This window comes from Actinophytocola sp., from assembly GCF_036378875.1.
Taxonomy (GTDB): domain Bacteria; phylum Actinomycetota; class Actinomycetes; order Mycobacteriales; family Pseudonocardiaceae; genus Actinophytocola.
In genome coordinates this window covers 57,113-100,004 of sequence record NZ_DASUVO010000134.1, presented here as the reverse complement: position 1 = coordinate 100,004, position 42,892 = coordinate 57,113, and the positions used below count along the sequence as shown (strand labels likewise).

The following is a 42,892-nucleotide window of genomic DNA, read 5'->3' as shown; positions in this document are numbered from 1 at the left end:
TTGGCGCCCCCCCCGCGCCCCGGGACCACCGCACTGCACACAAGCCACCAAGACCATCGGTGGATCTGGGCTCAATGTCCCGAAGGTGCACCTTCAGGACATCGCCACGTGGTCGACCCCCGACTTCCGGAACCGACCACTTAGGTCAGTGCCGCGGCGAGTAGGCCCAGTTCGGTGTAGATCGCGATCGCGCGGTCGTTGTGCAGGCGCGCGGTCTCGGCGGTCGTGGTGTGGGCCAGGCCGCGGTGTGCGCGGGCCTCCTGTTCGTGGGCGCCGGTGCGGGTGGCCACCGCCAGGGCCTGGGCGTGGTGCGCCTGGGCGGCGGCCTGGTTGCCCGCCGCCTGGTGTGCCTCGCCGAGGCCGTTGAGCGACCACGCCTCCCCGTCGCGGTCGCCGTGTGCGCGGAACAGGTCGAGCGCTTTCTCGTGGCGGCGGACCGCGTCAGCCGGGCGGGCGCGGATGGTTTCCGCCCTGCCCAGGCCGTCGATCGCCCAGGCCTGGCTGGCCCGGTGTCCGAGCAGCCCGAACTCCCCGGCCGCTTCGGCGTGCAGGTCGACGGCGTCGGCGAGGCGACCCTCGGCCATGGCGACCTCGCCGAGCCCGATCTTCACCCACGCCTCGCCGAAGCGGTGCCCGGCGAGGCGGTGCAGGTCCATCGCCTGCCGCAGGTGGGCGCGGCCGGCCTCGAGGTCGCCGATCCGTGTCTCGGCGGTGCCGAGCCGGGTCAGCACGTGCGCCGGGCCCGTCACGTCACCGGCCTGCTCGTAGGTGGCGAGGGCCATGGCGAAATGGTCGGCGGCGACGTGGTAGCGGCCCGCCCTTTCCTCGAGCATGCCGATGTTGCCCAGTGCTCTCGCCTGGCCGGCGAGGTCGCCGATCTCCTCGAACAACGTGAAGGCCGCCCACATGTCCGTCGCCGCGGCCGTGGTCCGGCCTGCCTGCGAGTGCACGCCGCCCAGGGCGTGGAGCGTGTTGGCCTCGGCGGCGCGGTCACCGGTCGCCCTGGCGGCCACCAACGCGTGCCCGTGGATCGCCAGCGCCACCGTGTCGTGGTTCCCGTCGAGGTACCGGAACAGCAAGGTGGACAAGGCCACCACGTGCTCGGGCCTGCCGTGCGTCGCGGCATGCGCGGCCAGGGCCGCCGCGCTGGCCAGTTCGGCGTCCAGCCATTCGCGTGCGGCGTCGGCGTCGGTGAGGTCGGGCGCCGGGCCGGCCGCGGTGGCGACGCGTGGCCGGCGATGGGCCTCGCCGGGGTAGAGCCGGTCCATGGCCGCGGCGGCGGTCGCGAGGTAGTAGCCGTACATCCGCTCGAGCGCGGTGTGGTGGTCGCCGGCGTGCCCGGTCTCTGCCGCGTACGCCTTGAGCAGGTCGTGCATGCCGTACCGGCCGCCGACAGGCTGCACGAGGTGCGCGCGGACGAGGGTGTCCAGCACGGTCCGGGCCTGGTCCAGCGAGCGGTCGGCGAGCGCGGCCAGCACGTAGTCGTCGAACGTCGGCGCCGGGTGGCGGCCGAGCACGGCGAACGCGCGGGTGGCCTCGGCGCTCAGCTGCCGGAGCGACCACGAGAACACCGACCGCACGGCGGCCCGCCGGTCGTCACCGCCGCTGAGCAGGTCGAGGGTGCGCTGGTCCGCCCGCAGTTCGTCGACCAGTCCGGAAAGTGGACTGCCCGGGCGGGACACGGCCAACTCGGCCGCGAGGCGCACGGTGAGCGGCAGCCGGGCACACCGCGAGGTGAGCGCGACCGCGGCCTCGGGCTCGGCGTCCACCCGTGTCCCCACGAGCCTGCGTAGCAGCGCGACCGCGTCGGTGCCGGGAAGCTGGTCGACGGCGATGCGATGCGCGCCGTGCAATGCCACCAGCCCGGCGAGCGAGTCGCGGCTGGTCACCACCACGACGCAGGTGGCCGTGCCCGGCAGCAGCGGGCGGACCTGCTCGACGGTCGCCGCGTTGTCCAGCACGACGAGCATCCGCCTGCCGGTGACCTCGGTGCGGAACCGGGCGGCTCGTTCGGCGACGCCGAGTGGGATTTCCGTGCCCGTGGCCAGCAGTGCGGTCAGGAACGCGGCCAGTGCGTCGGCGGGCGACACCGGCTGTTCCGGGTCGTAACCACGCAGGTCCAGGTACAACTGCCCGTCGGGGAACTGGTCGCGAACCCGGTGCCCCCAGCGCACGGCGGTCGCGGTCTTCCCGGCCCCGGCCGTGCCGGTCAGGCACACCAGCAGGGGTTCGCCGCGCGTGCCCGCCGCCAGCCGGTCCAGCTCGGCCAGCTCGTCGTCCCGGCCGGTGAACGCGACCACGTCGGCCGGCAGCTGCGCGGGCACGGGCGGCTGCGACTGGGCGGGTGGCGGGAGGTCGTGACGCAGCACGGCGTCGTGCACCGCGGCCAGCGCGGGTCCGGGGTCGGTGCCGAGCTCGTCCCGCAGCGCCCGGCGGATCCGGTCGTACTGGGTGAGGGCGGCTGCCGTGCGGCCCACGGTGTACAGCGCGCGGATCAGCGTCGCGGCGGCCGCGTCGTCGAGCGGGTGCTCCTCGGTCAGCTCGGTCAGCCTGGTGATCGTCGCGGCCGCGTCGCCCGCGCGGATCTCGGCCTCGGCCCACACCACGACGGCGGCCGCGTGCTCCTGACGCAAGGTGCGGCGGATGCGCTCCACCCAGTCGCCGCGCAGGCCCGCCAGCGGCTCGCCCTGCCAGAGGTCGAGACCGGCGCGCAGGGCGACGCGGTCGGCTCCCTTGCCCATCGCGCGGCGAAAGCGGAACAGGTCGACCTGGTCGGGCCGGATGTCCAGGCGGTACCCACCGGCCTCGCGGGTCAGCAGCGCACCACCCGGTTCGGCGCCTTCGAGCGTGCGGCGGATGCGGGCGATGTGGGCCTGCAGCGAGCGGCGGGCCTGCTGTGGCGGGAACTCACCCCACACCCGGTCCACCAGCGTGTCGATGCCGACAGCGTGACCGGGTTCGAGCAGCAGCGCCGCGAGCACCGCCTGCTGGCGAGGCTCGCCGACCGTGGTGGTGCGCCCGGTGACGTACAGCCGGACCGGACCCAGGATACGGAACTCCACGTCAAACCCCTGCTGGTGACGCGCCCCCGGTTCCAACCTGTGCAGCGTAATTCCCGAACCCCCGCCGCCACAACACTTCCACAACTTCCCCACTGGCGGCGGCGGGCACGATCCGCGCACAGGGGACGGATATCCGGCCGCTGCCTTGTCAAGAAAGGGATGGAAATGTCAATTCCCTCTCCCGCTCGTCGTCGGGTGCTCTCCCGGCGACGAGCGGCGGTCGCGCTCGTCGCGGTCGGGAGCACGGTACTGGCCACCGCTCTGGTCGGGCTGTCGTCGGGCTCGGCGGTCGCGTCGAGTCACCGGGAAGCTCCGCTGATCTCGAGCGACCCGCCCGTGGACAACACCGACGTGTACGCGTTCGTCAGCCCCGACCGACCGGACACCGTGACCCTGATCGCCAACTGGTTCCCGTTCGAGGAACCGAACGGAGGACCGACCTTCTACCCGTGGGCCACCGACGCCCACTACGACATCAACATCGACAACGACGGCGACGCGAAGGCGGACCTGACCTACCGGTGGGACTTCCGCACCGACGACCGGCGGGGGAACGCCACGTTCCTCTACAACGACGGCCAGGTCACCTCGCTGGACGACCCGAACCTGTTGTTCCGCCAGTTCTACACACTGTCGTTGCTCAACCGGGACAGCGGATCCACCGCCACCCTGGTCAGCAACGGCAAGGTCGTGCCGTCGAGAGTCGGCAACGGCTCCATGCCGGACTACTGGCAGCTTCGTGACCAGTCCATCACCGCCGTCCCGGGAGGCGGGCAGACCTTCGCCGGACAGTCCGAGGACCCGTTCTTCCTGGACCTGCGGGTGTTCGACCTGCTCTACGGCGGCAACCTGTCCGAGGTCGGGCAGGACACGGTGGCCGGCTACAACGTGAACACCGTCGCGTTGCAGGTGCCCAAGAGCGCGCTGACACTCAACGGCAACGCGACCCGCAACCCCGTGGTCGGGGTCTGGAGCGACACCGAGCGCTTCTCGCTCACGGTGCGCAGCCCGGGTTCGCAGCAGTCGTCCGGTGCCAAGGTCCAGGTGTCGCGGCTGGGCAACCCGCTGGTGAACGAGGTCGTGGTGCCCGCGGGGCTGAAGGACAGGTTCAACTCGATGCTGCCGGAGCAGGACGGGACGGTGCCCGCGTTGGTCAACAGGGTGACCAACCCGGAGTTGCCGGTCCTGATTCAACGGATCTACGGCATTCCGGCACCACCCACGCCACGGAACGACCTCGTGGAGATCTTCCTGACCGGGATCACCACGAAGTCGGGCCCTGCGATCAGCCTGGATCTCAACTCCCAGCTCAACAACGCCGACGTCGACCCGGCGAGGTTCGTGCCGTCGGAACAGTTGCGGCTGAACACGTCGATCCCGCCGACGGCCAACCCCAACCGGCTCGGTGTGCTGGGCGGTGACCTCCAGGGGTTCCCGAACGGCCGCAGGCTGGCCGACGACGCGCTGGACATCAGTCTCCAGGCGGTGGAAGGCGCCGCGGTCAGCGGCATCGTGGCGCCGCTCGCCGCGGGTGACCAGGTCGATCGGAACAATGTCCCGTTCGGTTCGGTGTTCCCGTACATCACCCTGCCGAACAACACCGCGGTCAACCGGACCTTGTTCGATGGCGACACGGTGGCACCGTTCGGCTGGCCGAACTTCCCGACCATGCCGACGCTGACCGGCTTGTTGGCGGTGGCGTTGATCGGGTCCGGCGTCGTGCTCTTCCGGCGTCAGTCCCGCGGCATCGCGTGGCAGACCGCATGACTGAAGGTGGTCGTCGGCGACGGCGACCACCCCCACCTTCTGGAAGGGACGACTGATGTCTGCCCGTAGCGCGAGAGCGCGCGCCCTCCTGGTCGTCGGTCTCGGCGTTGGTCTGCTCGTCCTCAGCGTCGCCGCGCTTCTCCCGCCCGCCACGTCGACCCCAGCGACCGTGGCGGGCGGGAGTACCAGCACCCTCGACCGACGGATCTCGGCAGCACAGGCCAGGCTGGCGAGGCAGGAACAGGATCCGCGAACCTGGGCCGAGCTGGGCGCCGCCTACGTCGAGAAGGCGCGGATCACCGCGAATCCCGCCTACTACCCGAAAGCCGAAGGGGCGCTGCGTAAGTCCCTGGCACAGCAACCCGACGGCAACGGTCCCGCGTTGACCGGCATGGGAGCACTCGCCAACGCACGACACGACTTCGCCGCCGCCCGCTCGTTCGGCGAGCAGGCAAGGGAAGTGCTCCCGGACACCGCGGAGGTGTACGGCGTGCTCACCGACGCCTACACCCAGCTCGGCGACACCGAGGCGGCCACCGCCGCGTTACAGCGCATGCTGGAACTCAAGCCGGGTGTCTCCTCGTTCACCCGCGCCGCATACGAGTTCGAGCTGCACGGCAACGTCGACGACGCCCGCCACGCGCTCGACCGTGCGCTGGCCGACGCGATCGATCCCGCCGACATCGCGTTCTGCCGCTACCGGCTCGGCGAGCTCGCCTTCGACAACGGGGACATCGACGCCGCCGGGCGCCACTACGAGGCCGGACTGCTTGTGGTGCCCGAGGACCCGCCGCTGCTGCAGGGAAGAGCGAAGGTCGCGGCGGCACGCGGACACACCGAGGAAGCGCTTGCCGGCTACCGGGATCTCGTGTCCCGTCTGCCGAACACGCAGTACCCGCAGGAGTACGCCCTGCTGTTGACCTTCGCGGGCGAACCCGAAAACGCCGAACGCCAGTACGCGCTCATCGAGCAGCAGGAACAACTCCAAGCCGCTTCCGGTGCGACCGACGACCTCGCGGCGTCACTGGTCGCCGCCGACCGAGGCGATGCCGGGCAGGCGCTGGAGCGTGCCCAGGCGGAATGGTCACGCCGACAACCCGTGTTCGTCGCGGACGCACTGGCCTGGGCACTGCACCTGAGTGGCCGGGACGTCGAAGCGCTCACCTACGCCGACCACGCCGCGGGCACCGGCTGGCGCAACGCCACGTTCTTCTACCACCGCGGCATGATCCTCGCCGGTCTCGGCCGGGACGCCGAAGCCGTCACGGCACTCACCGAGGCGCTGCGCATCAACCCGCACTTCTCACCCGTCGAGGCACGGACCGCGCGGGCCACCCTCGCGAACCTGCGAGGTGCGGGATGATTCGGCGTCTCGCCGTTCTGCTTGCGTTGTGCGCGTTGGGGTTCCTGGCGGCGCCCTCGGCGGCGGCCGCGCACCCCCTTGGTAACTTCACCGTCAACCACTTCAACGGCCTCACCCTGTACCCGGACCGGATCGACCTGCACGCCGTCATCGACCTCGCCGAGATACCCACGGTGCAGGAACGACCGGCGGTCGACGGTGACGTGTCCGCGGCCGGTGCCTACGCCGACCGGCAGTGCGGGCAGTTCGCCGACGCGACAACGGTCACGGTCGACGGCGTCCCCGGCGAGTGGCGGCTCACCGGGCGCGGGCTGGAGTTCCCCTCGGGGGAGGCCGGGCTCGCGACCATGCGCCTGTCCTGCGAGTTCACCACCGCGGCCACATTGGACCGCCCCGCCACGATCGAGTTCCAGGATTCGTTCCACACCAACCGGATCGGCTGGCACGAACTCGTGGTCACCGGCGACGGGGTCCGTACCGTCGACTCGACACTGCCCGCCACGAGCGTCAGTGACGAGCTGCGTGCCTACCCCGAGGACCTCCTGGAGGACCCGCTCGACGTCCGAGAGGCCACGATCCGGACAGAGCCGGGCACTGCCGCCGTCGGGTCGCCGTCGGTGGTTCCCGGCACGGACTCGCCCGCGGCATCCTGGTTCACCAGTCTCGCGGGCAGCAGGGACCTCACCCCACTCGTCGGCATCCTCGCCGTACTGCTCTCCCTTGTGCTCGGCGCCTCCCACGCGGCCCTGCCAGGACACGGCAAGACGGTCATCGCCGCCTATCTCGCGGGCAAGAACGGCTCGGTCCGGGACGCCGTCACGGTGGGCGCCACCGTCACCGTCACCCACACCGCGGGGGTGCTCGTCCTCGGGCTGCTCATCAGCGGGTCGAGCGTGATCGCGGGCGAGAGCGTGCTCGGCTGGCTCGGCGTCGCCAGCGGGTCGCTGGTCGCGTTGATCGGCGCCGTACTGCTGCGGTCGGCCCTTCGAGCCCTGCCGGACGAGCCAGCGCGGGAGCTGGCGTACGCCGGTGTTGCCGCTGGGCGCGACACACCGAGCCCGCCGACCCACAACCACGGGCACGGGCACAGTCACGGCCACGGATACGGCAGGTCCGGGCTCATCGGCATGGGCGTCGCCGGTGGTCTCGTGCCCAGCCCGTCCGCGCTCGTCGTCCTCCTCGGCGCGATCGCGCTCGGCCGGACCTGGTTCGGGGTGCTGCTCGTACTCGGCTACGGCGTGGGCATGGCGGCCACGCTCACGCTCGTCGGCGTCCTGCTCGTCCGCCTCCGTGACCGCGTCGACCGGTTCCCCTGGGTCGGCCTCCGGCTGACACGACTGCGGACCTGGACCCCCGTGCTCACGGCGACGCTCGTCCTCGTCGTCGGGCTCGGTCTCGCCGTGCGCGCCGCCGCGGGCATCACCTGACCAGAAAGGCAGCCCATGAACAAACCGTCCACCAAACGGAGAGCGGTCTTGACGGTACTGCTTTTCGGCGCCGTAGCCGCGTGCAGCGTGGCCGCCCCCGACCCCGGCCCGCGCTTCGACGACGAGACCACGGGTGGCACCGTGCGTGACCTGACCTGCATGAAGCACCAGCCACAGCCACCCGGCACCCGCTACACCGACGACACGACCAGACGCACCGACGAAACCCTGGCCCTGCTCCGCTACTACACCGCCAACGGCGCCAAACCGTACTGCGACGGCAACGGCCCGACCGACATCGACCGCCAGTGGGTCGACATCTACGTGCGCCTCGGCGCGGACAAGAAGAACGTGGGGCGTTGAAGGACGCCCACAGGTCCGGGTAGTTGAGCGATCGCTCAAAACCATCTATCCTCCGGTTTGAGCAGTCGCTCAAGAAGGGGGAGGGTGGATGGCTGAGCGCACCGCGGTCGTGGTGGGCGGGGGGATCGGTGGTCTGGCCGCGGCGGTGGCGCTGCACCGGCGCGGTTGGGGGGTGGCGGTGCTGGAGCGGGCCGGGGAGTTCGCCGAGGTCGGTGCGGGCCTTTCGCTGTGGCCGAACGCGATGCGCGCACTCGCGGCGCTTGACCTGGCGGAACGCGTGCGCGTGCTCGGAGCGGTGGAAACGGCCGGCGGCGTACGCGGTCGCACGGGTCGCTGGTTGTCCAAAATGGACAACGCGGAGATCGTGGGGCGTCACGGCTGGCCGCTTCTGGTGGTACACCGGGCGGACCTGGTGCGGACGTTGGTCGGAGCGTTGCCGGCGGAGTCGTTGCGGCCGGGCTGCGAGGTGCACGCCATGCACCCGGATGGCGAGGCCGTGGTGGTCGAGCATCGGGACGGGATCCTGCGCGCGGATCTGGTGGTCGGCGCCGACGGCGTGCGTAGCGCAATGCGACGGCAGTGGTGGCCGCACGCGAAAGGGCCCCGCTATGTCGGCTACACGGGTTGGCGCATGATCACTGAGCCGCTCGCGGACCTTCGGCCCGAAGGCGCCGTGATCTGGGGTCGCGGCGAACGAATCGGGTTCACCTCGTTGCCGGGCGGGCGGTTCTACTGCTTCGCGACCGCCACGGTGCCCGAGGACGCCGCCAGCGACGATGGCGAACATGCCGCCGTGCGGCGCAGATTCGGCGACTGGCCGGACCCGATCCCCACACTGCTGGCGGCGGTGCCCGAGGACGCTGTGCTCCGTCATGACGTGTACGACCTGCCGCCACTGCCGACCTACGTGCGCGACCGGATGGCGCTGTTGGGGGACGCGGCGCACGCGATGGACCCGATTCTGGGTCAGGGTGCGTGCCAGGCGCTGGAGGACGCGGTCACTCTCGCCGCCTGCCTGGACGAGACGCCGAACCTGGGCGCCGCACTGGCCCACTACGACCGGCTGCGACGCCCACGCACCCAGGCGATCGTCCGCCGTGCCGCCCGTCTCGGGACCGTCGCCCAATGGTCCTGGCCACCGGCGGTGCTGCTCCGCGACCTCGCGGCCACACTGACACCCGCCACCGCGACCCTGCGCTCGATGGCGTCCGTTCTGGGCTGGGTGCCGCCGGATGGGGCGTGTTAGTGCCCGCCCGGCCGTTTCAACCGTTGTGTGGGATGGCGGCTGTGCTGTGGGGGACACGTTGGTGGTTGCGGGTGTGCCGCCGCGACGTTGCGCTGCGGCTGTTCTTGGTTGGACGTCGCCGGAAGGGGCGTGTTAGTGCCCGACCGGACCTATCTGCCGTTGCGTGGGATCGCGGCCGTGCTGTGGGGGGACACGTCGGTTGTTGTGGGTGCGCCGCTGCGACGTTGCGCTGCATGGCGTCCGTTCTGGGTTGGACGCCGCCGGAAAGGGGGCGTGTTAGTGCCCGCCCGGCCGTTTCAACCGTTGCGTGGGATCACCGCGGTGCTGCTGGGGACACGTCGGTCGTTGTGGGTGTGCCGCTGCGACGTTGCTGCAAGGCGTCCGTTCTGGGCTGGACGCCGCCGGAGAGGGCGTGCTGGTGCCCGCCCGGCCGTTTCAACCATTGTGTGGGATCACCGCCGTGCTGCTGGGGACACGTCGGTCGTTGCGGGTGCGCCGCCGCGACCTTGCGCTGCAAGGCGTCCGTTCTCGGCTGGGCCCGCCTGAGGGGTGTGTTGGTGCGTGGCTGGACCTATCTGCCGTTGCGTGGGATCGCGGCCGTGCTGTTGGGGACGTTGGTTGTGCGGGCGGGCCGCTGCGCCCTTGCGCTGCGTCCGTTCTCGGGCTGGGTCCGCCTGAAGGGGGCGCGTAGTGCCTGACTGGACCTATCACCCGCTGCGCGGGATGGCGGCCGCGCTGCTGGGAACGCGCCGGTCGCAGCGGGTCGCGTTGCGGACTCTGGCTGCCATTGGTTCGTTGCCGGGCGGCGGTCGGCTCATCGCACGGGGGTTCGGGCACCATCACCCGCCGCCGCGGTTGGCCGGGGCGGTTGCCGGCGTGCCGGTGCGTAGTCGGCTCGGTGCGGTGGTGCCGCCCAGCGTGGCACGGGACGCGGTGCGTGCGTTGCCTCCACTGGGGGCTGGGCTGATCGAGGTGGCGCCGGTCGGCCTTGCCGACGTCCCGGTAGTGCGCGAGGCCGCGAAGGGCCGGCGTGTCCCGGTGGTGGTGCGTGCGGTCGGGCCGGACGCGGCGGCCGTGGCCACCGCCTTGGCGCCGCACGTCGACGCGGTCAGGACCGAGGCGGCCCCGAACGTGGTCCATGTGACGTCCCCGTCCGTGGCGCTGGCCGCCCAAGCGCTGTCCGAGCGGGCCGAGGCTGTCCTGGTCACGCCCTCGGTGCTGGTCCGGTCAGGGCCTGGTTGGTTCGCCCGGGTGACCGAGGCTGCGACTCCCGCCAGTCCGGCACCCTCGGTGCGCGACGTCGGCCGTGATCCTCGGCGGTGGCCGGCGTGGTGGTGGGGTCTGCTGGTCGGCCTTGGCATGGGCGGTGCCGGGCTGGGAGCCGCCGCGATCACGCTCGGACCGGTGTTGCTGTGGTACGACCGCGAGTTCCTGGGCATGGGGCTGGATCAGCTCCACGCGATCAACCACCATCTAGTGCATTTCCTGCAGCACGACCGGATCACGATGGCCGGCACGATGGTGGCGATCGGCGTGCTCTACGTCGGCCTCGCCGTCGGCGGCATCCGGCGAGGCTGGCCGTGGGCCCGCGAGGCCTACCTCGTGTCCGGGTGGATCGGGTTTCCCACGTTGCTGTACTTCCTGGGTTTCGGGTTCGTCGAGCCACTGCACACCGCGGTCGCCGTCGTGCTCTTCCCGATGTTCCTGATCGCCACCAGCCGCCGTTCGGAGCATCCACAGTGGACAGTTTGGCCGGAAGGGCCGGAACGCGAGCGGCACAGGGCACTGGTCGGTCAACTTCTGTTGGTGTGCACTGGAATCGGACTGTTCGTCGGCGGCGTGGTGGTGTCGGCGGTCGGCCTCACCGACGTGTTCGTGGAAAGCGACCTGGAATTCCTGCGGACCGGACCGGACGCGTTGCGGGCCGCCAACCCCCGGCTGCTGTCGTTCATCGCGCACGACCGGGCCGGCTTCGGTGGGGCGCTGATGGCCGCGGCCACGGCGATAACCCTGCTCAGTGCGTGGGGATGGCGGCGGGGCGAGTCATGGGTCTGGTGGTCACTCGCGCTCGCCGCGATCACCGGCTTCCTCCCCGCGATGGTCGTGCACGGCGTCATCCGGTACACCGACTTCGGCCATCTGGCACCGGTTCTCGTCGGGATCGGCCTCACACTGACCGCCCTGATCCTCGCCCGCCCCTACCTGTGTGCGCGCCAGGAGGTGTCAGCGGTGCCCGGGCACCACTGACACCTCGCTCGGATCAGCGTCGTTGCTGGGCCATCCACTGCCAGATGTGGGTTCCGTCGATGCTCGGGTCGTTGCGGGCCACGTAGATCCATGACCAGTGGCCGGGGAACTGTACGCCGTTCCAGACGACGTTGTCGTAGAGCGACATCAGGGAGCCGGGGATGAGGTCGTGCGCGTGGACGGTATTGGTCTGCGGGTTCACGGTGGTGTCGTCGGCGGAGGTGACCAGCCAGGTGGGAGTGCTGATCGCGGTCAGCTCGGCGTCGGGAATCATCGGCGGGTTCCCCGCGACGACACCGCAGATCGGCACGGACGCGGCGAACGCGGTGGGATAGACCGTGGTCATCTTCATGCTCATGTAGCCGCCGTTGCTGCAGCCGGTCACATAGATGCGGTCGGGATCGACGGCACGTCTGCGGACGACCTCGCCGATGATCTCCTGGATGAGCGGGGCGAAGCGGGGACCGTCCTGCAGCCAGAAGGAGGTGCTCTGCGGGGCGACGACGTACGCGCCGTCGAAGATCCGTTGTGCCTCACGGGTGACGAAGCCCAGCGCGCCGCGGTTGGCGCGCAATGTGGTCTCGTTGTCGTAGTAGTTGTCCGGCAGCGAGGCGCCCTCGCCGCCGCCGTGCAGCCAGACGATCAGCGGGCGCTTGCCGTGCCTGGCCGAGCGGGTGGGGGAGTAGAGCCGATACTTCATGCCCGAGCCGGAGACGTGGTAGCTGAAGGCGTCGACCTCGGGGTTGGACAGCCGGCCCTGCACGAAGCGGGAGATGGTGACCGGCCGGCCGCCGCGCAGGGTGAGCGGCGCGTTCTGCGTGATGGTGTAGACGAGATCGAGCTGGACGTTGCGGCCTATGCGCCCGATGAAGCCGAGGGTGCCGCCGCCGGGTTGGAACTCGGCGAACCTCAACGAGAGCACGATGTTCCCGCGGCGGTCGAGCTGGGCGGCGGTCACTGTCCGGTCGAGGTCGTACCCGACAACCTGGCTGCCGGTGGCGACCGGGCTGGTTGCCTTGGCGTGCACGCTGAACGTGCCGGTCGTCAGGCTCGCCGGGTCGATCGGCCCGAGCCGGGACGTGTCGAGGGTGACCGAGGTGACCTGCTCGCCACCGTCGAGCGTCACCGCGTTGAGAACGAAACGCACGCTCTGGGCCTGGTTGTCGGCGTGGGCGACGCCAGGCAACGCCAGGCCGGCAGCCGCCCCCGCGCCAACGCCCAGCGCGGTGCGACGACTGATCAACATAGCCATGCGAACTCCCTTGTCCGTTTTCCTGTATTGCTGCAGGTGAAGGGGCTGAGCCGCGACAGATCGAGATCGAGCGGGCCGGTCGCGACGCGCCATGCGTCGTGGGCCGGCACCGATGAGTACGCCTTCCTGTGGGTTGCCGTTCAGAGCGAGGTTCCAGATCTTTCGTAGCACGACTTCGGCCGTGGTGTCCTGCGTGCCAAGCGCAGCGCCCGCGACGCCGGGCCGGACGAGTCGCCCTCGTCCGCCGCGATCAATGCCGTTGCGAGACGGTGTATAACTTTGCTCGACGCCCCGCGGGGGCGATCGAGCATGAGTCATCTCCTGTCGTACGGAACGAAGGATCGGCACCATGTTCAATCTTCGAAGAATGTCTCGTTTCCTCGTTTGTTCGATGGCGACAGCACTTTTCTTCGTGATGGGTACTCCGTCCGCGTCCGCCATGAGCGGATCACCCGTCACCGTCGTCTACAGCCATGTCGCCTACTGCGTGAAGGCATCGGCCGCCATCGACCACTACGTCGGAGGTTTCTCCGGCAATATCGGCTACGCCAACGCGTATCTGGCGTCCCGTTCATTCACCGGATCCTGCAACGGAGCCATGACGGGATGGGGTCGGGTACGGCTCGAGGTTCAGGTATGGAACGGCTCCGTCGGCGTCTTCTGCCGCGGTTCCGACTGGAGGTACGGCGAGTTCGGCTGGTCCGGAGGCGAGCTGGGCGGCCCCTTCGGGCCCCAACAACTCCTGGACTACGGCGGTGCCGTCTGCGGGCCGAACTACTACCGGACGGTAGCGACAGCCGAGTACAACCCCAGCGGCTCGACATGGGTTGGCGGCAGCGTCGCGTCACCCTGGGAATTCGTGCCCTGAGCGGTTTCCAGGCCGTGTGAATCGAACCGAGGTCATCCCGGGTGGCGGATGAAGTCGTAGATGTCCACGTAGTGCTGGCCGGGCGTGGCCCAGGAGTGGTCGGCGCGCATCCCGTTGACCATCAGTTCTCGGAAGTCCTCCGGGGAGGAGAACCACAGGCTGATCGCGCGGTGTAGGGCGGACTCGAGGGCGTGCTCGTCGGTGTGGTGGAACACGTAGCCGTTGCGTTCGTGGGCCGGACGCAGCGAGTGGTCCCGGTCGAAGATGGTGTCGATCATGCCGCCGATGGCGCGGACGACCGGCACGGTGCCGTACCGCAGTGCGATGAGGGGTACCAGGCCGCACGGTTCGAACATGCTCGGCACGACGAGGATGTCCGCTCCGGCGAAGACGAGATGGGCCAGTTCCTCGTGGTAGCCGATCTCGATGTGGCAGTCGGGGTTGTCGTTGAGGTGGTTCTTGAGCCACCAGAAGTGGTCGTTGACGTCCTGCTGGTGGCCGGTGCTGCTCAGCAGCACGAATTGCCCGCCGTGGCCGAGGGTGTGGAAGATCGCGTGGTGGACCAGGTGCATGCCCTTCTGCTGGTCCAGCCGGCCGACGTAGGCGACGATCGGGCCGTACCGTTCACGCAGCCAGAACCGGTGACGTAGCCGTGCTTTGGCGTGGTACTTGCCGGTCAGGTCGTCGGCCGTGTAGCGGGTCGGGAGCAGTGGGTCGGTCTCGGGGTTCCAGGTCTCGTAGTCGACCCCGTTGAGCACACCACCGAATTTCCGCTCGTGCACATACAGGGTGTGTCCGAGCCCGCCTGCCTGGTCGCTGTAGCGGACCTCGTGCGCGTGCTGCGGGGACACGGTGGTGACGAAGTTGGCGTAGACGATGCCGCCCTTCATCAGGTTCACGGCCCCGTACCCGTTCCCCAGGCGGTCCGGGTGGGTGAAGTGTTCGAGCCTGCCCAACCGCGACGCCCACAGCACCCAGTCGCCGGTGACGCCCTGGTGGCCGAAGTTGTGGATCGTGTAGCACACCCGCTGCCACGGCATGTGCTGTTGGTACTGCTCGTACAGCAACACCGGTAGCAGGCCGGTCTGCCAGTCGTGGCAGTGGATGACGTCGGGACGTTTGTTCGTGCGCAGCAGGAACTCCAGCACGGCCTTGCTGAAGAACGCGAACCGGTTCACGTCGTCGGCGTACCCGTAGTGCTCGGCGCGACCGAAGAAGTTCTCCGCCGAATGCGGCTCGATGAAAAAACACCGCCGCCCGTGAACGAAACCGAACCACACCGTGCACCGGATCGCCCCGCCGAACCACGGCACCCACAGGTCCTCGTAGCTGACCTGGAACCCCCAGATGTCCTGGTAACGCATGTGCTCATACCGGGGCAGCACGATCTCCACCGCGTGCCCGCGAACCTCGACCTCCCGGCTCAGCCCGAACACGACGTCGCCCAGGCCACCCGCCTTCGCCGCCGGAGCGCACTCCGACGCCACCATCACCACATACACCGCGATCCTCGAGCCGGTCCGGACGCTCAAGCCCCCTGATGTCGATCACCATTGCGAAGTCTCCCGTCCGCGTCTTCACCCGCGACAGGTGAGACCCGTGCCCGAAAGGGTGGCGCGTGGGATCACCATTCCTGATGGGTGGCCATCGGGATTTCCTTGCGGTGTCGAGCGGTGTCCCGTGCCTAGCATTTCGGGTGTGACGGTCACTGTTTCCGTGCCGGAGCTGCGCGCCCGGATCGACGATGTTCGCCTGCTCGACGTTCGATGGCGGTTGGGTTCACCGGACGGTCGTCCCGCCCACGCCGCGGGCCACATTCCCGGCACCGTGTACGTGGACCTCGAGTCGACGCTGTCCGCGCGCCCTGGACCGGGGGACGGCCGCCACCCGCTGCCCGACCGCGCCGCGCTGCAGGACGCCGTGCGCCGGTGGGGCATCAACGACGGCGACACGGTCGTGGCGTACGACGACACCGGCAACTTCGCGGCCGCCCGCGCGTGGTGGCTGCTGCGGGACGCCGGGCTGGACGTGCGGTTGCTCGACGGCGGACTCGCCGCCTGGGCCGCGGCGGGCCACCCGTTGGAGACCGGCGAGGTGACCCCCGAACCCGGCACGGCGACCCTCACCCGTGGCGAGCTGCCGGCCATCGACATCGACGACGCGGCCGCCTGGCCCACGCACGGTGCGCTGCTCGACGCCAGGGCGGGGGAGCGCTACCGGGGCGAGGTCGAGCCGGTGGATCCTCGCGCCGGCCACATCCCCGGCGCGATCAGTGCACCGACGACCGAGAACCTGACGGCCGACGGCACGTTCCTCGCCGCCGGCGAACTGCGGGAACGGTTCGGGAAGCTCGGTGTGCGCGCCGGGGACAAGGTCGCCGTGTACTGCGGCTCGGGCGTCACCGCCGCCCACACGATCGCCGCGTTGCGGATCGCGGGCATAGACGCGGCCCTCTATCCGGGGTCGTGGTCCCAGTGGTCGAGCGACGAGAACCGCCCGGTCGCGACATGAGCCTCGGCGAGCTGACGCGTGCCCTCGCGGCCTGGTCCACCGACCCCGACGAACTGGTCAGGGCCTCCGTCGACCGCTCCGGCGCCACGGCGGACGGGCTGCCCGACCTGGTCGTCTTCGCCAAAAGCGTCGACGACGTCCGGCACACCGTCTCCTACGCCGCCGCCAACGGGGTGCCGGTCGTGCCGCGAGGCGCGGGCTCCGGGGTCGCCGGTGGTGCGGTCGCGGGCGCCGGTTCGATCGTGCTCGACCTGTCGGATCTCGACCGGATCGTGGAGATCCGCCCGGACGAGGCGATCGCCGTGGTCGAACCCGGGGTCGTCACCGCCGACCTCGACGCCGCCGCGGCCGCGCACGGGCTGCGGTACGCCCCCGACCCGGCCAGCGCGGCGATCTCCACGATCGGCGGCAACATCGCGACCAACGCGGGTGGGCTGCGGTGCGTCAAGTACGGGGTGACCCGCGACGCCGTGCTTGCCGTCGACGCCGTGCTGGGTGACGGCACGCTGGTCAGCACCGGCCGCCGCACGCTCAAGGGCGTCACCGGGTACGACCTGACCGGCCTGCTGGTCGGCTCCGAGGGCACGCTCGGGGTGATCGTCGGCGCCACCGTGCGCCTGTCGCCGCTGCCGACCGCGACGGCAACGGCCAGCGCGTTCTTCGCCACCGCCACCGCCGCCGACGCCGTCGCGGCCGTGACCGCGTTGCAGCGCCGTGGTTTGCGGCCGTCGACGGCGGAGCTGCTCGACCAGTCCACCCTCGTCGCCATCGACGAGGCCCAGGGCGGTGACCTGCACACCCGCGGCGAGGTCTTCCTGCTCCTGCAGACCGACGGCTACGGCGCCGAGGCCGAGATGGCCGTGGCCGAACGTGTGCTCAGGCCACTGGCGACCGCGCTCGAGACCACCACCGACCCGGCCGTCGCGGACCGGCTGGTCGCGACCCGCCGTGCGGCGCTCCCGGCCATCGAACGGCACGGCCGCGTGCTGATCGAGGACATCGCGGTGCCCCGCTCACGGCTGGCCGAGACGGTGACGGCGGTCGAGGCCATCGCCGCGCGCACCGGCGTGCGGATCTTCGTGTTCGCGCACGTCGGCGACGGCAACCTGCACCCGATCGTGGTCGCCGACAGCGCCTCGCCCTCGCAGGTCGAACAGGCCGTCGGAGCGATCTTCGAGCACGCGCTCGCCGTGGGCGGCACGCTCACCGGCGAACACGGCGTTGGCACGCTGAAACTGCCCTGGCTGGCCGCCGAACTGGGCGAGCCCGCACTGGAACTGCACCGGCGCATCAAGGCGGTGTTCGACCCCGCCGGAATCCTGAACCCTGGAAAGGCTCTCGCATGACCATCTCATTCGACAACCCACCCCAGCTCGCCGCCCGCGGCACCGTCGTGGTGCTGCCCGGCCGCGGCGAGGACGCCACCGTCTACGAGCGCCTCGGACTGCGGCTGAGCTTCGACGCCTACCGCGTCCGCGTGCTCGACGACCCGACGCGTGACCCGGCCGCGGCCACCTCCGCCGTCAAGGCCCTGTTGACCGAGGACCTCCCCGGCCCACATGTCCTCCTCGGTTCCGACACCGGCGCCCTGTTCGCGGCACTGCTCGTCGCGGAGTGGACGGTCACAGTGGACGGTCTCGTCCTCGCCGGCCTGCCGATCACCCCTCAGGACGAGAAAGTCCTGGACTGGCAGGCGGAACTGGACGTTCGCACCACCTGCCCCACCCACCGGGCCCGGCTCTCGGACGACACGGCCTTCCAGCGCGGCGCGCTGTGGCACGCCCCGCCGCCGGACTGGACCGACCGCGCCAACGCGGCCGGTGTCCCGGTGCCGGTGCTCGGCATCCACGGCACGGACGACCCACTGTCCAAGCTGGACAACGTGCGCGGCTGGTTCGCCCGCCTGTCGCACGGTGAGCTGATCAGCCTCGCGGGCACCGCCCACGACGCGTTGAACAATCAGACCCACCGCACGGCGGCCGCGGTGATCGTCCGTTTCCTGGAACGGCTGCGGCTGGGTGCCGATCTGCCGGTCATCGACCGAGTGGAAGCGGTGTGAGTGTTCCGATGCCGGTGACGCGCTATGTGGTGATCGGCGCGGGGGCGGTCGGTGCCACCACGGCCGCGCAGTTGCACCTGGCGGGTCGCGAGGTCGTGCTGGCCGCACGGGGCGCGCACCTCGCCGCGCTGCGGGAGACCGGTCTGCGGTACATCCGCCCCGACGGCGCCACAACCTTGCGGTTACCCGTGGTCGGCGGGCCCGACGAGCTGAAGCTGCGCCCCGACGACCTGCTCGTGCTGGCCACGAAGACCCAGGACGCCGACGCGGCGCTGGCGGCGTGGGCGTGGCAGGCGGTCGGCGCCGGGCTGGCGGCCACCGAGCTGCCGGTGCTGACCGTCCAGAACGGACTCGACAGCGAGCGGAGTGCGTTGCGCCGCTTCGCGACCGTCTTCGGTGCTGTGTCGTGGTCCCCGTCCAGTCACGTGGCGCCCGGCGAGGTCGTGTCACCCGCGGCGCCGGTCGTGGGCGTGTTCTGGGCCGGGCGATACCCGTCGGGCACCGATCCCCGCCTCGACGCGGTCGCGGCCGACTTCGCCGCCGCCGGCCTGGCGCTGGAGATCGTGCCCGACATCGTCCCGTTCAAGGCGGGCAAGCTGGTGTCCATCCTGCCCAACGCACTGGACGCGCTGTATCCGCCGAGCCCGTTGCGGGACCGCGCGGCCGAGATCCTGCGGGCGGAGGCCGTGGACGTGTTCGCCACGGCGGGAATCCGCGTCGCGGACCTCGTGGGGGAGAGCACCCAGGACCTGTCCGGGTTCGTGCCCCGGTCGATCCCCGGCCACGAACGCGGCGGCGGCTCCACGTGGCAGAGCCTGGTCCGCGGCGCGACGGTCGAGTCGGAGTTCCTCAACGGCGAGATCGTCCTGCTCGCCCGCCTCCACGGCCGGGAGGCACCCGCCAACGCCGCCGTGCTGGCCCGCATCGCCCGCGCCGCGGCGGAACGCACCCCACCCCGCTCACTCCCCGACGACGACCTCGCGGCGCTACTCTGACGCCGCTGTCCCAAGAGTGCCCCTGGTCAGGCGTCGCGTTCACGCTCCGGCGATGTCTCGAAAGACGCGTTCATGTCGTTGAACGTCCCGATCGCGTCGTTCAGGACACCAGCCAGGTCCCCAACGCTCCACCACTCGATGATGCCGCCTCCCCGGCCGTTGTGGGATGTCTTCCCACGTCGTGGGAGCAGTGGTTTCGATGGGTTCTAATCAATGCATGACCAACTCGCTCGACCTTGAACACTTGCGCACGCTGATCGCGATCGCCGAGTGCGGTGGGTTCAGCAAGGCCGCCGCGGTGCGCCACATCAGTCAGCCGGCGTTGAGCCAGCACGTCCGGCTGCTCGAGCGTGGCCTCAAGCGCAAGCTCTTCGAACGCGACGGGCGGAACATGCGCTTCACCCACGAGGGCGAGCGGGTCCTGGCCGAGGCGCGGCGGATCATCGAGGTGCACGACGCCGCGCTGCGCTCGCTCGAGGCCGAGCGCGGCCGGACGATCGTCGTCGGCTCGACCGAGCACAGCGCCGAGCAGATCCTGCCGGAGATGATCCGGGCACTGCAGGCCGCGTTCCCGGACTGCGCCACGCGCTTCGAGATCGGCCGGTCCACCCAGCTCGCCGAGGCGGTGGGCAAGGGCGCGGTCGACTTCGCGTTCGTCCTCGATCCCAGTGGTCAGGGGGCGGGGCATCTCGTCGGGCAACTACCTCTCAACTGGTACGCCGCGCGTGGTTGGACGCCGCCCGCGCCGGGGGAGACGTGGCCGCTCGTCGCGTTCGAGGAGCCGTGTGGCCTGCGTGAGCGGGCGCTGTCAGTGCTCACCGGTGAGGGCCACCGCGTCGAGGTCACCGCCCAGTCCACGACCCTCGAAGGCGTCCTCGCCGGGGTTCGCGCCGGTCTCGGCGTCGCGCTCCTACCGAGCGCTGGTGGCCGTCCGTCGGGGCTCTCGATGTGCGGCGAGCTGCCCGACGCCGGCACCACCCACCTGCGGATGGTCGCTCGCCGTGGCCTACCCGCCGAGCTGGAGCAGACCGCGCTGTCGGCCGGCATGGACTTCTTCGCGGAGCGGCCGCACCTCCAGCTCGTCTCGGGAGCCTGATAACTCGGACCTATGGGTTTCCATCGCGTACTTCTCTTGGACGCCTGTGATGACATCGCCATACGTTCGAAGCGTGACCAGCGCCTTCGATCCGCAGATCCCCGAGACCGCCGCGCGGAAGGTCGAGTTCATCAGCCTGTCGCACCTCAACCCGTCGACGGAGCTGAACCCCATCCCGACCCGGGGTATCGACCTGAAGTACTTCCGCACCTACGTCCGCGCCCTCGAGGAGGGCGGGTACGACTACACGTTGCTGCCCTACGGCTCGAACTCCGCGGACTCGTTCGTCGTCGCCTCGGCCGTCGGCCAGTTGACCGAACGGCTCCGGCCGATCGTCGCGCTCCGCCCCAACACGACGTTCCCGCTGGTCGCCGCTCAGAAGCTCGCCACGTTGGACCAGCTCACCGAGGGCCGGGCGGTCGTCCACCTCATCTCCGGCGGCAGCGACGCCGAGCAGGCCCGTCAGGGTGACTACCTGCCCAAGGATCGCCGCTACGCCCGCACGTCGGAGTTCATCGACCTGTTGCGGCGGGCGTGGACCGAGCCGGAGCCGTTCAGCCACGACGGCGAGTTCTACAGGTTCGACGGTTTCGGCCCCGGCTTCGCGCCCTACGACGGGCCGATCCCGATTTCCATTGGCGGGCAGTCGGACGAGGCGTTCCAGGTCGGTGGCGAGAAGGCCGACGTCTTCAGCTTCTGGGGCGAGCCGCTGGACGACCTGCGCGGCGAGATCGAACGCGTCCACGGCATCGCCCGAGCCGCCGGCCGCACCACGCTGCCGCGCATCTGGGTGACGTTCCGGCCGATCATCGCGAAGACGGACGAACTGGCGTGGCGGAAGGCACACGAGTACGTCGCCAAGATCGCCGACACGTTCGGCAAGGCGGCCTTCGGGAAGCAGATCTTCCAGCGGGGCACGCCGCAGAACGTCGGTTCGCAGCGGGCACTGTCCTTCGCGGAGAGGTCCGAGCTGTACGACCGTGCACTGTGGACCCGGACCGCCGCGGTCACCAACGCGGCCGGGGCGTCGACGGCGTTGGTGGGTTCGCCCGAGACGGTCGCCGCCGCGATCCTCGACTACGTCGACCGCGGCGCGGACCTGGTGAGCATCCGCGGCTACGACACGCTCGCCGACGCCGTCGACTACGGCCGGCACATCCTTCCGTTGGTGCGCCAGGAACTCGCCCACCGCGAGGCGACCGGCCGGCGCGGGACGCTGCAGTCCGAACATCTCGGCAACTACGCCGAGGACTACCGCCGGTACGCCACGGCGGCCCAGGCATGACGAGCACCGCGCCGAGCGTCCCCGACCTCACCGACGAGGCGCTCGCCACGGTCACGGCCGAACTCGCCGAGACGGCGGCGGAGTACGACGACAGTGGCGCGATTCCGGTGCGCGGCTTGGAAGTCGCCCACCGCGCCGGCTTGCTGACAGCCACCGTCGGGCGGCAGTTCGGTGGCGCTGGGGCGGGGCCGCGTGAGACGGCACGCATCCTCACCGCGCTCGGCGAGGGTGACCCGTCGGTCGCGCTGATCGTGGCGAACACCCTGATGGCGCACGCCGCGCAGGCCGCGAACGCCCACTGGCCCAAAGCACTCTACGACGAGGTGCTTCGGCGGCCGGGACCCGCGCCGATCAACGCGATCAGGGCCGAGCCGGAACTCGGTGCGCCGGCCCGCGGCGGCCTGCCGAAGACGACGGTCCGGCGCACCGGGGCCGGCTGGGTACTGAACGGCCACAAGTCCTACGCGACGGGCGGGACGGCGTTGGCGTACCACCTGGTGTGGGTGGTGACCGATGAGCCAGGCGCCTCGCGGGTGGGTCACGTGATCGTCGCGGGGGACCTGCCCGGTATCACGTGGATCGACACCTGGGACCACTTAGGACTGCGTGCCTCGAACACCCACGACGTGATCTACGACGGCGTCGAACTCCCGGAGGACGCGTTCGTCGAGATCCCACGCGGCGCGGACGGTGTCTACCGTGACCCGGCGGCCACGACCGGGCCAGGCAGCTTCGGCCACCCCGCGCTCTACATCGGCGTGGCCAGAGCGGCCCGGCAGGCGTTCGGGGCGTTCACCCACTCCCGGGTACCGGCCGCGCTGGGCAGGCCCATCGCGACGACCGAGCGGATCCAGTCGGTCGCCGGCGAGATCGACCTTCAGATCGCACAGGCGGAAACCCTGCTGCACGGCGCACTCCTGCGCATCGAGGCCGGCGACGAGTCGGTGGTCCCACAGCTGTCAGTGATCAAGGTGGCGATCGCCCGCGCGGTCGTCGCCGCCGTGCAGACAGCGGTCGCCGCGCTCGGCAACCCGGCACTGTCCCGCCGCAACTCACTGGAACGCCACCTGCGCGACGTGCTCTGCGTCCGCGTCCACCCACCACAGGAGGACACGGCACTGCTCGCCGCCGGCCGCCGCGTGCTGGGCCTCTGAGGTCCGGCCGGCACGGGACACGAATGCTGTGACGGCAAGGTTCGCGGGCGAGCCCGCTTCGCGTGCAGTTCAAGCCGGCGGCCGCGCCACAGGCGGTGTCCCGAAAGACGCGCTCATGTCGTTGAACGTCCCGATCGCGTCGTTCAGGACACCGGCCACGTCCCCAACGCGTCCTTCGCGGGTGCGCACCCTGCGGGTGCGCACCCGCGAAGCGGGCCTGACCAGACCCTCCCTGCGAGGTGCGCCACCCGACAAGATCATCGGTGGATCCAGGTTGAGCGTCATCAGCGCGTCTTTCGGGACATGGGCGATGTCCCGATCGCGTCTTTCGGGACAACGCCTGGCGCCTTCGAGGCGTGCGGCCTGATCAGGTCGCGTCCCTCGCAATGTGTGGATACCTCGACGAGTTCATTGGTGGAGCCAGGGTGAGCGAGTCCAACGCACCCTTGGTAAAACAGTCCCGCTGAGCCTTATCCATCGCACCCAGCGGGAGGAAGGCGTCCTTCATGACACCGCGGGAGCATGGGCGGGGCCCGTCCGTTAGTGGGTGAGTAGCGGGAGCGTGCGGACGCCGGTCATGTTGGGGTTGGGCAGGAACTCCGGTGGGGACTGTGGGTCCGTGCGGAGTGTGGGGTAGCGGTCCAGCAGGATGTTCAGTGCTACCCGGCCTTCCAGGCGGGCCAGTGGTGCGCCGATGCAGAAGTGGATGCCTCGGCCGAAGGCGAGGTGTGGGTTCGGGTCCCGGGTGATGTCGTAGGTGTCCGGGGCGGTGAACTGTCGGGGGTCCCGGTTGGCGGCCGCGATCCAGATCAGTAGTAGCTCGTCGTTCGGGATGGTTTGGTTGCCTAGTTGGATCTCGGCGTTGGTGACTCGGCTGACCGCCGCGAACGGGCTGAGGTACCGCAGGGACTCCTCGATCGCGGCGGCGATCAGGGTGCGGTCGGCGCGTACGCGGGCCGCCGCCGCGGGGTTGCGGTCCAGGCAGAGTGTCGTGTTGCCCAGCAGCATCGTGGTGGTGATGTGCCCGGCGATCAGCAGGACCAGGGCGAAGTTCACGACCTGCGCGTCGGTCAGTCGTTCACCGTCCACTTCGGCCTCGACGAGCTTGCTCAGCAGGTCTTCGCCGGGGTTGCGCCTGCGCTGTGTGACGTGCTCGCCGAGATAGGCGGTGAAGTTCTTGATCTGCTCGATCGCGGCCTTCATCTCGCGTTCCTGTTCCGCGCTCTTGTCGGCGAGCGAGAACTGTTGCGTGCTGTCGAAGATGTTGTCGACCCACGTCTTGAACAGCCCACGGTCGCTCGCCGGCACGCCGAGCAGTTCGGCGATGACGATCACCGGCAGCGGGTAGGCGAGGTCGGCCACCAGTTCCAGGTGGTCGCGGTCGGCTGCCTCGTCGAGTAGTTCGTGCGTCAGCTCGGCGATCCTCGGCTCGAGGTTCGCGATGATCTTCGGCGTGAACGCGTGACTCACGAGGTTCCGCAGCTTCCGGTGCTCCGGCGGGTCCAGCTGGATGATGTTGCCCTCGGTGAACTCCGCCGTCTCGGGCACCTTCCGGTTGGTGTTCGACGAGAACGTGGCGGGATCGCTGAGCACCCGCAGCGCCTCCTCGTATCCGTAGACATACCAGATGCCCAGGTCAGGACGGTGTTCGACCGCCTCGTTCGGTATCTGGCCCAGCAGCCAGAACTGTTGGGGGTGAATGCCCCACGTTTCGGCAATTGTGCTCATGACGTTTCCCCATCGTCGTCAGAGTAGATCCATTTCTGGTATTCGCCGATGATGTTGTCGAACAGAGCGCCCAGTTCGTCGGCGGCAGCCGCGAGCACCCGCCGGCTCGGCTTGCCGGACGGCTCGAACGCGGCTCGGACGATGTGCGCCAGGGCGTCCGCCTTCGCCTCGTGGTCAAGGGCCTCGCTGTCCGGGTCGAGGCTTTCCGACAGGTAGAACCCGTTCTGCGTGGCTGACAGCGCGTACCGGAGGTTCGGCACGTCGCCACGCAGAAGACCGTGCCGGGTCAGGATTTCCAGGGTGTGGTCGGTCGCGGCCTGGTCCTGCCCGGCGTGCGGGCTGTCCCGCAGCTGGCCGAGCATCTCGACATCCCCGGTGAACAACGCCATCACCAGCGGATGCCGAAGGCAGATCAGAAAGCTGCTCCGGACGATGCGGTGCGGCCGGACCTCCGCCGGATCCGCACGCAACCCGGCGCGAAGCTCCTCGAGCACGGTGGACGACGCCCGCCGCAACAGCGCCTCGAACAGCTCCTGCTTGGTACGCCAGTGCAGGTAGACCGTGCCCTTGCCAATACCCGCCTGCCGGGAGATGTCCTCGATGGTGACCTTCCGGTACCCGTACCGCAGTAACAAACTGCCAGCTGCGTCGAGGATCCGGTCGGCCCGGCTCGGCTGATTCCCCATGACACCAACCCTTTGACCCTTTGACCAGAATCGCTGATCCGGTCAAACTCGACCGTAGCACACACTTTCAGCCGATGAAAGCACGCGCTGACATGCCCCGATGGGGTGGACTTGGCGCGGCGCGCGTGGGCTTTCGCCGGTGCCGGCCATAGCGTGACCGGCATGGGCAAGAGTTACGTGCCAGCCGTTTACCGGGAACTGGGCGAGATGCTGCGACGGATTCGTATCAAAGCGGACATGACCGAGACGCAGCTCGCGCGCCGGCTGGGCTGGCCGCTGACGCGGATCTCGCGCATGGAACACGGCCGCCGAACGTCGACCACGGTCGACGTCGTCCAGTACGCGGTCGCCTGCGGGATGAAGGCGCCGGAGGTGGGGCCGATCCTGGAGTTCACCAGGCGGGCCGAGTGCAAGCAGGGCTACTACCTGTCCGACAAACGCATCGATGGCTCACTGCAGTCGCTGATCGTCCACGAGTCCTCGGCAGAGCATGTGCTCAGCTACGAGCCCCAAGTGATTCCAGGCCTGTTGCAGACACCCGACTACGCCCGCGCTCGCATCCTCGCCGTCAACCCCACCATCGCCAAGGAACGCCTGGCAAGCGCTGTTCATACCCGAATGGAGCGGCGGCAGATTCTGAACCTGCCGAATCCCTCGCGATTCACCTTCTACATCCACGAACAGGCGTTGCGGCTCCGCGTGGGCACCGACAGGGTCATGCACGACCAACTGTTGCATCTCGTGCTCACGGCAGCGTTGGACAACGTCATTGTGCGGATCGTGCCGAGCCTGGCCCGTGTGTTCGGTGATGCGTTCCGCCTGATGGAGTTCAACGATTGCCAGCCCATCGTCTACCTGGACGGTCTCCGGTTCGGTGGCCTGATCCTCGAAGACTCCGACTATGTGAACAACTTCTACGAATTCGTGCCCATGCTCGCTGACGCTGCCTTGGATGAGGGACAATCCTCGGAGTTCGCGGCCGAACTGGCCGACGAGTACGACCGAGGGAGTCATTGGCGTGTCGGAGAGGTGGCGCACAAGCAGCTACAGCGGCGGCGAGGGAACGAACTGCGTGGAGGTGGCATGGCGGAAGAGCAGCTACAGCAACGACGAGGGTACGGACTGTGTGGAGGTAGCGTGGTCTCACCATCTCCCATCTACGAGCCTTGACGCGGTTCTGGTCCGCGACTCCAAGAACCCCACCGGCCCCATGCTCAGCGTCCCCACCGACGCGTGGCGTCAGCTTCTCGCCACCGGCGGCGGTTCGTAGGCCCGCACCGGCGGAACAGGCCCGTCATACCGCTCAACGGTCACCAGCACGTGGGCACCACTCGTGGCCTGGGTCAGCGTGGAGGTGCCGACGTCGCGCGTCAGAACATTGACGTTTCCGTTGACGCAGTCGGCGATCTCCGGCGCGCTGGGATCGAACCACGCGCCCGTGTGCATCCGCGCCACACCAGGCAGCAGAGCATCGGTCACGACAACACCCGCCAACAGGCTGCCCTGCGCACTCCGCACCAGCGCGACATCGCCACCCGCCAGACCGCGGGCGGCCGCGTCATCAGGATGAAGGCGCAGCGGCTCACGGCCGGCGACCTTCGTCGACTGGCTCGCGGCACCCATGTCGAGCTGGCTGTGCAGCCGGTGCGTTGGCTGGTTGCACAACAGATGGAGATCGAAGTCCTCGGCCAGCGGCGAACCCCACCACTGAGATGGTTCCCGCCACTCCGCGTGCCCGGCCACGTCGGGCAAACCGAAACCCGCGACCGTCGAGGAGAACAGCTCGATCCGGCCACTCGGCGTCGCAAGCGGGTGCGCTGCCGGATCAGCACGGAACGCGGCGAACACCGTGTCGCGGTAAGGATCCTGGGGAAGCGCGACGCCACCGTCACGCCAGAACTCCGCGAACGGCGGCGCGGGCGGTGACTCGGGGGCGGCCCGCCACTCCTCGTAGATCCGTTCCAGCCACTGCCGTGAGTCAAGGCCCTCTGCGAAGTCCGCGTCGAGCCGCGAAGCCAGCTGGGTGTAGATCCACAGTTCCTCGCGTGCGTCACCAACCGGCGGCACAGCCCGAGGGGACGCCCGCAAACGACTGTCCCCGGCGCCGGCCGCCACGTCGTCGCGTTCCAGCGTGCTCGCGACGGGAAGGACGATGTCGGCGTGGCGGGCGGTCGGGGTCCAGTGCGTCTCGTGCACCACGAACGTGTCCAGTGTGGACAGCGCGCGCCGAAGACGCCGCAGATCCTGGTGATGATGGAACGGGTTGCCGCCCGCCCAGTACGCGAGCTTCGTCGACGGCAACGTCAACGTCCCGCCGTTGTACGGGATATCCTCACCAGGGCGCAGGAGCAGGTCGCTGATCCGGGCGCACGGGATGAAGTCCGGCACCGGGTTGCTGCCCTGCGGGAACGTCGGGAGCCGGGCGCCGGCGATCCCCACGCCGTAGTCACCCATCGACCCGAAACCGTGCGCGAAACCGCCGCCGGGCAGGCCGATCTGACCGAGGAACGCCGCCAGCGTGAGCCCAGCGAAGACGGCCTGCTCACCACGTTCGCCGCGCTGCAGTGAGTAGACGACGTTGACCAGTGTGCGCCCGGCCGCCATCCGGTGTGCCAGTTCGCGGATCACGTTCGCGGGTGTCCGGCTGATGCGTGCCGCCCACTCCGGGCTCTTGGGCACGCCGTCCACCGAACCGAGCACATACCGGCGGACCTGGTCGGCCCCGACGGTGTGGGTGGCGAGGAACTCGTCGTCGACGAGGCCGTCGACCACGAGGACGTGGACGAGGGCGAGCATGACGGCGGTGTCGGTGGCCGGCATGACACCGACCCACTCGGCGTCGAGGTCGGGGAAGGCGTCGTCGCGCTGGGCCGACAGGGTCACGACCCGGGTGGTACGGCCCACGGCCCTGGCATGGCCGGACCCGATGTGGCGGGCGTGGCCGCCGGGCACCACCCAGGTGTTCGAGCGGCGTAGGCCGCCGAAGCTGACGAGCAGGTCGGTGTGCTCGGCGACGTCATCCCAGGATGTGGGCTTGTACCGCAGGTCGAGGGTCGCCTGGGCGCCGACGAGGTGGGGGAGCAGCACCAGGCTGGCGCCACGGCTGTAGTCGTTGATCGATCGGGTGTAGCCGCCGATCGTGTTGAGGAACCGGTGGAGCTGGCTCTGCGCGTGGTGCAGCCTGCCGGCGCTGCCCCAGCCGTAGGAGCCGCCGAAGATCGCCTGGTTGCCGAACGTGGACCGGACCCGTTCCAACTCGTGGGAAAGCAGGTCGAGCCCGGTGTCCCAGCTGACCTCGACGTACTCCGACAAGGGGTCGCCGCGTCCGGTGTCCGGGCCGGGGCCGTCGTCGAGCCAACGGCGGCGGACGCTGGGTCGTGTCACCCGCGAGCGGTGCCGGTGGGCGTCCACGACGTTGCCGATCGCCGGCGCGGCGTCGGGGTCGTCGGTGTGCGCCGTGACGACGTCACGGCCGTCGGCGGACACCTCGACCTGATAGGTGCCCCAGTGCGCGCTGGTCTCCTGGCTCACGGCCCGAGGCTAGTCGCGCGCACGGCCGCTGTTGATAAGACTCCTGAATGGGATTCGATCCCCATTTCGTCTTGGACCGCGTGGTCAGCCCGCTTTTAGGTTCGTCCCATGAACAACCCCCGCACATTCCGTATGCTCGCCTGCCTCGCTGCCGTCGTCGTCCTGGCCGCGTGTGGCCCCGGCGCCGGAGCGGATGCGGGCAGCGCTTCCAGCACGCCGAAGCAGGGCGGCGACGTCACGTTCCTCATCGACTCGCTCGGCGACACCTGGATTCCCAACAACAGCGCCATCTCCAGCTTCCAGGGCCACATCTGGGGCCACCTCACCGACAAGCTCGTCTACGTCGACGAGAAGGGCGAGGTCAGCCCGTGGATCGCGGAGAGCTGGGACCAGAACGACACCGCGACGGAGTTCACGCTCCACCTGCGTGACGGCGTCACGTTCTCCGACAGGACGCCGCTGGACGCCGCGGCCGTCGTCGCCAATCTCGACATCTGGGCCAAGGGCGACCCGGCCAGGGGCATCAACCCGATCGGGCTGTTCCCGAAGACCTATGACCACGCCGAGGCCGTGGACGCGACCACCGTCAAGGTGTTCTTCAAGGCGCCGACGCTGGGCTTCATCCCGACGCTGGGCTACCACGGTTCGATCCTGATCTCGCCGAAGTCCATCGCGCTGCCCGCCGAGGAGCAGGCCGACCTTGCGAAGGACATCGGCAGCGGTCCGTTCGTCGTCGCCTCCTGGAAGGAAGGCGACAGCGTGGTCCTCAAGAAGCGCGCCGACTACGACTGGGCGCCGGCGGCACTCGAGCACAATGGACCGGCCTACCTGGACTCGATCACCTACAAGATCGTCGCCGAGCCGTCGGTGCGTACCGCCGCCGTCCAGTCCGGACAGGCCGACGTCGCCTACAACCCGTCCCCGCAGGAGCTGCAGTCCTTCTCCGACCAGGGCTTCACCACCGCGACCCCGCGTTACCTCGGGTTCGTCAACGGCTACGCCATCAACACGAAGGTCGCGCCGTTCGACGACGTGAAGGTCCGGCAGGCGCTCCAGCACGGCATCGACCGGGACGAGATCATCTCGACGGTCTACACGAAGGACTGGCTCGCCCCGGAGTCGCTGTTCCAGAGCAACGTTCCCGGCGCGACCGACCACAGCAAGGACTTCGCCTACGACGCCTCCCAGGCGAACCAGCTGCTCGACGAAGCGGGCTGGGCCAAGGGCGCCGACGGTATCCGTACCAAGGATGGCAAGCAGCTCGAGCTGACGCTGTACTCGAACCCGTACCTGGCGACCTCGAAGTCGGTCGACGAACTGGTCGCCCAGCAGTTGGAGAAGGTCGGTTTCAAGGTCAACATCCAGTCGTTCGACGTGGTGACCTACGGCGAGCGGGTCAAGGTCGGCAGCCCGAGCGTGGCCGCCTACGAGGTCACCCGCAGCTTCATCGACGCCGGCACGGTGGCCGGGGTCCTCACCGACGCCAACAAGGGCGAGAACTGGTTCGGGCTCGGCCAGAGCGACCAGAAGCTCGTCCAGCTCGCGACCGGCGTGGCCAGCGCCAAGAGCGTCGACGAGCGTGCCCCGATCCTCGACGAGCTGCAGGGATACGTGCTCCAGCAGGGCTACTTCGTCCCGCTCACGCAGATCGTCCAGCGGATCTACCTGCAGTCGCCCCGCCTGCACGGCGTGACCTACAACGGCATCGCGTACGCCAACTACTACACCGCCTGGCTCTCATGAACTCCGCCTACGCGAAGTACGTGGTGAAACGCGTCCTCCAGGCGATCGTCGTCATCCTGCTGGCGTACGTGTTCACGTTCGTCGTGATCAGCGTGCTGCCCGGCGACCCGGTCACGAACACGCTGCGCAACCCGCAGAACGGGTTCACCGAGGAGGAGATCGGCAGGATCGTCGCCTACTACGGGCTCGACCAGCCGGTGTACGTGCAGCTGTGGGAGTCGCTGACCCGGTTCGTGACCGGTGACCTCGGTGTCTCGCTGCGGTCGGGCCTTCCGGTGAGCCGGATGATCGGCGAGGTCGTCGGCTCGACGCTCGTCCTCGCGTCCTCGGCGCTGGCGGTGGCCCTGGTGCTGGCGTTCGCCATCGGGTTCGGCACCCAGTACCTGCCGAAGCGTTACGGGCAGGGGTGGTTGCGTGCCTTCCCGTCGCTGTTCCTGTCGGTGCCGAACTTCGTGATCGGCCTCCTGCTGATCAACATCTTCGCCTTCCAGCTCGGGCTGTTCCGGGTGATCGACGCCGAGGGCGGGTGGGCGACGTTCTTCGCCGCCGTCGCCCTCGGCATCCCGGTCTCCGCGCGGGTCGCCGAGGTGCTCATCGCCAACCTCGACCACGAGGCCGGCCAGGAGTACACGTCGGTCGCCCGCTCCCGCGGCCTCGGCCAGGCCCGGCTTTTCCTACGTCACCTGCTCAAACCGTCGTCGCTGCCGGTCGTCACCGTCATCGCGCTGGTCGTCGGCGAACTGCTGGGCGGTGCCGTCATCACCGAGCAGATCTTCGGGCGCACCGGCATCGGCAGCCTCGTGCAGCGGTCGGTGACCACACAGGACCTGCCGGTGCTGCAGGCGGTGGTCACGCTCGCGGCGGTCGCCTTCGTCGTCGTGAACCTGATCGCAGACCTCGTGTACCCGCTGCTCGACCCGAGGGTGAAGCTCGGCGAGGCCAGGGTGGAGGTGGCCGCGTGACCGCCCTTGCCGTGCCGGAGGCGGTGGTCCGCCGGTCGGCCACCTGGGTGCCACCCACGGTGGTCGTGTCGTTCGTCGTCGTGGTGGTCGTGCTGTCGTGGTCGCTCGTCCCCGGCCTGTTCACCGGTCAGGATCCCGCTCGCGGTGTGCCGGCGGACAAGTTCCTCGGGCCGGGCGGGGCTCACTGGTTCGGCACCGACCATCTCGGGCGCGACCTCTTCGCCAGGGTCGTGCACGGCACCGCGTCCTCGGTGACCAGCGCGCTGATCGCCGTGGGCATCGCCGTGCTGCTCGGCGGTCTGATCGGGCTCGTGGCCGGCTTCCTCGGCAGGTGGGCAGACGCCGTGCTCGGCCGCCTTGTCGACGTGCTCCTCGCGATCCCGGAGTTCCTGCTCGCCGTCGTCGTGGTGAGCGCGCTCGGCTTCCAGACAACGAACGCGGCGATCGCGGTCGGCGTCTCCGCGGTGGGCATCTTCGCCAGGGTCATGCGGGCGGAGGTGCTGAAGACCCGCCGTGCAGTGTTCGTCGAGGCGTCCTATCTGCAGGGCGGGTCGCGGTGGCACATCCTCGTGCGGCACGTGCTGCCCAACGCGTCGCGCTCGCTGCTGTCGCTCGGTGTGTTGCAGTTCGGGTACTCGATCCTGCTGATCGCCAGCCTCGCGTTCCTCGGTTTCGGTGACCCGCCGCCGGCGTCCGACTGGGGCCTGCTCGTGTCCGTCGGCAAGGACTACCCGCTGGCGCCATGGCTGGTCTACGCGCCCGCTCTCGTCATGATCGCCACCGTCCTCTCCGTGAACAGGATCAGCCGATGGCTCCGCAGAACCGACTGACACTCGAACGCCCGTCCACGGCCACCGACACCCTGCTGCGCGTCGAGGGACTGTCCGTGGCGTACGGCAACCATCAGGTCGTCCACGACGTGAGCTTCGGTCTCCGGCGCGGCGAGAGTCTGGCGCTCATCGGCGAGTCGGGCTCGGGCAAGTCGACCATCGCCCGCGCGGTGCTTCGCCTGCTGCCGCAAGGAGGGCGGGCGCGGGGCGTCGTGGAGTACGCCGGGCAGGACGTGCTTTCGTTGTCCGAACGGCGTTTCCGGCCGCTGCGCGGGCGTGCCATCGGGTTCGTGCCCCAGGATCCCGCGAACGCGCTCAACCCCGTGCGAACCGTTGGCGCACAGGCGAACGAGGCAGCCGCCCTGCTCGATGTGCGTGACCGCAAGGAACTGGTGCTGGAGAAGTTCGCCCAGGTGGGCCTCGACGATCCGGTCCGCGTCTACGACTCCTACCCACACCAGCTGTCCGGGGGCATGCTCCAGCGTGTCCTCATCGGACTCACCGTGCTGCCCCGGCCGGCACTGATCGTCGCCGACGAACCGACGTCCGCGCTGGACGTCACCATCCAGAAGCGCATCCTCGACCTGCTGACGCGACTACAGCGCGAACTGGAGATCAGCCTGGTCCTGATCACGCACGACCTGGCGATCGCCGCCGAACGCGCGGACTCCCTCGTCGTGCTCAAGGACGGCGCCGTCCAGGAGGCAGGTGACACGGCGACGGTGTTCACCGCGCCGGAGTCGTCGTACGCCCGCCAACTCCACGCCGACGTCCCGGCGCTCAACCCCGGCCGCTACCAACACCTGCGTACTGCCGGCGGTGGCGAACCGAAGATCGAGGTCACCGGGTTGACGAAGACGTTCGGGACCGTGACCGCCGTCGACGACGTGTCGTTCACCGTCGCGGCGGGCACCACCCACGCACTGGTCGGCGAGTCCGGTTCGGGGAAGACGACCACCATCCGCCTGCTGCTCGGGCTCGAGAAGCCCGACGCCGGCAGCATCACGGTGGCGGGGGAGGAGGTGGCCGGCCGGTCGCACGCGTCGCTCCGCACGATCCGCCGGCATCTGCAGCTGGTCTACCAGAACCCGTTCACCTCACTCGATCCGACGTGGAAGGTCTCGCGTCTCGTGCGGGAGCCACTCGACCGCTACGGCGTCGGTTCCCATCAGGAGCGTGTGTCACGCGTGCGCGAGGCACTCGATTCGGTTGGCCTGAGCGAGGATCTGCTCTCCCACAGACCCACGGCGTTGTCGGGCGGACAGCGCCAGCGGGTCGCGCTCGCCCGGTCACTGGTGCTCAGGCCTGACGTGATCGTGCTCGACGAGCCGACCTCGGCGCTCGACGTCAGTGTCCAGGCCGGCATCGTCGAGGTGCTGCTGTCGCTTCAGGCTTCGTTCGGCCTGACGTACGTGTTCGTCTCGCACGACCTCGCGCTCGTGCGGCAACTCGCGCACACCGTCTCGGTCATGCACAAGGGTTCTCTCGTGGAGAGCGGACCGGTCACGTCCATCTTCGACGACCCCCAACAGCCCTACACCCGGGCACTCCTCCACTCGATCCCGGCAGGCGTCTCATGACGCGGCTCGGCTTCAACACCCGGGTGTCGTTCAGCGACGACCGCGGCCCATCGCAAGGACTGGCCGACGGCGTCTCGCTGTTCAAGGCGGCCGAGGCGCTCGGCTACCAGTCCGGATGGGTCTACCAGCGACACTTCGACCACTACCTGTCGTCACCTCTTCCGTTCCTCGCGGCCGCAGGCCAGCACACGCACCACATCACGCTCGGCACGGCGGTCCTCCCGATGCGGTACCAGGACCCGGTTTTGCTGGCCGAGGCCGCCGGCGTCACGGACCTCCTGGTCGGCCGCCGCCTCCAACTCGCCGTCGCCACGGGCGCCAACGCCACGTTCGACGCGGTGTTCGGCGCCGCGGACACGGACACCCGAACGGAAGCGGAACGCCGACAGGACCGCTTCCTCGCCGCCATCGCCGGGGAGACGCTGCACATCGTCGACGGACCGGGCCAGGGCGCGCCGGTCGGAACCGAGCTGAAGGTCACGCCGCACAGCCCCGGCCTGCGGTCACGGGTCCGACAGGGCGCGGGCAGCCTCGGCTCGGCAACTCGCGGAGCCGAACTCGGGATAGGGCTGATCACCGGCACCGTGCTACACGGCCTCGCCGAGGGCGAGACGTTCGGGGCGCACCAGGCCCGCCTCATCAGGTCCTACCGCACCACGTGGCGGGAGAAGTACGGAACCTCGCCGCCGCCGGTGGCCGTCGCCGCGTCGATCCTGCCCGGCACCACAGCGGAGCTGAGGGAGACCTACGGCGCCTACGACCACCAGCGCCGCACCGAGGGCATGCACGCCTCCCGCCCCAAGGGGGCTCTGGAGCCGGTCACCGACCTCCCGGCGGGCATGCGCATCAGCCCCGTCTTCCATGGCACCCCTGACGAGGTCACCGAGGCAGTGCTCGCCGACCCAGGCCTGGCGGAGGCCGACGAGATCGTGCTGTTCCTCCCACCCGCGTTCGGCCTCGCGGAGAACGTGCGGCTGCTCACCGACCTCGTCCAGACCGTGGCACCGGCCCTCGGATGGACCCCGACCACCTGACCCGTTGGCTCCGTCGCGTGCGGGGGGGCATCGCTGATCCACCGGTGATCTTGTCGGGTGTCGCGCCTTGCGGGGACGTGCTGGCCTGGTCAGGCCCGCTTCGCGGGCGTCGGGCGCGCAGCGCCCGGCTGGTGTCCTGAAAGACGCGATGGGGACGTTCAACGACATGAGCGCGTCTTTCAGGACATTGCCCGTGGCGTGAACACGCCGTTCGCTGCGCGAAGCGGTCTTCGCCCGCTCCGCTTTGTTTACGCGCGTCGGCGGGCGGCCTCGCCGCCGCCGACATTGCTGGTGCTGTGACCGATACGTTTGCCGGCTCGCTCAGCCGCGCCGGTAGGTTGCCGACTGTGAAAGGCGCTGCCCAGCTGTGAAAGGCGCGTTGGGCTCGTTCAGCGCTATGAAAGCTCCTTTCACCACACCGGTTGCGTGGTGAACGCGCCTTTCACCGCGCGAACGGCGAAGGCCCGGCGAACCGTCTGGTCGTTGCGGTGGCCGGGTGATCGCGCTGGGCGTGAGGAAGGATTCATCGCGCGGTGGCTAGACCGCTGGTGCTGGGGTTTGGCCAGGTGCCGCGTTGGCGCAGTAGCGGCAACACGCCTTCGCCGAACCAGTAGGCCTCTTCGAGGTGGGGGTGGCCGGAGAGGATGAACTCGTCGATCCCGATGGCGTGGTATTCCTCGATTCGGTTGGCGACCTCGGCGTGGTTGCCGACCAGGGCGAGGTCCGCGCCGCCGGGTACGAGGCTGACGCCGGACCACAGGTTCGGGTAGACCTCGAGTTTGGACGCGCCGCCACCGTGCACGGTCACCATTCGGTTCGCGGATCCGTTGTGGGGGTTGGGTTCCAGCGCGGCGAGCAGTCGGCGTGCGTCGGCCCATGCTTGGCCTGAGGTGTCGCGGGTGATCACGTGCAGACGGATGGCGAAGCGGGGTATGTGGTCGGTCGTGTGGCGGATGCGCTCGATCCGGTCGGCGATCGTCGGCGGTGGTTCACCGCCGGTGAGGTGGACGTCCGCGTGCTGTGCGACGGGACCGTTGCGGTAGACGGGCGGCACGGGTTGTGGGACGCGGGACAATGCCGCGCGTTCCACCTGGATGTGTTCGCCGTGGAACGTGACCTCCTCGCCCTGCCAGAGGGCGCGCAACACCCGCAGGAACTCGTCGGCGCGGGTCAGGCGGTCGTTATCGTCGAGGAAATCGCCGTGTTCGTCGGTGGTGGTGTCCACTTGGAACAGTAGGCGGCCTCCAGAGTGGCGCTGGAACGTGGCCGCCATCCGTGCGGCGAGGGCCGGTGATATCTGTCCCGGCCGGACCGGCACCAGGAACTTCAGCCTGCTTGTCGTGCCGGCCAGCATGGCGCTGGTCAGCCAGGCGTCCTCGGACCACCTGTCGAGCGGGGCGACGACGCCGGTGAAGCCGAGTTGTTCGGCGGTGCGGGTGATCTGGCTGAGGTAGTCGAGCGTCGCGGGGCGGTCACCTCGGGCGCTCAACGAGCCGACACCCGGACCGCCGGCCACCAGGTAACGGCTGTCCCCGCCGGTGGGCAGGACCCAGTGGAACCGCGGCGTCATGCGGGGCGCCCCAGGCCGAACCCGCTTCGGTGGAACACCAACGGGAGTGCGCGGTCGACGTGTGCCGCGGTGTGGAGTCGCAAGAGGACGATGGTGTGGTCGCCTGCCGCGATGTGTTGGTCGATGGTGGTGTCGAACCAGGCGATGCCGTCGGTGAGGGTGACCGCGCCGTTGTCGTTGACGGTGACGTCGAGGCCGGCGAAGCGGGTGGCCACGGGGCCGGCGAGCTGTCGGGCGATGGTGTGGTGGTGGTCGGCGAGCACGGTCACGCCGAGGTGGCCGGCGCGGCGTAGCGCGGGCCAGGTCCTGGAGGTGTTGGCGATGGAGAACGAGACCAGTGGTGGATCCAGCGACACCGAGGTGAACGAGCTCGCGGCGAGGCCGACGAGCTGGTCGTCGACCTGCGTCGCGACGGCGACGACCCCGGTCGGGAAGGTGCCGAAGGCTGCGCGCAGCCGGGCTGGTTCCAGGCTTTGTTCCGTTTCGAGGCGGCTGTCACCACGCACTGGACTCGACCTCATGACATCGAGCATGACTCGCGCATCACGCACTGTCCAACGATGTTTGACGATGCGGTTCCATCACGCTTCATGATGGATTCACTGGTCGCGGACGAGGACGTGCATGACCTGGTCGCGACGGACGTGCACATAGACGAAGCGGAGCAGTCCGCCGATCGGCATGATGACGAACAGGAACACGATCATGACGATGCTTGCCCCCTCACCGCTGTCCGCGAAGGCGGCGGCGATGACCAGCACGAGGGTGAGCAGGCCGCACAAACCGACGAGCACGCCGAGGAAGCGGCCTGTCCTGGGGCGGACCAGTGTGGCCCGCCGCGTGCCCTGGTTCATCAACAAATAGCCTCTGGAGATCAGGTCCGCGACCGTGTTCTCCATCTCGAGGTTGTTGTCGACGACTACCGACTTGCCGCGCATGCGCTGTTCCTTTCCCCTGCTACCAGGTGAGTGCGTCGAGCGCGATGGTTCCTGCGCCGGGCGCGACCTCCAGCCCGATGGCGCCGACCGCCGACACGGCTGGGACCTGCCAGGTCACCGTCACCCATTGCCGCGCCGGTAGCCGGTGTTCGGCGCCTGCGGGGAAGACCGGACGGCTCTGGGGATCGCGGACGAACGGCCGCACGGTGAGGTCGTGGTCGGCCCAGACCTGGTAGGTGACCGACGTTCCGGACCGCAGGCCGGTGAGTCCGCGAGTGGTGCCCACCGCGGCGTGGCCGTTCGGGTCGGCGTCGAGCAACAGCGCGTGCGTGCCGTGCTGGGCGATGTCGGTTGTGTTGCGTGGGTTGGCGTCGCCGTAGAGCTCGGACCAGCCCTGTGTGGTGCCGTCCTCGAAGTCGAACCTCACGTCGATCGGTGGTGGGGTGCCGCCGCCGAGCGCGGCGAAGAACGCCTCACCCTGGTGGGTGAGCGTGGTTTCGCCTTTGAGGAGCGCGAAGTCGCCGTGGTCGGTCGCGGTGTAGCTCATCGCGCCGGCGAACAGCGGGCCGAGGTTCCGCAGCTGCGCGATTGCCCTGGTGGTCCACTCCTTGATCTTCGGGGCGTCGGAGTAGGCCGGGCTGGGGAAGTTCGGGTCGACGTTCCACTCGGAGATGAAGAACGGCAGTGTTCTCCCGATCGCTTCCTGGACCTCGTTCTCGATGTTCTGGACGTGGGTGGCCCACTTCGGGATGTCGGCCAGGCAGGCGTCCCAGCTCTCGTTGGCCTTGTCGCAGACGTATTCGTGCCAGGACAGGTAGGCCGGCGGGTTGTCCTCGGCCAGCCGGACGAACGTGCCGACATAGTCCGCGTCGGCCTCGAAGTTGACCGGGCCGACGAACCTGTACTCCTCGGGCGCCCGCTCACGCAGTTCGGGGACGACCGCGTTCCAGGTCCGCGCGTACTCGTCGGCGTCGATCCCCGCCAGGTCGGACTCGTTGCCGAACTCCAGGTACACGCGGGCATCGCCGAACACCTGCGTCGCGAGGTCGATGCGGCGCAGGTTCTCCCGCAGCACGAAGGCGTCGTCCCCGGCGGCGGGGCCGCGCAGGATCAGCACGGGCGTGGCGCCGGTGTTCTTCGCCGCTCGCATGACCTTGAGCAGCAGGTCGTCGCCGATGGGGGTGGGGTTGCCGTCGAAGGTGCCCCGCAGCGGCACACGGACCAGGGGAATGCCCTTGTCCCGCAGCAGCTTCTGGGTGGCCGCGCTGTTCACCAACGTATCGTTGGCGCTGTAGAACGACATGTTCACCCCGAAAGGGGGGTCGGCCGCGGCCGTGTCGACCGGGGTTTCGGCCGCGGCGGTGGGCACGGCCAGCAGGACGGCGAGGGCCGCGATCGGTGGGTCGTCGTCGTGGCCGCCGCGGTGGTGGTCGCGCTCGGCGTCGTGGTCGGTCTGCAGTGGTTCGGCCAGTCGTCCGTCAAGTACGGGTTCGAGGCCGGCGACGACCGGTGGAGCCCCCTGTGGGGCGGGGACAAGGTCACCTACGAGGCCACGGCGGCCGTGGCGTATGAAGGCCAGCAGTCCCTGCAGGTCACCACGATCCTGGCGAGCGACGACGAGGACAAGTCGATCGGCATCACGCACGGCGTGGAGTCGCTGCGTCCCGGCATGAAGGTGACCATGTATCTACGGGTGCCGACAAAGCAGAAGGCGAGCATCCGCTTCTTCGCCTACGACTCGCGATCTGATGAGGCCTGGGCGCCAGAAACGCCAGGGCCCGGCAACGAGATTCCACTGCCCACCGACACCGACTGGACGGAGTACGTCTGGACGGTGCCGGAGGTGGACGAGGTCACCGCGATCGGCGTCGAGATCTATCAATGGACGGACGAGCCGGTGACGATCTGGCTCGACGCCGTGAACTGGTGACTTGCGCGGAACCCTTCTGCGAGCGTGGGCCGATGCCGAGGTCGTAAAGCCGTTCAGCGTTTTCTGTTGCGGGCCTTCAGTTCGCGGACCGCGGCGCTGGTGAGCGTGGTCGCGGTGTGGACGACGCTTGTGATTGCCTCCTCCGGTGCGAGGCCGCACTGGTCGACGAGGCAGAAGAGTGACTCGGCGGCGATGACGACCGCGAGGTCCCGCTTGAGTGCGGTCAGCAGCGGATCGTCGTCGTTCAGGCGTGTGGCCCATGGTGCCAGTGCGTGATCGATGAGCCCGAACCGTAGGCCTGGCCGGGTGGGGACGGCTTCCGCCGGATTTCCGATGGTGGCCGCGATCGTGAGGATCGCGTTGTACGTGCGACGTTTCTGGTTCACGCGGCCGTGCTCGGTCGTCATGAGCGTCTACCCTCAGGACCAGAGAGCACGGCCGGGTCGATCTTCCCAGCGAGGAGAGCTTTGTGACCGCTACCTACACCTTCGACATCTTCGCCACCCTCGACGGCTTCGCCTCCTACAGCGCCAGCGGCGACTGGGGCGGGTACTGGGGCAAGCAAGGCCCCGAGTTCCTCGATCGCCGCCTCGCCCTCTACCGCGAGGAGCAGCGGATGGTCCTCGGTGCCAACACCTTTCGCCAGTTCGTCGAGGCGCTGGGCCCGAGCACCGAGGAGTCCAAAGTGAGCGATCCGGTGAACACCCGGATGCGAAACCTGCCGACGACGGTCGTGTCCACCACGCTGCGGGAACCGCTCAACTGGCCGGACGCGACCATCGTGAGCGGTGACGCCGTCGATGTCGTCGCCCGGCTCAAGGAGGAGTCCGAGATGCCGTTGCGCTCGCACGGCAGCCTGTCGCTGAACCGGGCGCTGATGGCCGCCGGCCTGGTCGACCGCCTCCAGGTGACATTCTTCCCGGTGATCACCGGCCAGACCGGGGCGGAACCGATCTTCCAGGGTGCGGCCGACTTCGACCTCGAGCTGATCGAGAGCCGAACACTCGACGGCCACACCCAGGAGCTCATCTACCGGCCCATCCCGCACGTACGGTGATCGCTGCTCACATCGTCGGCACCGCGACGCCCGCCGCACGCAGGGCGTCGGTGGTCACCGCTGGTACGTACCGGCCGAAGCGCAGTTCGTAGGAGCCCTTGCGGTCATGCTTGAGCCCCTCCACCACGCCCTCGACGGCCAGCGCCGGCTGCGCGAACCGTTGGGGCAGGTCGGCTGGCAGTGCCAGCAGTCCGAGGCGTACGGCGGTGACCGCGACTCGTCCACCCTTCTCGGACTGTTCCGCCAGGAACGGATCCGCGAGCAGGCCATCGAAGGCACGCTCGGTACCGCCGGTCTCGATCGAGCGCACGTCGGTGACGGACCGCAGCACGTGGAAGAACCGGGCCAGGACCGGCGAGCCGTCGATCGGGTCGTAGTGCAGGTGCGTCTTGGCGCCTGGGCCGATGAGCGGCACCTTCTCGATCTCGTATCCCATTCGGACGGTCGCGCGGCCAGGCCCACTGTCCAACTGCTCGCCCGTGTCGTCGAGCTGCGCCCACTGCCCGAGCACCACGTCGACGTTCGTGACGCCCTCCGGCGTCAAACCGATCCTTTCCAACGTGTCCCGCGACTGGGCGATCAACCGACGACTCGAGCGCTCGCCAAGGCGATACACCACACCGTCCGGTGTGTCGGACTTCTCCACATCGGACCATTCCCGCCGCTCGTCATCGAACCGATCGAACAGGCTGGCGTTGCGGCCGCGTATCGCACCGCTGGCCGAGAAGAACTCGACCTGGCCGGCCTTGCTGGCCAACGCGTGACCGAACGGCAGCTCGACCTCGATCGCGTCGCGCGCACCGACCAGGTCGGCGAGAGCCGCGATCGAAGCCGCCCGTTCTCTGGCGGTCTGTGCGTCGGTGACCGCCAACGGCATGCTGGCGGGCACGTCCGGCAGTTCGGTACGAAACTCGATGTCCTTCAGCAACAGCGACATTGGTTGCCCCCTCAGCAGGTTCCGCGTGCGGTCCAGAAGCTTCGTACGCCCGTCGGGTCGGACGGCTCGGCTTCTCGGAGGCGTTCGTTGTACGTCGGCGCCGCGTCGGTCGTCGCACGCAGGTACGCCCACTGCACCTGTGATCCCTCGACGATCTCGTTGGCCTCCGCCCACGCCTCGCGGACGGGAATGTCCCACAGGAAGAGGAACATGTAGTGGGCCCATGCGGCGTAGATGGCGAACCACGTGCCGCGCGAATCCTGCCCTCCTCCCGAGTAGGACGAGTTGTGGAACCCGCACATGTAGTGCAGTCGCTCGAAGGCCGGGATCCAACGTCCCACCGGGTTGGACGACGTGTGTTCCAGGAGCGCGCACGCGTGGGTGGCGAAGATCTCCAGGTCACTCTTGCCGAAGTCCACCGCGTCCCCGGTGGTCACGTTGCTTCCCCAGACCGAGAACCCGCTGGGCGAGCCGTGGCTGGACATCATGAGCGCGTCGACCTCGTCGGTGCGCTCCACCCAGTTCGCCGTCGTGACGAAGTCCTTCTCCAGCACATCGGAATCGCCGTGATCCTGAGTCCAGTCGAACTGGCTCAGCCCGGCCAGGGTCGAGGCGAATCCCTGGGCCTCCAGTCTTCTTCCGTCGATTCCGTCCTTGATCCACCATGACCCCAGGTTGCGTGCCATACTCACTCCTTTTCGTCGGGAAAGTAGACACGCTAGGTAACACCTGTTGCGTGAATCCACGGTCCGGAGGAATACCCTGGGGCGAAATTAGGTGCACTATTGGGCATCGCCATGGTCCGGCGATTCTTGGCGATTACGGTAGCGGGATGGAAATATACTTTCTATGGGTGCCAGGAATATCCGGGTCGGTGCTTCGTTGACCATGGTGTGACAACACTTGGACTGATCGGCAGCGGGCACATCGGCTCGACCGTCGCCCGGCTCGCACTGGCGGCCGGGTACGACGTGGTGCTGAGCAACTCCCGCGGCCCGGAAACCCTCACCGACCTGGTCACCGAGCTGGGTCCGAAGGCCCGCGCGGCGACCGCGGCGGGTGCCGCGCGGGCCGGGGACATCGTCGTGGTCTCGATCCCCGTGAAGAGCGTCCGGGACGTCCCGGCGGAGCCGCTGGCCGGCAAGGTGGTCATCGACACCGGCAACTACTACCCGGCCCGCGACGGCCACTTCGCCGAGCTGGACAGCGGCGAGCTGACCACAACCGAACTGGTGGCGCGGCACCTGTCGGGGGCCCGGGTCGTGAAGGGGTTCAACAACATCTTCTACCGTCACCTCGCCGAGTTGGCTCGCCCAGCCGGCGCCCCGGACCGCAGCGCGATCGTCATCGCGGGCGACGACCAGGACGCCAAGAAGGCCGCGTCGGAGTTCCTCGACGACATCGGCTACGACACCGTCGACGCCGGGCCGCTGTCGGAGGGCTGGCGCTTCGAGCCCGGCACCCCCGCCTACGGTCCGCCCTACGCGGGTGGCGCGGACAACTTCTGGGAGACGTCCGGCCACCCGGCCGGCGTGGACACCCTCCGTGAGGCGCTCGCGGCCGCGCAGCGCTGACGCGGAGTCAGCTCGAATTCACACCTCGCGGGGAACAAGCTCCCCTAATGGGTGCATTTTGCTGCTGTCGCTGTTCGCGAAGTAATGGCACGGCTGG

Annotated in this window: 37 protein-coding genes; 24 read left to right on the top strand and 13 right to left on the bottom strand. The window is 69.3% G+C overall.

The window, feature by feature from the left end:
* Positions 1-140: 140 nt before the first annotated feature.
* Entirely contained in the window at positions 141-3,062 is a 2,922-nt protein-coding gene (locus VF106_RS39385) for an AfsR/SARP family transcriptional regulator (protein WP_330845096.1), read from the bottom strand.
* A 165-nt stretch (positions 3,063-3,227) separates the two neighbouring features.
* On the opposite strand from VF106_RS39385, the gene VF106_RS39380 reads away from it, so the two are divergent.
* From VF106_RS39380 to VF106_RS39355, 6 genes are all read left to right on the top strand, one after another.
* A complete protein-coding gene (locus VF106_RS39380; protein WP_330845095.1) occupies positions 3,228-4,829 on the top strand; it encodes a DUF4331 domain-containing protein in 1,602 nt (533 codons plus the stop codon).
* A 55-nt stretch (positions 4,830-4,884) separates the two neighbouring features.
* On the top strand, positions 4,885-6,192 hold the full coding sequence (locus VF106_RS39375; RefSeq protein ID WP_330845094.1) for a tetratricopeptide repeat protein: 1,308 nt from the start codon (positions 4,885-4,887) through the stop codon (positions 6,190-6,192).
* A complete protein-coding gene (locus tag VF106_RS39370; RefSeq protein WP_330845093.1) occupies positions 6,189-7,619 on the top strand; it encodes a nickel/cobalt transporter in 1,431 nt (476 codons plus the stop codon). The genes VF106_RS39375 and VF106_RS39370 overlap by 4 nt, the downstream gene beginning before the upstream one ends.
* 48 nt (positions 7,620-7,667) lie before the next feature.
* Positions 7,668-7,982 (top strand): hypothetical protein, encoded by a 315-nt coding sequence (locus VF106_RS39365; protein ID WP_330845092.1) that lies wholly within the window; start codon positions 7,668-7,670, stop codon positions 7,980-7,982.
* An 88-nt stretch (positions 7,983-8,070) separates the two neighbouring features.
* On the top strand, positions 8,071-9,228 hold the full coding sequence (locus VF106_RS39360) for an FAD-dependent monooxygenase (RefSeq protein WP_330845091.1): 1,158 nt from the start codon (positions 8,071-8,073) through the stop codon (positions 9,226-9,228).
* Between the two features lie 690 nt (positions 9,229-9,918).
* Positions 9,919-11,475, top strand: a complete 1,557-nt coding sequence (locus VF106_RS39355; RefSeq protein WP_330845090.1) for a hypothetical protein — start codon at positions 9,919-9,921, stop codon at positions 11,473-11,475.
* Positions 11,476-11,488: 13 nt separating this feature from the next.
* On the opposite strand, the gene VF106_RS39350 is transcribed toward VF106_RS39355, so the two are convergent.
* Positions 11,489-12,727 carry a prolyl oligopeptidase family serine peptidase gene (locus VF106_RS39350; protein WP_330845089.1) on the bottom strand — a complete coding sequence of 413 codons (1,239 nt, stop codon included), beginning with the start codon at positions 12,725-12,727 and terminating at the stop codon, positions 11,489-11,491.
* A gap of 349 nt (positions 12,728-13,076) precedes the next feature.
* Here VF106_RS39350 and VF106_RS39345 point away from each other — a divergent pair, with 349 nt between their 5' ends.
* Positions 13,077-13,595 (top strand): hypothetical protein, encoded by a 519-nt coding sequence (locus tag VF106_RS39345; protein ID WP_330845088.1) that lies wholly within the window; start codon positions 13,077-13,079, stop codon positions 13,593-13,595.
* A gap of 32 nt (positions 13,596-13,627) precedes the next feature.
* On the opposite strand, the gene VF106_RS39340 is transcribed toward VF106_RS39345, so the two are convergent.
* A complete protein-coding gene (locus tag VF106_RS39340) occupies positions 13,628-15,127 on the bottom strand; it encodes a glycogen synthase (RefSeq protein ID WP_330845087.1) in 1,500 nt (499 codons plus the stop codon).
* 166 nt (positions 15,128-15,293) lie between these two features.
* On the opposite strand from VF106_RS39340, the gene VF106_RS39335 reads away from it, so the two are divergent.
* The 7 genes from VF106_RS39335 (at position 15,294) to VF106_RS39305 (ending at position 22,695) form a co-directional block, all read left to right on the top strand.
* Positions 15,294-16,106, top strand: a complete 813-nt coding sequence (locus tag VF106_RS39335) for a sulfurtransferase (RefSeq protein WP_330845086.1) — start codon at positions 15,294-15,296, stop codon at positions 16,104-16,106.
* Positions 16,103-17,452, top strand: a complete 1,350-nt coding sequence (locus tag VF106_RS39330) for an FAD-binding oxidoreductase (protein ID WP_330845085.1) — start codon at positions 16,103-16,105, stop codon at positions 17,450-17,452. Before VF106_RS39335 ends, VF106_RS39330 begins: the two co-directional genes overlap by 4 nt.
* Positions 17,449-18,165, top strand: a complete 717-nt coding sequence (locus VF106_RS39325) for an alpha/beta hydrolase (RefSeq protein WP_330845084.1) — start codon at positions 17,449-17,451, stop codon at positions 18,163-18,165. The genes VF106_RS39330 and VF106_RS39325 overlap by 4 nt, the downstream gene beginning before the upstream one ends.
* Entirely contained in the window at positions 18,162-19,160 is a 999-nt protein-coding gene (locus VF106_RS39320; protein WP_330845083.1) for a ketopantoate reductase family protein, read from the top strand. The genes VF106_RS39325 and VF106_RS39320 overlap by 4 nt, the downstream gene beginning before the upstream one ends.
* Before the next feature lie 217 nt (positions 19,161-19,377).
* Positions 19,378-20,256, top strand: a complete 879-nt coding sequence (locus VF106_RS39315) for a LysR family transcriptional regulator (RefSeq protein ID WP_330845082.1) — start codon at positions 19,378-19,380, stop codon at positions 20,254-20,256.
* 73 nt (positions 20,257-20,329) lie between these two features.
* A complete protein-coding gene (locus VF106_RS39310) occupies positions 20,330-21,541 on the top strand; it encodes an LLM class flavin-dependent oxidoreductase (protein ID WP_330845081.1) in 1,212 nt (403 codons plus the stop codon).
* A complete protein-coding gene (locus VF106_RS39305; RefSeq protein ID WP_330845080.1) occupies positions 21,538-22,695 on the top strand; it encodes an acyl-CoA dehydrogenase family protein in 1,158 nt (385 codons plus the stop codon). The genes VF106_RS39310 and VF106_RS39305 overlap by 4 nt, the downstream gene beginning before the upstream one ends.
* Before the next feature lie 540 nt (positions 22,696-23,235).
* Here the strand turns inward: VF106_RS39305 and VF106_RS39300 are convergent.
* Entirely contained in the window at positions 23,236-24,423 is a 1,188-nt protein-coding gene (locus VF106_RS39300) for a cytochrome P450 (protein WP_330845079.1), read from the bottom strand.
* The gene (locus tag VF106_RS39295) at positions 24,420-25,109 is read right to left on the bottom strand and encodes a TetR/AcrR family transcriptional regulator (RefSeq protein WP_330845078.1); all 690 of its coding nucleotides are present in this window, start codon (positions 25,107-25,109) and stop codon (positions 24,420-24,422) included. The genes VF106_RS39300 and VF106_RS39295 overlap by 4 nt, the downstream gene beginning before the upstream one ends.
* Before the next feature lie 162 nt (positions 25,110-25,271).
* On the opposite strand from VF106_RS39295, the gene VF106_RS39290 reads away from it, so the two are divergent.
* Both VF106_RS39290 and VF106_RS51045 read left to right on the top strand, forming a co-directional pair.
* The gene (locus VF106_RS39290) at positions 25,272-26,279 is read left to right on the top strand and encodes a helix-turn-helix domain-containing protein (protein ID WP_414639159.1); all 1,008 of its coding nucleotides are present in this window, start codon (positions 25,272-25,274) and stop codon (positions 26,277-26,279) included.
* On the top strand, positions 26,188-26,379 hold the full coding sequence (locus tag VF106_RS51045; protein ID WP_414639161.1) for a DUF397 domain-containing protein: 192 nt from the start codon (positions 26,188-26,190) through the stop codon (positions 26,377-26,379). Before VF106_RS39290 ends, VF106_RS51045 begins: the two co-directional genes overlap by 92 nt.
* Here the strand turns inward: VF106_RS51045 and VF106_RS39280 are convergent.
* The gene (locus tag VF106_RS39280; RefSeq protein WP_330845076.1) at positions 26,349-28,640 is read right to left on the bottom strand and encodes a molybdopterin-dependent oxidoreductase; all 2,292 of its coding nucleotides are present in this window, start codon (positions 28,638-28,640) and stop codon (positions 26,349-26,351) included. The genes VF106_RS51045 and VF106_RS39280 overlap by 31 nt on opposite strands.
* A gap of 108 nt (positions 28,641-28,748) precedes the next feature.
* Between VF106_RS39280 and VF106_RS39275 the strand changes: the two genes are divergently transcribed.
* The 5 genes from VF106_RS39275 to VF106_RS39255 are packed head-to-tail and all read left to right on the top strand — an operon-like array spanning position 28,749 to position 34,789.
* Positions 28,749-30,383: an ABC transporter substrate-binding protein gene (locus tag VF106_RS39275; protein ID WP_330845075.1), complete on the top strand. Its 1,635-nt coding sequence runs from the start codon at positions 28,749-28,751 to the stop codon at positions 30,381-30,383.
* Positions 30,380-31,345, top strand: a complete 966-nt coding sequence (locus tag VF106_RS39270) for an ABC transporter permease (protein ID WP_330845074.1) — start codon at positions 30,380-30,382, stop codon at positions 31,343-31,345. Before VF106_RS39275 ends, VF106_RS39270 begins: the two co-directional genes overlap by 4 nt.
* The gene (locus VF106_RS39265; protein ID WP_330845073.1) at positions 31,342-32,175 is read left to right on the top strand and encodes an ABC transporter permease; all 834 of its coding nucleotides are present in this window, start codon (positions 31,342-31,344) and stop codon (positions 32,173-32,175) included. The genes VF106_RS39270 and VF106_RS39265 overlap by 4 nt, the downstream gene beginning before the upstream one ends.
* Complete coding sequence (locus VF106_RS39260) at positions 32,154-33,755, top strand: ABC transporter ATP-binding protein (protein WP_330845072.1); 1,602 nt, start codon at positions 32,154-32,156, stop codon at positions 33,753-33,755. Before VF106_RS39265 ends, VF106_RS39260 begins: the two co-directional genes overlap by 22 nt.
* Positions 33,752-34,789, top strand: a complete 1,038-nt coding sequence (locus VF106_RS39255) for an LLM class flavin-dependent oxidoreductase (protein ID WP_330845071.1) — start codon at positions 33,752-33,754, stop codon at positions 34,787-34,789. The genes VF106_RS39260 and VF106_RS39255 overlap by 4 nt, the downstream gene beginning before the upstream one ends.
* 523 nt (positions 34,790-35,312) lie before the next feature.
* Here VF106_RS39255 and VF106_RS39250 read toward each other — a convergent pair.
* The 4 genes from VF106_RS39250 to VF106_RS39235 form a co-directional block, all read right to left on the bottom strand.
* Entirely contained in the window at positions 35,313-36,359 is a 1,047-nt protein-coding gene (locus VF106_RS39250) for an LLM class flavin-dependent oxidoreductase (protein WP_330845070.1), read from the bottom strand.
* On the bottom strand, positions 36,356-36,880 hold the full coding sequence (locus VF106_RS39245; RefSeq protein ID WP_330845069.1) for a flavin reductase family protein: 525 nt from the start codon (positions 36,878-36,880) through the stop codon (positions 36,356-36,358). The genes VF106_RS39250 and VF106_RS39245 overlap by 4 nt, the downstream gene beginning before the upstream one ends.
* 78 nt (positions 36,881-36,958) lie before the next feature.
* Positions 36,959-37,297: a hypothetical protein gene (locus tag VF106_RS39240; protein ID WP_330845068.1), complete on the bottom strand. Its 339-nt coding sequence runs from the start codon at positions 37,295-37,297 to the stop codon at positions 36,959-36,961.
* Between the two features lie 19 nt (positions 37,298-37,316).
* Positions 37,317-38,666 carry a hypothetical protein gene (locus VF106_RS39235; protein WP_330845067.1) on the bottom strand — a complete coding sequence of 450 codons (1,350 nt, stop codon included), beginning with the start codon at positions 38,664-38,666 and terminating at the stop codon, positions 37,317-37,319.
* Between the two features lie 42 nt (positions 38,667-38,708).
* Between VF106_RS39235 and VF106_RS39230 the strand changes: the two genes are divergently transcribed.
* A complete protein-coding gene (locus VF106_RS39230) occupies positions 38,709-39,227 on the top strand; it encodes a hypothetical protein (RefSeq protein ID WP_330845066.1) in 519 nt (172 codons plus the stop codon).
* 53 nt (positions 39,228-39,280) lie between these two features.
* On the opposite strand, the gene VF106_RS39225 is transcribed toward VF106_RS39230, so the two are convergent.
* Positions 39,281-39,634, bottom strand: a complete 354-nt coding sequence (locus tag VF106_RS39225; RefSeq protein WP_330845065.1) for a hypothetical protein — start codon at positions 39,632-39,634, stop codon at positions 39,281-39,283.
* A 62-nt stretch (positions 39,635-39,696) separates the two neighbouring features.
* Here VF106_RS39225 and VF106_RS39220 point away from each other — a divergent pair, with 62 nt between their 5' ends.
* The gene (locus VF106_RS39220; RefSeq protein ID WP_330845064.1) at positions 39,697-40,284 is read left to right on the top strand and encodes a dihydrofolate reductase family protein; all 588 of its coding nucleotides are present in this window, start codon (positions 39,697-39,699) and stop codon (positions 40,282-40,284) included.
* Between the two features lie 7 nt (positions 40,285-40,291).
* Here VF106_RS39220 and VF106_RS39215 read toward each other — a convergent pair whose 3' ends face one another.
* The gene (locus VF106_RS39215) at positions 40,292-41,221 is read right to left on the bottom strand and encodes a hypothetical protein (protein WP_330845063.1); all 930 of its coding nucleotides are present in this window, start codon (positions 41,219-41,221) and stop codon (positions 40,292-40,294) included.
* Between the two features lie 11 nt (positions 41,222-41,232).
* Positions 41,233-41,907, bottom strand: coding sequence for a DUF6345 domain-containing protein (locus VF106_RS39210; protein WP_330845062.1), 675 nt, complete (start codon positions 41,905-41,907; stop codon positions 41,233-41,235).
* A 207-nt stretch (positions 41,908-42,114) separates the two neighbouring features.
* On the opposite strand from VF106_RS39210, the gene VF106_RS39205 reads away from it, so the two are divergent.
* On the top strand, positions 42,115-42,795 hold the full coding sequence (locus VF106_RS39205; RefSeq protein ID WP_330845061.1) for an NADPH-dependent F420 reductase: 681 nt from the start codon (positions 42,115-42,117) through the stop codon (positions 42,793-42,795).
* Positions 42,796-42,892 lie beyond the last annotated feature (97 nt).

What these genes read in the sequence shown, in the direction of transcription:
- VF106_RS39380 (WP_330845095.1), top strand. Translation starts at nt 3,228, where the DNA reads ATGTCAATTCCCTCTCCCGCTCGTCGTCGGGTGCTCTCCCGGCGACGA.
- VF106_RS39375 (WP_330845094.1), top strand. Translation starts at nt 4,885, where the DNA reads ATGTCTGCCCGTAGCGCGAGAGCGCGCGCCCTCCTGGTCGTCGGTCTC.
- VF106_RS39370 (WP_330845093.1), top strand. Translation starts at nt 6,189, where the DNA reads ATGATTCGGCGTCTCGCCGTTCTGCTTGCGTTGTGCGCGTTGGGGTTC.
- VF106_RS39360 (WP_330845091.1), top strand. Translation starts at nt 8,071, where the DNA reads ATGGCTGAGCGCACCGCGGTCGTGGTGGGCGGGGGGATCGGTGGTCTG.
- VF106_RS39350 (WP_330845089.1), bottom strand. Translation starts at nt 12,727, where the DNA reads ATGGCTATGTTGATCAGTCGTCGCACCGCGCTGGGCGTTGGCGCGGGG.
- VF106_RS39345 (WP_330845088.1), top strand. Translation starts at nt 13,077, where the DNA reads ATGTTCAATCTTCGAAGAATGTCTCGTTTCCTCGTTTGTTCGATGGCG.
- VF106_RS39330 (WP_330845085.1), top strand. Translation starts at nt 16,103, where the DNA reads ATGAGCCTCGGCGAGCTGACGCGTGCCCTCGCGGCCTGGTCCACCGAC.
- VF106_RS39325 (WP_330845084.1), top strand. Translation starts at nt 17,449, where the DNA reads ATGACCATCTCATTCGACAACCCACCCCAGCTCGCCGCCCGCGGCACC.
- VF106_RS39315 (WP_330845082.1), top strand. Translation starts at nt 19,378, where the DNA reads ATGACCAACTCGCTCGACCTTGAACACTTGCGCACGCTGATCGCGATC.
- VF106_RS39305 (WP_330845080.1), top strand. Translation starts at nt 21,538, where the DNA reads ATGACGAGCACCGCGCCGAGCGTCCCCGACCTCACCGACGAGGCGCTC.
- VF106_RS39300 (WP_330845079.1), bottom strand. Translation starts at nt 24,423, where the DNA reads ATGAGCACAATTGCCGAAACGTGGGGCATTCACCCCCAACAGTTCTGG.
- VF106_RS39295 (WP_330845078.1), bottom strand. Translation starts at nt 25,109, where the DNA reads ATGGGGAATCAGCCGAGCCGGGCCGACCGGATCCTCGACGCAGCTGGC.
- VF106_RS39290 (WP_414639159.1), top strand. Translation starts at nt 25,272, where the DNA reads ATGGGCAAGAGTTACGTGCCAGCCGTTTACCGGGAACTGGGCGAGATG.
- VF106_RS39275 (WP_330845075.1), top strand. Translation starts at nt 28,749, where the DNA reads ATGAACAACCCCCGCACATTCCGTATGCTCGCCTGCCTCGCTGCCGTC.
- VF106_RS39270 (WP_330845074.1), top strand. Translation starts at nt 30,380, where the DNA reads ATGAACTCCGCCTACGCGAAGTACGTGGTGAAACGCGTCCTCCAGGCG.
- VF106_RS39260 (WP_330845072.1), top strand. Translation starts at nt 32,154, where the DNA reads ATGGCTCCGCAGAACCGACTGACACTCGAACGCCCGTCCACGGCCACC.
- VF106_RS39255 (WP_330845071.1), top strand. Translation starts at nt 33,752, where the DNA reads ATGACGCGGCTCGGCTTCAACACCCGGGTGTCGTTCAGCGACGACCGC.
- VF106_RS39250 (WP_330845070.1), bottom strand. Translation starts at nt 36,359, where the DNA reads ATGACGCCGCGGTTCCACTGGGTCCTGCCCACCGGCGGGGACAGCCGT.
- VF106_RS39245 (WP_330845069.1), bottom strand. Translation starts at nt 36,880, where the DNA reads ATGAGGTCGAGTCCAGTGCGTGGTGACAGCCGCCTCGAAACGGAACAA.
- VF106_RS39240 (WP_330845068.1), bottom strand. Translation starts at nt 37,297, where the DNA reads ATGCGCGGCAAGTCGGTAGTCGTCGACAACAACCTCGAGATGGAGAAC.
- VF106_RS39225 (WP_330845065.1), bottom strand. Translation starts at nt 39,634, where the DNA reads ATGACGACCGAGCACGGCCGCGTGAACCAGAAACGTCGCACGTACAAC.
- VF106_RS39215 (WP_330845063.1), bottom strand. Translation starts at nt 41,221, where the DNA reads ATGTCGCTGTTGCTGAAGGACATCGAGTTTCGTACCGAACTGCCGGAC.
- VF106_RS39210 (WP_330845062.1), bottom strand. Translation starts at nt 41,907, where the DNA reads ATGGCACGCAACCTGGGGTCATGGTGGATCAAGGACGGAATCGACGGA.